52 protein-coding genes and 2 pseudogenes (2 of these 54 cut by a window edge) are annotated in these 57,671 nt (G+C 54.5%); 32 read left to right on the top strand and 22 right to left on the bottom strand.

Annotated elements, in window-relative coordinates:
- The 6 genes from AL479_RS07185 to rtcR form a co-directional block, all read right to left on the bottom strand.
- Positions 1–524 carry the 5' portion of a DeoR/GlpR family DNA-binding transcription regulator gene (locus AL479_RS07185; protein ID WP_061075604.1) on the bottom strand. It extends 235 nt beyond the left edge of the window, so 524 of the gene's 759 nt are visible here — the first part of the coding sequence; it begins with the start codon at positions 522–524; its stop codon lies off the left edge, out of view.
- The gene (locus AL479_RS07180) at positions 511–1,374 is read right to left on the bottom strand and encodes a Cof-type HAD-IIB family hydrolase (protein WP_061075603.1); all 864 of its coding nucleotides are present in this window, start codon (positions 1,372–1,374) and stop codon (positions 511–513) included. Before AL479_RS07180 ends, AL479_RS07185 begins: the two co-directional genes overlap by 14 nt.
- A 15-nt stretch (positions 1,375–1,389) precedes the next feature.
- Positions 1,390–2,232 (bottom strand): histidine biosynthesis protein, encoded by an 843-nt coding sequence (locus tag AL479_RS07175; RefSeq protein ID WP_044253395.1) that lies wholly within the window; start codon positions 2,230–2,232, stop codon positions 1,390–1,392.
- Positions 2,233–2,259: 27 nt separating this feature from the next.
- Positions 2,260–3,846 (bottom strand): hypothetical protein, encoded by a 1,587-nt coding sequence (locus AL479_RS07170; RefSeq protein WP_061075602.1) that lies wholly within the window; start codon positions 3,844–3,846, stop codon positions 2,260–2,262.
- Between the two features lie 247 nt (positions 3,847–4,093).
- On the bottom strand, positions 4,094–5,032 hold the full coding sequence (gene panS / locus AL479_RS07165) for a ketopantoate/pantoate/pantothenate transporter PanS (RefSeq protein ID WP_061075601.1): 939 nt from the start codon (positions 5,030–5,032) through the stop codon (positions 4,094–4,096).
- 111 nt (positions 5,033–5,143) lie between these two features.
- Positions 5,144–6,724, bottom strand: coding sequence for an RNA repair transcriptional activator RtcR (gene rtcR / locus AL479_RS07160; RefSeq protein ID WP_061075600.1), 1,581 nt, complete (start codon positions 6,722–6,724; stop codon positions 5,144–5,146).
- A gap of 452 nt (positions 6,725–7,176) precedes the next feature.
- Here rtcR and AL479_RS07150 point away from each other — a divergent pair, with 452 nt between their 5' ends.
- The 3 genes from AL479_RS07150 to AL479_RS07140 are packed head-to-tail and all read left to right on the top strand — an operon-like array spanning position 7,177 to position 10,328.
- Entirely contained in the window at positions 7,177–8,304 is a 1,128-nt protein-coding gene (locus tag AL479_RS07150; RefSeq protein ID WP_061075599.1) for a slipin family protein, read from the top strand.
- 5 nt (positions 8,305–8,309) lie between these two features.
- Positions 8,310–9,536, top strand: coding sequence for an RtcB family protein (locus AL479_RS07145; RefSeq protein WP_061075598.1), 1,227 nt, complete (start codon positions 8,310–8,312; stop codon positions 9,534–9,536).
- 6 nt (positions 9,537–9,542) lie between these two features.
- Entirely contained in the window at positions 9,543–10,328 is a 786-nt protein-coding gene (locus tag AL479_RS07140; RefSeq protein WP_061075597.1) for a DNA polymerase beta superfamily protein, read from the top strand.
- A gap of 97 nt (positions 10,329–10,425) precedes the next feature.
- Here AL479_RS07140 and lysC read toward each other — a convergent pair whose 3' ends face one another.
- A complete protein-coding gene (gene lysC / locus AL479_RS07135; protein ID WP_061075596.1) occupies positions 10,426–11,775 on the bottom strand; it encodes a lysine-sensitive aspartokinase 3 in 1,350 nt (449 codons plus the stop codon).
- A 416-nt stretch (positions 11,776–12,191) separates the two neighbouring features.
- Between lysC and pgi the strand changes: the two genes are divergently transcribed.
- The 5 genes from pgi (at position 12,192) to AL479_RS07105 (ending at position 18,052) form a co-directional block, all read left to right on the top strand.
- On the top strand, positions 12,192–13,838 hold the full coding sequence (gene pgi / locus AL479_RS07125) for a glucose-6-phosphate isomerase (RefSeq protein WP_061075595.1): 1,647 nt from the start codon (positions 12,192–12,194) through the stop codon (positions 13,836–13,838).
- A gap of 439 nt (positions 13,839–14,277) precedes the next feature.
- Complete coding sequence (yjbE, locus tag AL479_RS07120; RefSeq protein WP_042321038.1) at positions 14,278–14,520, top strand: exopolysaccharide production protein YjbE; 243 nt, start codon at positions 14,278–14,280, stop codon at positions 14,518–14,520.
- Positions 14,521–14,583: 63 nt separating this feature from the next.
- Positions 14,584–15,222 (top strand): YjbF family lipoprotein, encoded by a 639-nt coding sequence (locus AL479_RS07115; protein WP_061075594.1) that lies wholly within the window; start codon positions 14,584–14,586, stop codon positions 15,220–15,222.
- A complete protein-coding gene (locus AL479_RS07110) occupies positions 15,219–15,956 on the top strand; it encodes a capsule biosynthesis GfcC D2 domain-containing protein (protein WP_061075593.1) in 738 nt (245 codons plus the stop codon). The genes AL479_RS07115 and AL479_RS07110 overlap by 4 nt, the downstream gene beginning before the upstream one ends.
- Positions 15,956–18,052, top strand: coding sequence for a YjbH domain-containing protein (locus AL479_RS07105; RefSeq protein WP_061075592.1), 2,097 nt, complete (start codon positions 15,956–15,958; stop codon positions 18,050–18,052). Before AL479_RS07110 ends, AL479_RS07105 begins: the two co-directional genes overlap by 1 nt.
- 12 nt (positions 18,053–18,064) lie before the next feature.
- Here AL479_RS07105 and AL479_RS07100 read toward each other — a convergent pair.
- Positions 18,065–18,199 (bottom strand): annotated as a pseudogene (locus tag AL479_RS07100) (N-acetyltransferase); the annotation flags it as partial.
- Between the two features lie 13 nt (positions 18,200–18,212).
- Complete coding sequence (locus AL479_RS07095) at positions 18,213–18,722, bottom strand: GNAT family N-acetyltransferase (RefSeq protein WP_061075591.1); 510 nt, start codon at positions 18,720–18,722, stop codon at positions 18,213–18,215.
- 140 nt (positions 18,723–18,862) lie between these two features.
- Between AL479_RS07095 and psiE the strand changes: the two genes are divergently transcribed.
- Positions 18,863–19,273 (top strand): phosphate-starvation-inducible protein PsiE, encoded by a 411-nt coding sequence (gene psiE / locus AL479_RS07090; protein ID WP_042321046.1) that lies wholly within the window; start codon positions 18,863–18,865, stop codon positions 19,271–19,273.
- A 216-nt stretch (positions 19,274–19,489) separates the two neighbouring features.
- Here the strand turns inward: psiE and malG are convergent, their stop codons facing one another.
- From malG to malE, 4 genes and pseudogenes are all read right to left on the bottom strand, one after another.
- A complete protein-coding gene (malG, locus tag AL479_RS07085; protein ID WP_061075590.1) occupies positions 19,490–20,380 on the bottom strand; it encodes a maltose ABC transporter permease MalG in 891 nt (296 codons plus the stop codon).
- Between the two features lie 14 nt (positions 20,381–20,394).
- Positions 20,395–21,939, bottom strand: coding sequence for a maltose ABC transporter permease MalF (gene malF / locus AL479_RS07080; protein WP_061075589.1), 1,545 nt, complete (start codon positions 21,937–21,939; stop codon positions 20,395–20,397).
- Positions 21,894–22,055 (bottom strand): annotated as a pseudogene (locus tag AL479_RS24190) (hypothetical protein); the annotation flags it as partial. The gene malF and the pseudogene AL479_RS24190, both read right to left, overlap by 46 nt.
- 10 nt (positions 22,056–22,065) lie before the next feature.
- Positions 22,066–23,256: a maltose/maltodextrin ABC transporter substrate-binding protein MalE gene (gene malE / locus AL479_RS07075; RefSeq protein ID WP_061075588.1), complete on the bottom strand. Its 1,191-nt coding sequence runs from the start codon at positions 23,254–23,256 to the stop codon at positions 22,066–22,068.
- A gap of 369 nt (positions 23,257–23,625) precedes the next feature.
- Between malE and malK the strand changes: the two genes are divergently transcribed.
- From malK to ubiA, 5 genes are all read left to right on the top strand, one after another.
- Positions 23,626–24,735: a maltose/maltodextrin ABC transporter ATP-binding protein MalK gene (gene malK / locus AL479_RS07070; RefSeq protein WP_042321056.1), complete on the top strand. Its 1,110-nt coding sequence runs from the start codon at positions 23,626–23,628 to the stop codon at positions 24,733–24,735.
- A gap of 74 nt (positions 24,736–24,809) precedes the next feature.
- Positions 24,810–26,135: a maltoporin gene (locus AL479_RS07065; RefSeq protein ID WP_061075587.1), complete on the top strand. Its 1,326-nt coding sequence runs from the start codon at positions 24,810–24,812 to the stop codon at positions 26,133–26,135.
- A gap of 192 nt (positions 26,136–26,327) precedes the next feature.
- Entirely contained in the window at positions 26,328–27,272 is a 945-nt protein-coding gene (malM, locus tag AL479_RS07060) for a maltose operon protein MalM (RefSeq protein WP_061075586.1), read from the top strand.
- Between the two features lie 180 nt (positions 27,273–27,452).
- Positions 27,453–27,950: a chorismate lyase gene (gene ubiC / locus AL479_RS07055; protein WP_061075585.1), complete on the top strand. Its 498-nt coding sequence runs from the start codon at positions 27,453–27,455 to the stop codon at positions 27,948–27,950.
- Positions 27,951–27,962: 12 nt separating this feature from the next.
- Positions 27,963–28,835 carry a 4-hydroxybenzoate octaprenyltransferase gene (gene ubiA / locus AL479_RS07050; protein WP_061075584.1) on the top strand — a complete coding sequence of 291 codons (873 nt, stop codon included), beginning with the start codon at positions 27,963–27,965 and terminating at the stop codon, positions 28,833–28,835.
- Positions 28,836–28,961: 126 nt separating this feature from the next.
- Here ubiA and plsB read toward each other — a convergent pair whose 3' ends face one another.
- Positions 28,962–31,382 (bottom strand): glycerol-3-phosphate 1-O-acyltransferase PlsB, encoded by a 2,421-nt coding sequence (gene plsB / locus AL479_RS07045; RefSeq protein WP_061075583.1) that lies wholly within the window; start codon positions 31,380–31,382, stop codon positions 28,962–28,964.
- 170 nt (positions 31,383–31,552) lie between these two features.
- On the opposite strand from plsB, the gene AL479_RS07040 reads away from it, so the two are divergent.
- From AL479_RS07040 to AL479_RS07025, 4 genes are all read left to right on the top strand, one after another.
- On the top strand, positions 31,553–31,921 hold the full coding sequence (locus tag AL479_RS07040; RefSeq protein ID WP_042999034.1) for a diacylglycerol kinase: 369 nt from the start codon (positions 31,553–31,555) through the stop codon (positions 31,919–31,921).
- A gap of 122 nt (positions 31,922–32,043) precedes the next feature.
- Positions 32,044–32,652 carry a transcriptional repressor LexA gene (lexA, locus tag AL479_RS07035; RefSeq protein WP_042321072.1) on the top strand — a complete coding sequence of 203 codons (609 nt, stop codon included), beginning with the start codon at positions 32,044–32,046 and terminating at the stop codon, positions 32,650–32,652.
- A gap of 85 nt (positions 32,653–32,737) precedes the next feature.
- Positions 32,738–34,063, top strand: coding sequence for an MATE family efflux transporter DinF (dinF, locus tag AL479_RS07030; RefSeq protein WP_061075582.1), 1,326 nt, complete (start codon positions 32,738–32,740; stop codon positions 34,061–34,063).
- Between the two features lie 130 nt (positions 34,064–34,193).
- Positions 34,194–34,403 (top strand): CsbD family protein, encoded by a 210-nt coding sequence (locus tag AL479_RS07025; protein WP_061077940.1) that lies wholly within the window; start codon positions 34,194–34,196, stop codon positions 34,401–34,403.
- Positions 34,404–34,480: 77 nt separating this feature from the next.
- Here the strand turns inward: AL479_RS07025 and zur are convergent, their stop codons facing one another.
- Entirely contained in the window at positions 34,481–34,996 is a 516-nt protein-coding gene (gene zur / locus AL479_RS07020; protein WP_042321076.1) for a zinc uptake transcriptional repressor Zur, read from the bottom strand.
- Positions 34,997–35,288: 292 nt separating this feature from the next.
- Here zur and traF point away from each other — a divergent pair, with 292 nt between their 5' ends.
- Complete coding sequence (traF, locus tag AL479_RS07015) at positions 35,289–36,524, top strand: conjugal transfer protein TraF (protein ID WP_225622846.1); 1,236 nt, start codon at positions 35,289–35,291, stop codon at positions 36,522–36,524.
- A gap of 30 nt (positions 36,525–36,554) precedes the next feature.
- On the opposite strand, the gene AL479_RS07010 is transcribed toward traF, so the two are convergent.
- Both AL479_RS07010 and AL479_RS07005 read right to left on the bottom strand, forming a co-directional pair.
- Complete coding sequence (locus tag AL479_RS07010; protein WP_061075580.1) at positions 36,555–36,887, bottom strand: type II toxin-antitoxin system HicB family antitoxin; 333 nt, start codon at positions 36,885–36,887, stop codon at positions 36,555–36,557.
- Positions 36,884–37,147 (bottom strand): type II toxin-antitoxin system HicA family toxin, encoded by a 264-nt coding sequence (locus AL479_RS07005; protein WP_061075579.1) that lies wholly within the window; start codon positions 37,145–37,147, stop codon positions 36,884–36,886. The genes AL479_RS07010 and AL479_RS07005 overlap by 4 nt, the downstream gene beginning before the upstream one ends.
- Before the next feature lie 145 nt (positions 37,148–37,292).
- Here AL479_RS07005 and dusA point away from each other — a divergent pair, with 145 nt between their 5' ends.
- Together dusA and pspG are read left to right on the top strand one after the other, a co-directional pair.
- A complete protein-coding gene (dusA, locus tag AL479_RS07000; protein ID WP_061075578.1) occupies positions 37,293–38,288 on the top strand; it encodes a tRNA dihydrouridine(20/20a) synthase DusA in 996 nt (331 codons plus the stop codon).
- Positions 38,289–38,421: 133 nt separating this feature from the next.
- Entirely contained in the window at positions 38,422–38,664 is a 243-nt protein-coding gene (gene pspG / locus AL479_RS06995) for an envelope stress response protein PspG (RefSeq protein WP_061075577.1), read from the top strand.
- Between the two features lie 179 nt (positions 38,665–38,843).
- Here the strand turns inward: pspG and AL479_RS06990 are convergent, their stop codons facing one another.
- A complete protein-coding gene (locus tag AL479_RS06990) occupies positions 38,844–39,827 on the bottom strand; it encodes a quinone oxidoreductase (protein WP_061075576.1) in 984 nt (327 codons plus the stop codon).
- Between the two features lie 64 nt (positions 39,828–39,891).
- Between AL479_RS06990 and dnaB the strand changes: the two genes are divergently transcribed.
- The 5 genes from dnaB (at position 39,892) to AL479_RS06965 (ending at position 45,246) form a co-directional block, all read left to right on the top strand.
- The gene (gene dnaB, locus AL479_RS06985) at positions 39,892–41,307 is read left to right on the top strand and encodes a replicative DNA helicase (protein WP_042321088.1); all 1,416 of its coding nucleotides are present in this window, start codon (positions 39,892–39,894) and stop codon (positions 41,305–41,307) included.
- Between the two features lie 95 nt (positions 41,308–41,402).
- Entirely contained in the window at positions 41,403–42,482 is a 1,080-nt protein-coding gene (alr, locus tag AL479_RS06980) for an alanine racemase (RefSeq protein ID WP_061075575.1), read from the top strand.
- Between the two features lie 181 nt (positions 42,483–42,663).
- Positions 42,664–43,857 carry an aromatic amino acid transaminase gene (gene tyrB / locus AL479_RS06975; protein ID WP_061075574.1) on the top strand — a complete coding sequence of 398 codons (1,194 nt, stop codon included), beginning with the start codon at positions 42,664–42,666 and terminating at the stop codon, positions 43,855–43,857.
- Positions 43,858–44,055: 198 nt separating this feature from the next.
- Positions 44,056–44,769, top strand: a complete 714-nt coding sequence (gene aphA / locus AL479_RS06970) for an acid phosphatase AphA (protein ID WP_061075573.1) — start codon at positions 44,056–44,058, stop codon at positions 44,767–44,769.
- A gap of 126 nt (positions 44,770–44,895) precedes the next feature.
- Positions 44,896–45,246 (top strand): MmcQ/YjbR family DNA-binding protein, encoded by a 351-nt coding sequence (locus AL479_RS06965; protein ID WP_061075572.1) that lies wholly within the window; start codon positions 44,896–44,898, stop codon positions 45,244–45,246.
- 41 nt (positions 45,247–45,287) lie between these two features.
- Here AL479_RS06965 and uvrA read toward each other — a convergent pair whose 3' ends face one another.
- The gene (uvrA, locus tag AL479_RS06960; RefSeq protein WP_061075571.1) at positions 45,288–48,110 is read right to left on the bottom strand and encodes an excinuclease ABC subunit UvrA; all 2,823 of its coding nucleotides are present in this window, start codon (positions 48,108–48,110) and stop codon (positions 45,288–45,290) included.
- 252 nt (positions 48,111–48,362) lie between these two features.
- Between uvrA and ssb1 the strand changes: the two genes are divergently transcribed.
- Together ssb1 and AL479_RS06950 are read left to right on the top strand one after the other, a co-directional pair.
- Complete coding sequence (gene ssb1 / locus AL479_RS06955; RefSeq protein ID WP_046493925.1) at positions 48,363–48,890, top strand: single-stranded DNA-binding protein SSB1; 528 nt, start codon at positions 48,363–48,365, stop codon at positions 48,888–48,890.
- A 250-nt stretch (positions 48,891–49,140) separates the two neighbouring features.
- Entirely contained in the window at positions 49,141–49,572 is a 432-nt protein-coding gene (locus AL479_RS06950) for a universal stress protein (RefSeq protein ID WP_061075570.1), read from the top strand.
- Between the two features lie 65 nt (positions 49,573–49,637).
- On the opposite strand, the gene AL479_RS06945 is transcribed toward AL479_RS06950, so the two are convergent.
- Together AL479_RS06945 and AL479_RS06940 are read right to left on the bottom strand one after the other, a co-directional pair.
- Positions 49,638–52,346 carry a cation-transporting P-type ATPase gene (locus AL479_RS06945; protein WP_061075569.1) on the bottom strand — a complete coding sequence of 903 codons (2,709 nt, stop codon included), beginning with the start codon at positions 52,344–52,346 and terminating at the stop codon, positions 49,638–49,640.
- Between the two features lie 560 nt (positions 52,347–52,906).
- Entirely contained in the window at positions 52,907–53,188 is a 282-nt protein-coding gene (locus AL479_RS06940) for a YjcB family protein (RefSeq protein ID WP_042999048.1), read from the bottom strand.
- 596 nt (positions 53,189–53,784) lie between these two features.
- Here AL479_RS06940 and AL479_RS06930 point away from each other — a divergent pair.
- A complete protein-coding gene (locus AL479_RS06930; RefSeq protein WP_061075568.1) occupies positions 53,785–55,371 on the top strand; it encodes an EAL domain-containing protein in 1,587 nt (528 codons plus the stop codon).
- A 2-nt stretch (positions 55,372–55,373) separates the two neighbouring features.
- Here the strand turns inward: AL479_RS06930 and soxS are convergent, their stop codons facing one another.
- Positions 55,374–55,697 (bottom strand): superoxide response transcriptional regulator SoxS, encoded by a 324-nt coding sequence (soxS, locus tag AL479_RS06925; RefSeq protein ID WP_042321117.1) that lies wholly within the window; start codon positions 55,695–55,697, stop codon positions 55,374–55,376.
- Between the two features lie 85 nt (positions 55,698–55,782).
- Between soxS and soxR the strand changes: the two genes are divergently transcribed.
- The 3 genes from soxR to ghxP form a co-directional block, all read left to right on the top strand.
- On the top strand, positions 55,783–56,247 hold the full coding sequence (gene soxR / locus AL479_RS06920; protein WP_042321119.1) for a redox-sensitive transcriptional activator SoxR: 465 nt from the start codon (positions 55,783–55,785) through the stop codon (positions 56,245–56,247).
- 254 nt (positions 56,248–56,501) lie between these two features.
- The gene (locus tag AL479_RS06910; protein WP_061075567.1) at positions 56,502–57,170 is read left to right on the top strand and encodes a glutathione S-transferase family protein; all 669 of its coding nucleotides are present in this window, start codon (positions 56,502–56,504) and stop codon (positions 57,168–57,170) included.
- 347 nt (positions 57,171–57,517) lie between these two features.
- A protein-coding gene (ghxP, locus tag AL479_RS06900) for a guanine/hypoxanthine transporter GhxP (RefSeq protein WP_042321123.1) crosses the window boundary here: on the top strand, positions 57,518–57,671 show its 5' end (the start). 1,196 nt of this gene lie beyond the right edge of the window; the window shows 154 of its 1,350 coding nt (coding positions 1–154); it begins with the start codon at positions 57,518–57,520; the stop codon falls past the right edge of the window.

Here is a 57,671-nt window from a genome sequence, read left to right as displayed (position 1 = left end):
ATACCGCCCGCACCGATAAAGCAGATATCTGCGTGAATCGCATTAATCTGCTGGCACACTGAGACGCCCAGATTGGCGCGGAAATGGTAATCGTATTCACCGCCTAAGACATACACTCGCGCCTGGAGATTATGCTCTTTAATTTTATCGGCAATTAAGGCGGAATTGGTAATAACGGAAAACGCGAGAGGGGGTAAGTGTTCGGCAAGAATAAGATTCGTGGTACAGGAATCAATAAATAGCGTATCGCGCTCGCTGACCATTCCCGCGGCCACTTTGCCAATCGCCATTTTTTCTTCGCGATGCGCATCAATTCTCGCGCCAAATGCATCTTCCTGAACAACCTGTTTTTTGACCGCGCCACCGTGAATTTTGGTGATTTGACCTTCAGACTCCAGTAAAGAGAGATCGCGGCGAATGGTTTCCGAGGTCACGTTTAGCGTTTCTGATAATTTAATAACGGTCACTTCACCGAATTTGTTTAATTCATCAAGAATATGCTTTCTTCTTTTAATCGGGTTCATTATTTTCCGCCAGGGTCGAACTTTGCCGCATGGTAACTGGATGCGCAGAGCAACGCAACCACTCCAGCGCACAGACGATACCGTCATCATCATTGGTGGTTGTCACATACCGGGCCTGACGTTTCACGCTATCTGGCGCGTTGCCCATCGCAATGCCGAACCCGGCAACGGCAAACATGCTGATGTCGTTCTGCTGATCGCCAATGGCGGCAATCCCGGCAGGAGGCAGGTTTAATTGTCGGGCGATTTCAGCGATCGCATAGCCTTTATTTATCTCGCTGCGTTGAATATCGATATAATTCCCACCGGTGATTGTCGCCTTATAGTCATTGGGTAACTGACGACTTATTTCCCGACAGAGATCTTCGATCCTGGCATGCTCTGCGACCAGCGTAATTTTAAATATATCGCGACGATTAAAGATATTCCCTGGTGCGGCGCTAATAAGCGGTAACTCAAATAAACTGGCCTCATAGGATGTCCACGGGGCGATAAGGCGATCGTAGCGATGATAAATCGCGTGTGCAGTAAAAAAATGATGAGGATAACGGGACAGCGAAATATGCCGGTCAATATCTCTGAGATTCATCCGGGTGAAGGGTGCAGAATGCAGAATGCGTTGCGACGCCAGCTCAAGGATCTGTCCGCCGTTGAAACCTGCACACCAGTCAAACAGCGTCTCAACCTGCTGCTGTTGTAACAGGCGGGCTATTGAGGAGACCGGTCTGGCGGAACAGGCGGCCAGCAGACCGCCGCGCTGACGAAAGTCAACCAGCGCCTGACGTGTGCGTGGCGTGATAGTCTTCTGCGACGTCAGCAATGTTCCATCCAGATCGGTAACCAGTAGCATTATTGTTCTCTGTCGTTATGCATGAGCGATAAACGGTGTCACGGCCTCTTTGGCGGCGTTGCAAACCATATTGTCGATTGCCGTGCCGACGACCAGAATATTGACCCCGGTGTCCTTAAACGCTTTGGCATTGGCGAGGTTAATGCCTCCTTCCGCCAGCGTCGGGACGTCCACCGCGCCAACCAGCGCCCGAAGACGGTCTTTAATCATCTGCGGGATATCGCCAGCCGCCACGCCTTCATAGCTCATGCCCGTCATCAGGCCAATCATATCGACGCCAATCTCTTGCATGCGCTTCGCTACGCTGGCGACCTCTTCCGGGGTGCGTGCCGGAATACCGAAGGTATGCAGATCATCCGGATGACCAATGTAGGCATCCACGGTCAGCCCATACTGATGGGCGAGGTTGACGATGTCCTGCAGGTCGTCCCAGTCAGATTTATGGGTGTGTAAACCGTCGGCTCCGGCGCGGGCAATCTCCAGAATCTCCGTTTCACTGAGTGGGACGGGCAGCGTTTCAGTAAACCCGCCCGCAATGCCCACGGTGATGAAGATATCGTCCGGCACCACATTACGCACGCCGTGCACCGCTTCTGCCATCTGACCGTTGGTGATTTCGTGGCGGATTTGCTCCGCCGCGTGCATGTTGCTCACCCCTTTGTGTCCGCGCGCCAGCGCCAGTGCAGGATGGTTCGGCTCGAGCAGTTTCACGCCAGCCTCGCAGACCGCTTTTGCCAGGCGCGCATCGTCACCGGTGATCCCCGTGCTGAGGATAGTTTGCCCGCCGTGCAGCGCGATGGCATCTTTCACTTTCTGTAACGCTTTGGCGCGTTTTTTATTCATATCGCCTTTAAACATGGTGTACCTCTGGTGTTGGTGCATTTATTAACGGGCAGACGCCACAGATTCACTCTGTACGACAGCCTTAAAACGGTTCGCAATGATGGTGGTGATACAGGTCATTGCCATGACAGTGACCATCACAATCGCCATCTGCAGCGCATTGCTGGATAAGAACGGTGAGGCGAACGCCGGGACGTAGGCCACCCCTTTGACGTTAAAGAAGCCGAGCATCATGCCGCCCATTCCGGCCCAGAAGATGGCGGAACCAAAGACGATTTTGTTGGCGAACATGAAGGGGTAGGCGGATTCCACAAACGTTCCGAAGCCCAGGTTGATAAGCAGGCCCGGTGTGGCGACGGCCGCTTCGCTTTTTTCGCGTGGCGCGATGACGTTAGCCAGGTTGATGCCGGCAGCAACCATCACCAGACCCACCATATCTACGGCACCGAGGAAGCTGACGCCGGATTTCTCCATCTCCAGCAGCACCAGCGGAAGAATGACCGCGTGATAGACACCACCGAGAATGGCTGGCCAGATCACCAGACCGGCCAGCAGCCCGGCAAGAATCGGACTGAATGCCAGCGTGCTTTCGATAGCCAGCTTGATATAGTTACCCGCAGAGAGCGCCAGCGGGCTCAGCAGATAGTGCATGATCAAACCGGCCGCCAGACCCGAAATCCCGCCGGCGACGATGTTGACGGTGGTCATCGGGAAGCGCCAGTTCAGGCACAGTTCAAACAACCAGCGCACAAAAATCCCGGCCATCAGACCGCCGATAATCCCCCCGATCAGGCCGCCTTCAACGGAAAGCACCCCGGCGACGACCCCGGCCACAATAGAGACTTCATCGAGTTCGGAAATCTGTTTTGCCGCCAGCACGGCAACCAGCACCGGCAGGCCCTTCAGCAGGATTTCAAAGATATCATTGAGTTTTTCCAGCCCGGGGATGTGACTCAGGGCGAGTACGATCGCCATCGCGATAAAGCCTGGCAGCGCCGGGATCATGATGCTGCGGATGTTAAAGCGCTTAAGCAGACTCTTTCCGGAACCGCCTTGTGCAGGCGACGCGCTGCCCAACTGGGGTTTGTATTTGATACCCCAGCATTTACACAGCGAGGCGATGAAGGAGACCGCGCGAGTGCGGCTGGTGGTCCCCGTGGTGCCTGAGGTCGCGACCACATTAGCGCCCTTTGCGGCGACCAGTGCCATCGAGGTGCCGCCGGTACCGACAATCGGCGTTTTCATCTCTACGGCGGCATCAAAGACGGCCTGGTTGGCTTTTACCGGATCGGCACTCATCACCACGATCCCGTCGATCTCACCGCTGCGGATCATCCCGGCTATCTGGCGATCGCTCTCGACGACGGAGGCATTCACCTCGGAGAGTTTGCCCTGGAAGATGCGTTGTGGTTTTGTGTTGTTTTCTGTGGTTAAGGCATAGACGGCTGCGGGGGTGTCAGGTTTGGCGACATCCATCGAAGCCTCTGCTGCAATGAACTGCACGGCAGCGACGGTGACACCCGCGGCTTCACACTGCTGATAAATCTCCTGGAGTAACTTCTCTGGCTCGGCGCCACCCAGGTTGTAGAGGTTGCCTCCACTGCTTCCAATAATCGCAATTTTTTTCATAGCGGCCTCAAAGAAAAGATAGGGTAAGGGGTTATCTGTGTTGTAGTGGAGTCATATTCCCAAGCAAAACAAAATAAAGCAACATCAAAAGATCGAGGTGAGCTATCATTAAATTCGTTAATTGATATTAATTAACTGAAAATAAAGACATTAATCATATTTTTGTTTTATGTTGATATTTGTTGTTTTGTGATGGGGTTCAAACAAGGAAGGCAAGGAATGGGGGAAATCCCCCATTCGCAGGTGATCAATTTTCTTTGACAGCACTCTGCTGTTCATCAATCGGTTTACCGGACCAGTAGCCGGCCAGCAGAGAGCCGGAAAGGTTGTGCCAGACCGAGAACAGTGCGCCGGGCAGTGCGGCGAGCGGGCCGAAGTAGATTTTACCCAGCGCGGCGGCGAGGCCCGAGTTTTGCATCCCAACCTCGATTGCCAGCGTGCGGCAGGTTGACTCGTCAAAACCAAACAGACGTCCGCCCCAGTAGCCGCCAAGCAGGCCGATGGTGTTATGCAGGATCACCGCGATAATCACCACAAAGCCGACGGACGCGATATGGGCGGCGGAACCCGCCACCACTGCGCTAATAATCGCCAGAATGCAAACCATCGAAAACGCGGGCAGGTAAGGTTCAACTACCTTCACGACGCGCGGGAACAGGTGGTGGATCACCAGGCCCATGGCAATCGGAATCACCACAATCTGTAAAATACTGAGCAGCATGCCCATCACATCCACCTGAATATGCGCATCGACATACAGACGCGTCAGCAGCGGTGTGGCAACCACGCCCACCAGAGTGGAAACGGATGAGATCGTTACCGAGAGTGCGACATCTCCTTTCGCCAGATAGATCATGACGTTAGATGCCGTGCCGCTGGCGACGCTACCGACCAGTACCATCCCGGCGGAGAGCTCAGGCGGCATGTTAAACGCCAGCGCCAGTCCCCATGCCGCCAGCGGCATCACCAGATAGTGCAGGAAGATCCCCGCCGCAACCGGCGCAGGACGCGAAAGTACGCGTTTAAAATCGTCCACTTTAAGGTGTACGCCCATGCCGAACATAATCAGCATCAACAATGTGGTCACCCACGGACCGACAGGCGTAAAGGTGGATGGCGTGTAATACGCGATAACCGAGAGCAGCAGCGCCCATAACGGGAACAGCCGAGTGAGAGTGGCGAGCATGTTGTTTTCCTTGCACGTATGTTGTGTTTGCTTGTTATTAACGGGTTGGGATCGAGCCCAACCATCATTATTTTTTATCGTGCGAAGGAATATTATTCAAACAAATTATGCTTATGTTCTGACTTTGTGATTTTCCCAGCTCAGGCCAAACCGTGCCAGGTACTTACGTAAACGGTCGGCATCGTTGGGATTGGCTTTCTTTTGTCGGGAGACGGCGAAGAGTTCACGTCCGGCTTCGGACAACGATGCGCTGCGGCGACAGACCTCAAGCACGGTTTCCAGTTGGCGGCGGTCAAAAAGGTCAAGTTCCATCTCCAGTTCCGGTTGCGACCTTGCCTCCCCCCAGCTCTCCTGCAAAAGCGCAATCTCTTCGTCGACAAGGGTCAGCGTAATTCGTCCCTGCTCGGCCAGCGTCGCCATTCGCGCGACGGAGGAACTCAGTTCGCGGAAATTGCCGCGCCACTGCGCCTGGGGTGAACAGGCAAACGCCAGATAGCGTTCTCGCGCCTCTTTATCAAAACGAATCTGATTCTGTCGGCTGCGGGAGAAACGTTGCAGCTCATACTCCACGTTAGGGGCGATGTCTTCACGCCGCTGCGCAAGGCCGGGCAGGGCAAAGCGCCACATGTTTATCCGTGCGTAGAGATCTTCGCGAAAACGCCCTTCGGCAACCCACTGCGGCATATCGCGATGGGTTCCGGCTATCAACTGAAAATCGCTGTGCACCTCTTTATCTGAGCCAAACGGGAAGAAGGTTTTTTCCTCGATCGCTTTCAGCAGCATGGCCTGCTCATCCAGCCCCAGTTCAGCGATCTCATCCAGAAACAGCACTCCACCGTCGGCTTCGCGTAACAGTCCCGTTCGCGACGACAGTGCGCCCGTAAACGCGCCTTTCACATGACCAAACAGTGTCGACATGGCGTTATCGCCGCGCAATGTCGCGCAGTTCACTGCCACCAGTTTTCCGCCCACCAGATGCCGCGACTGGCGAAGCTGAAAAATCCGTTTTGCGAGGAAGGATTTCCCCGCGCCGGTGGGGCCGGTGAGCAGGATAGGATCGCCAGAACGCAAGGCAACGCGCTCAATACGGTCAATCAGTGTGTTGAACGTGGCATTGCGTGTCTCGATACCGGCTTTGAGGAAGGAGACCGATTGCTGCTGCTCACGTTGAAAGCGACTGGTAAGCGTGGTATAGCGGCTTAAATCAAGATCGATCACCGAACAGGTGCCAGCGGCAACATCCTCCTGCGGCGCGCCCTTCGGCGCGGGTCCGGTTTGCAGCAGGCTGGCGGGCAGATAGCGGGCTTCCGTCAGCAGGAACCAGCAAATTTGCGCCACGTGGGTGCCGGTAGTGATGTGCACCAGATACTCTTCATTCTCGGTATCGAAGGTGTAGTGAGTGGCAAAGTCGAGGAACGCGGCGTAGACCTCTTCGAAATCCCACGGATCAGCAATGGTGATGGCATGCGGGCGGACCTGGGTATGTGGAGAAAGCAGGCTAATATCTTCCGCTAATTGCTGACACATCCCGGCATCGCGTGGCTGGTGGATAAGCTCCAGCCGATCGACCGGGAAATCCGGCTGTTGGCACAGTCCGACCGTGGGCCGCCATTTCTTTAACCGGTTTGCTCGCTTGCCGCGTTTATCCAGCACCGTACCCAGTACGCCAATCACCACCCGCCGTTTTTTCATGGCTTATCCCAAAAGATAAAGTTAGATATTAAAAGATAAAAAATATGTGCAGCCTCTGCAATCATCATTATTGGCAATAAAAATTAATTCCTTATTAATCAGATAACTAAAAATTAATTTTGTCCTTTTCTCTTTCTGGCACGCTTCTGGCAATAACTCTCTCGTCTACACGTTGAAAGCGCAGGGGGTTAAACCCCGCCGGCACGTCAGGAACGGCAGCGGCTGTTTTCCGGAGGTGTTCCGTCAACCGATGACACCTGAACAATGGGTTCGATTCCCGATTCATTTTCCCAATGAAACTGGTTGTTAATCATAGAAATAAAAACGGGCACTGCGCAGTTAACAGGCCCCAAAACAGGTTGCCGGTCACGATGCCGCGCCGCAGGCAAAAGGGAATTCCCCTGTCGCTTCGCCTCCGCACCCGCACCTGACTTGATAAGGAAAAGAGAAAAATGACGAAGAAAATCACTATCCGTAAAGGACAATTAGGTCTGTTAGCAAAAAACGGCGACTACTATCAGGTTCTGGAGGCGGGTGAACACCGTCTGCCGTGGTTCAATACGCCAGAGGTGCTGGTGGTGAATCTGGACGGCAGCGAAGTGCCGGAAGCGCTGGCGAATTATTTACGCCGCTTTCAGCCAGACTGGGTAACGCGTTATGCCCTGGCCGTTGATCTTAATGACAGCGAAGCGGGCGCGTTATACATGAATGAGGTGTTGCAGGAGATCCTGCCGCCGTCAACGCGCCGTTTGTACTGGCGAGCCGACGACGCGTTGAAACTGGTGCGTATGGATACGCGTCAGGTTCAGGTGCCTGCAGAGGTCATGAATGCGGTTCTGCAACCGCGACGTAGCGGCGCGGTAAAAGGTCGTGACGTGATGCTTACCGTACAGGTTCCGGCCTGGCACGCGGGGGTATTGAAAATTGACGGCGAGACGCAGGCACTGCTTCCTCCGGGTCTGACGGCGTACTGGAAAGTGAATCATCTGGTGGACGCTGAAGTGGTAGATACCCGTTTGCAGGTGCTGGAAGTGGGCGGTCAGGAAATTTTGACCAAAGATAAGGTCAACCTGCGCCTGAACCTGGCGGCGAACTGGCGTTACAGCGATGTGTTGCAGGCGTTTGCGCAGCTCACTAAACCGCTCGATCATCTGTACCGCGAACTGCAGTTTGCGCTGCGTGAGGCCGTCGGGACGCGCACGCTCGATGAACTGCTGGAAGATAAACAGGTGATTGATGACGTGGTCAGCGCGCAGGTGAAAGACCGCATGGCGCCATATGGTATCGACGTGGCGTCGCTGGGCGTGAAGGACATTGTGTTGCCGGGAGATATGAAAACGATTCTGTCCCGCCTGGTTGAAGCGGAAAAATCGGCGCAGGCCAATGTGATCCGCCGTCGTGAAGAAACGGCTGCGACGCGCTCGTTGTTGAATACGGCGAAAGTGATGGAAAACAACCCGGTGGCTCTGCGTTTAAAAGAGCTGGAAACCCTCGAAAGAGTGGCAGAGCGTATCGATAAAATCTCGGTATTCGGTGGCCTGGACCAGGTTCTGCACGGCTTAGTGAACATTAAAGGATAAAAAACATGGCACATAACGACTATGCGCTGTTGACGTCGCAGAACGCGGCGCCGGTGAAAATGTGGACGCACGGCGTCCCGGTGGAACCCGAGGCGCGCCAGCAACTGCTGAACACGGCGAAGATGCCGTTTATTTTTAAACATCTGGCGGTCATGCCGGATGTGCATCTGGGGAAAGGGTCAACGATTGGCAGCGTAATCCCGACCAAAGGGGCGATTATTCCGGCGGCAGTGGGGGTGGACATCGGCTGTGGGATGATTGCAGTACGGACCTCGTTGCTGGCTGGCGATCTACCGGACAACCTCAGCGGGTTGCGGAGCGCGATTGAGCAGGCCGTTCCACACGGGCGAACCAATACGCGTTCCCGTCGCGATAAAGGGGCGTGGGACACGCCGCCAGAAGAGGTGAGTACTCACTGGGGGACACTGGCACCGCGCTTTAAGCGCCTGACTGACAAGTATCCTTCGCTGCTGAAAACCAATAACCATCAGCATCTTGGAACGTTGGGAACCGGTAATCACTTCATTGAGGTTTGTCTGGATGAGCAGCAGCGCGTCTGGGTGATGTTACACAGCGGTTCGCGTGGCGTGGGGAATGCCATCGGCAATGTCTTCATCACGCTGGCGCAGCAGGATATGCAACAACATATTGCGAATCTGCCTGACCGAAACCTGGCGTATTTCCAGGAAGGGAGTCGGCACTATAACGACTACATCGACGCGGTGGAATGGGCGCAGGATTTTGCCCGACAAAACCGGGAGGTGATGATGTCCCGTGTGCTGGCCGCGCTGTCGCGTAGCGTGAGTAAACCGTTTATCACGCAGCAGGAGGCGGTGAATTGCCACCATAACTACGTGCAGAAAGAACGTCACTTTGGTGAAGAGGTGCTGGTAACGCGTAAAGGCGCGGTTTCCGCACAGAAAGGTCAGATGGGGATTATCCCCGGGTCGATGGGGGCGAAAAGCTTCATTGTGCGTGGGTTGGGAAATGAAGAGAGCTTCTGTTCCTGTAGTCATGGCGCGGGAAGAACCATGAGTCGAACGGCGGCCAAAAAACGCTTTACCGTAGCGGATCAGATCCGCGCGACGGCCCACGTTGAATGCCGTAAAGACAGTGAGGTGATCGACGAAATTCCGATGGCCTACAAAGACATCGATGCCGTGATGGCGGCGCAGTCTTCGCTGGTGGAGATCGTGCATACGTTGCGGCAGGTGGTGTGTGTAAAAGGATAAAAGAAGATGACCAAAAATGCAGTGAGTGCCGCAATGCGCGAACGGGTCATGCGGCAGCTCAAAGAGATAGAAACCCGCTACGGCGTCAGGGTGTTGTATGCCTGTGAATCGGGGAGTCGCGGCTGGGGATTTGCCTCGCCGGATAGCGATTACGATGTGCGGTTTTTGTATGTTCATCCGCCGGAGTGGTATCTGCGGGTCGAGGCGCCGCGGGATGTAATCGAACTGCCGATAGACGATGAGCTGGACGTGTGCGGCTGGGAGTGGCGTAAAGCGCTGGGGCTGCTGAAGGGCGCCAACCCGACGCTGATCGAGTGGCTGGATTCCCCGGTGGTTTATCAGCAGGATGATGTGACGGTCAGCGCGCTTAAGACGATGATACCGCAGTGGTTTTCTCCGCTTCGTGCGCGCTGGCATTACTACTCGATGGCGCGAAAAAACTTTCGCGGCTACTTGCAGGGGGAAGCGGTGCGCCTGAAAAAGTACTTCTACGTCCTGCGTCCGCTGTTGGCGGTGCGTTGGGTTGAAGCAGGAAAAGGCGTTCCGCCCATGCGCTTTGCCGAACTGCTGGCGGGAAGCGATCTGGATGCGCCGTTACGTCAGGAAATAGATGAACTGCTGGTGCGTAAACAGCGGGCCGGAGAAGCGGAGTATGGTCCGCGTCGTCCGCTGCTGCATGCGTTTATCCACGCCGAACTGGCGCGAGGTGAAATCCCGCCGATGCTGCCGGATAGCCGCGAAGGCGACGTGAAGGCACTGGATCGACTGCTTTACGAGACGGTGATGTCATGATCGTGTTGCCCGATGACGCGCACGCTTATCGGGCTTACAACGTCCGGCCTCCAGGCCGGATAAGGTGTTTCATCGCCATCCGGCATTCAGGTCTGTCTCACTCAAACAAATTCTGGTGCAGTTTCTGCACCACCTGTTCTGCCTCGGTGCCTGGCACCAGGAAACAGAGGTTATGGCTGGAGGCGCCATAGCAAATCATGCGGATATTGAACGGTTCCAGTACGCCGAACACCTCTTTGCCGACGCCGCAGGCTTTCGACAGATCGTTACCAATCAACGCGACCAGCGCGAGACCCTCTTCGACTTCCACCCGACACAAGGCCGACAGTTCCATGAGTAGCGACTGCGTCAGCAGCGTATCGCCGGTGGAGGTGGAACCGGTGGTGTCCAGCGTCAGCGCCACACTCACTTCGGAAGTGGTAATCAAATCTACAGAGATATTATGGCGCGCCAGAATGCCGAATACTTCGGCCAGGAAACCGCGCGAGTGCAGCATATTCAGGCTGTGCAGGGTCAGCAGCGTCTGCTTACGACGTAGCGCCAGCGCACGGAACAGCGGTGGATTCTGGGTTTTGTTACAGACCAGCGTACCGCCCGCTTTCGGATCTTTACTGGAGCCAACGAACACCGGGATATCGCTACGCACGGCGGGCAGCAGGGTGGCCGGGTGCAGGACTTTCGCGCCAAAGGTGGCCATTTCTGCTGCTTCTTCAAAGGCGATTTCATCAATGCGTTGCGCCGCAGGCACCACGCGGGGATCGGTGGTATAGATGCCCGGAACGTCCGTCCAGATATCGACACGTGCAGCATGCAGCGCTTCGGCTAACAGCGCTGCCGTGTAGTCGCTGCCACCGCGTCCGAGTGTGGTGGTGCGTCCTTTGCCTTCGCTGCCGATGAATCCCTGAGTGATCACCAGCCCTTCGTTAAGACGTGGGGTCAACTGCAGCGTTGCCAGTTCTGCCAGCGCGGCGACGTCAGGTTCGGCCCGGCCAAAGCGATCGTTGGTACGCATTACTTTACGTACATCAAACCACTGCGCCTGAACGTGACGCTCACGCAGGATCTCAACAAACAGCAGAGTGGACATCAGTTCGCCGTGGCTGACCAGTTCATCCGTCAGCGCGGTAGAGGTGGCTAATGAGGCGGCTTCCGCCAGCGTGGTGATATTTTCCAGCAGGCGTTCAATCTCTTCACGAATGACGTTTGGATAACGCAGACGCTCCAGAATATCGAACTGAATTTTACGGATGGCATCGAGCTTCTCAAAGCGGGCCTGTGGTTCGAGTCCTTCTGCCAGCGCAACCAGCAGATTGGTGATGCCAGCAGAAGCCGAGAGCACCACTAAGCGCACGTTTGCATCGGAAAGCACCACGTCGGCGCTGCGGTTCATGGCATCAAAATCAGCGACGCTGGTACCGCCAAATTTGGAAACAACGATTTCTGTCATAACAACCTCGTGTCAGGGAGTGAGAAAGCGACCTGGGCACAAAGGCAGAACAGAAACCGGTGCAGGCGCAAATACCGTATTACATTTCGTCCTTCAGTCTGCCTCTTCGTTGGCTGCACCTGGTCACCACAGTCACTTACTTCTGTAAGCTCCTGTGGATTCTCAGGTTTGCCGCCTTGATGCATACTGAATGACGTTATGTATATAAATAAAAGGCATAGGGGGACACTGTCAACGCCGGGATTATGCGGATTTTTCATGCTGGCAAGTGGCTGAGTAACCGTACTTATAACAACACGGCTTTTTCACTGTATTTGACCGAAGCCAGGGCAACGGCACTAAAACAATCACACTTTTCTGTGACTGGCGTTACAATCGATCTCAGTCACAATTCTCAAATCAGAAGAGTATTGCTAATGAAAAACATCAATCCAACGCAGACCTCTGCCTGGCAGGCACTACAAAAACACTTTGACGAAATGAAGGACGTTACCCTCGCGGATCTGTTCGCGAAGGATAGCGATCGCTTCAGCAAATTCTCCGCAACGTTTGACGATCTGATGCTGGTGGATTACTCCAAAAACCGCATCACCGAAGAGACACTGGCAAAACTGCAGGATCTGGCGAAAGAGACCGATCTGGCGGGTGCCATCAAGTCCATGTTCTCTGGCGAGAAAATCAATCGTACTGAAGATCGTGCCGTGTTGCATGTGGCGCTGCGTAACCGTAGCAATACCCCGATTATCGTCGATGGCAAAGATGTCATGCCGGAAGTCAACGCGGTGCTGGAGAAGATGAAATCCTTCTCTGAAGCCATTATTTCGGGTCAGTGGAAAGGGTATACCGGTAAAGCGATCACCGACGTGGTCAACATCGGTATCGGCGGCTCCGACCTCGGCCCGTTCATGGTGACCGAAGCGCTGCGCCCATACAAAAATCATCTGAATATGCACTTTGTTTCTAACGTCGACGGTACCCATATCGCCGAAGTGCTGAAGAAAGTGAATCCGGAAACCACCCTGTTCCTTGTGGCGTCCAAGACCTTCACCACGCAGGAAACCATGACTAACGCCCACAGCGCGCGTGACTGGTTCCTGAAAACCGCCGGTGATGAAAAACACGTTGCGAAACACTTCGCCGCACTGTCTACCAATGCGAAAGCGGTCGGTGAGTTCGGTATCGACACGGCCAACATGTTCGAGTTCTGGGACTGGGTGGGCGGTCGTTACTCTCTGTGGTCAGCGATTGGTCTGTCGATCATCCTGTCTGTCGGTTACGACAACTTTGTGCAACTGCTGTCCGGCGCGCATGCGATGGATAAGCACTTCTCGACCACGCCTCTGGAGAACAACCTGCCGGTGCTGCTGGCGCTGATTGGTATCTGGTACAACAATTTCTTCGGCGCCGAAACCGAAGCCATCCTGCCGTACGACCAGTATATGCACCGTTTTGCCGCCTACTTCCAGCAGGGCAACATGGAGTCCAACGGGAAATACGTTGACCGTAACGGCAACCCGGTGGATTACCAGACGGGCCCGATCATCTGGGGTGAACCGGGAACCAACGGTCAGCATGCGTTCTATCAGCTGATTCATCAGGGAACCAAAATGGTGCCTTGTGATTTCATCGCCCCGGCGATTACCCATAACCCGCTGTCCGATCACCATCCGAAGCTGCTGTCTAACTTCTTCGCCCAGACGGAAGCGCTGGCGTTCGGGAAATCTCGCGAAGTGGTTGAGCAGGAATACCGTGACCAGGGTAAAGATCCCGCCACGCTGGAACACGTGGTGCCGTTCAAAGTGTTTGAAGGCAACCGCCCGACCAACTCCATCCTGCTGCGTGAAATTACCCCGTTCAGCCTGGGCGCGCTGATCGCGCTGTATGAGCACAAAATCTTTACTCAGGGCATTATTCTGAACATCTTTACCTTTGACCAGTGGGGCGTTGAGCTGGGTAAACAGCTGGCAAACCGTATTCTGCCGGAGCTGAAAGATGATAAAGCGATTGAAAGCCACGACAGCTCGACTAACGGATTGATTAACTGTTATAAAAACTGGCGTTAATCTGCCGGAGTGCCGGATGGCGGCGAATGCCTTATCCGGCCTACGGTGGGGCTGATAAACGTAGCACCATCCGGCAAATTAATAATGAAATCAGCCGATATTATTATCGGCTTTTTTTATAAGATAATTCCGGTTGTCCGTGTTGTTCTCCACAATTCTATATTGAGCATAATCCTAAAATAATAAATAACCGGAAAATAACTCCGTGTTATTTTAGGATAATACGGATCATTCAGATATGCATATTTAATGATAACTTCTTGTTTTTAATGTTTATTGTTATTTTTATTAAAATGAATAATTCAACAAAAGTCCAATTATCCTAAAACTGTTCCGCTATTTCTCCCTGCCGTAATTCGCATGCTTTAGTTGTGTATACTCGATCCCGCCTGAAACTCTTTTGGGCAAATCTCCATTCATTCAATGAAGGGAAATTGTTATGAAAAAAGTTCTGTATGGCATTTTTGCCATATCTGCGCTTGCGGCGAGTTCTGTCTATGCAGCCCCCGTTCAGGTGGGTGAAGCGGCAGGGTCGGCAGCAACGTCGGTGTCGGCGGGTAGCTCCTCGGCATCCAGCGTGAGCACCGTAAGTTCGGCGGTGGGTGTCGCTCTCGCGGCAACCGGCGGCGGTGATGGTTCCAATACCGGGACCACCACCACAACCACCACCAGTACCCAGTAATACCGGTACGTTTAACCATAACCACACTTCGGTGTGGTTATTTTGCCCCTCTGGAGAAGAGTCGTGAAGCGACCTGTAATCATACTGTTTTGCCTGCTGTTACAGGCATGCTCAGCCACCACAAAGCAGCTGGGCAACTCACTGTGGGACAGTCTGTTTGGCACGCCCGGCGTACAGCTGACGGACGATGATATCCAAAACATGCCCTACGCCAGCCAGTACATGCAGCTTAATGGCGGGCCGCAGCTGTTTGTGGTGCTCGCTTTCGCAGAGAACGGGCAGCAGAAATGGGTGACGCAGGATCAGGCCACGCTCGTGACCCAGCATGGTCGTCTGGTGAAAACGCTCCTTGGCGGCGACAACCTTATCGATGTGAATAACCTCGCAGATGACCCGCTGAGCAAACCGAATCAGATCGTCGACGGCGCCACCTGGACCCGCACGATGGGCTGGACGGAATACAAGCAGGTGCGCTATACCACCGCGCGCTCCGTCTTTACATGGGATGGCAATGACACGGTAAACGTCGGCAGTGAAGAGACCCCGGTTCGCGTGCTGGACGAAACCGTCACGACCGATCAAGCGCGCTGGCATAACCGTTACTGGATCGATAACGAAGGGCAAATTCGCCAGTCGGAACAGTACCTTGGCGCGAACTTCTTCCCAGTGAAAACCACGCTGATTAAGGCGGCAAAATCATGATGAAACGGACTATTGCAGCGCTGATCTTCAGTCTGAGCGCGTCATCTGTTTTTGCTGCGGGGACCGTTAAGGTCTTTAGCGCCGGTAGCACAGAGCCGAAAACGCTTACCGGCGCTGAGCATCTTATCGATCTGGTGGGGCAGCCCAGACTGGCGAACAGCTGGTGGCCTGGCGCGGTGATCGCTGAAGAGAAAGCGACCGTGAAAGCGCAGAGCCAACAGCAGGCGCTGCTGGCACGCCTGGCGGCGTTAAGCGCCAACGCGAGCGGGGATGATGCCGCCGCCATTAATGCGCTGCGCCAGCAAGTTCAGGCGCTGAAGGTGACGGGGCGGCAGCCGGTGAATCTCGATCCGGATAGTGTACGGGTCAGCGAGCGCGGCAATCCGCCATTGCAGGGCAACTACACGCTGTGGGTCGGCGGGCAGCCGACGGACGTCACGCTCTTTGGCCTGATAAGCCATCCCGGAAAACAGCCGTTTATGCCCGGACGCGACGTTGTCAGCTATCTCGACGGGCAAGACCGGCTCAGCGGCGCGGATCGCAGCTATGCGTGGATTGTTTATCCCGATGGCCGAACGCAGAAGGTGCCGGTGGCGTACTGGAATAAGCGTCACGTTGAGCCGATGCCTGGCAGCATCATTGTTGTCGGGCTGGATGATGCTTTCTGGAGCAGCGAACCGGAAGCGCTGAACGCCGATATTCTTCACACCCTGACGCAGCGGATACCTGAATAATGAAAAAAACATATCTGCTCAGCTTACTGGCGCTGGGCATCAGCGCAGCCTGCCATGCCGAAACGTATCCGGCGCCGATTGGGCCCTCTCAGTCGGACTTTGGCGGCGTGGGATTATTACAGACGCCAACCGCGCGCATGGCGCGTGAAGGGGAGTTGAGCCTTAACTATCGTGATAACGATCAGTATCGTTACTACTCCGCCTCCGTGCAGCTTTTCCCCTGGCTGGAAACGACGCTGCGCTACACCGACGTGCGGACCAAAAAGTACAGCAGCGTCGAATCGTTTTCCGGCGATCAAACCTACAAAGATAAAGCGTTCGATCTGAAGTTACGCCTGTGGGAAGAGAGTTACTGGACGCCGCAGGTGTCGGTCGGCGCGCGGGATATCGGCGGGACTGGTTTGTTCGATGCGGAATATATCGTGGCGAATAAAGCCTGGGGACCGTTTGATTTCTCGCTCGGCCTCGGCTGGGGATACCTGGGAACCAGCGGCAACGTCAGTAACCCGCTCTGTTCGTACAGCGATAAATATTGCTACCGCGATAACAGCTATAAACAGGCTGGCTCCATCGACGGCAGCCAGATGTTCCACGGCCCGGCATCGCTGTTTGGCGGCGTAGAGTACCAGACGCCGTGGCAGCCCCTGCGGCTGAAGCTGGAATATGAGGGCAACAACTACCAGCAGGATTTTGCGGGCAAACTGGAACAGAAAAGCAAGTTTAACGTCGGCGCCATTTATCGCGTCACCGACTGGGCCGACGTTAACCTCAGCTACGAACGTGGTAACACCTTTATGTTTGGGGTGACGCTGCGGACCAATTTCAACGACTTACGCCCATCGTATAACGATAACGCGCGGCCGAAATACCAGCCGCAACCGCAGGACGCGATCCTGCAACACTCGGTGGTGGCGAACCAGTTGACGCTGCTGAAATACAACGCCGGACTGGCAGATCCGCAGATTCAGGTGAAAGGCGATACGCTGTATGTGACCGGCGAGCAGGTGAAATACCGCGACTCGCGTGAAGGGATCGAACGGGCGAACCGGATCGTGATGAACGATCTGCCGGAGGGGATCCGCACGATCCGGGTGACGGAAAACCGTCTTAACCTGCCGCAGGTGACCACCGAAACGGACGTCAGCAGCCTGAAGCGCCATCTGGAAGGCGAACCGTTGGGACAGGAAACGCCGCTGGCGCAACAACGCCTTGAGCCGATAGTGCCGGAAAGCACTGAACAGGGCTGGTATATCGACAAATCGCGCTTCGACTTCCATCTCGATCCGGTGCTGAATCAGTCCGTGGGTGGACCGGAAAACTTCTACATGTACCAGTTGGGCGTGATGGCGACGGCGGATCTGTGGGTCACCGACCACCTGCTGACCACCGGAAGCCTGTTTGGCAATCTCGCCAATAACTACGATAAATTTAACTACACCAACCCGCCGAATGATTCGAAGCTGCCGCGTGTGCGTACCCGCGTGCGTGAATATGTGCAGAACGACGTTTACGTGAACAACCTGCAGGCTAACTACTTCCAGTACTTTGGTAACGGTTTCTATGGTCAGGCTTACGGTGGTTATCTTGAAACCATGTACGGCGGGGCGGGGGCAGAAGTGTTGTACCGTCCGGTCGACAGCAACTGGGCGTTTGGTCTGGATGCTAACTACGTGAAACAGCGTGACTGGCGCAGCGCGCAGGACATGATGAAATTCACCGACTACAGCGTGAAGACCGGACACCTGACGGCCTACTGGACGCCGTCATTCGCCCAGGACGTGCTGGTGAAAGCGAGTGTCGGTCAGTATCTGGCGGGGGATAAAGGCGGCACGCTGGATATCTCTAAACGCTTCGACAGCGGTGTGGTGGTTGGTGGTTACGCCACTCTCACTAACGTCTCGCCAGATGAGTACGGCGAAGGGGATTTCACCAAAGGCGTCTACGTGTCGATTCCGCTGGATCTCTTCTCTTCCGGCCCGACCCGCAGTCGTGCGGCCGTCGGCTGGACGCCGCTGACGCGCGATGGGGGGCAGCAGCTCGGACGCAAATTCCAGCTCTATGACATGACCAACGATAAAAGTGTGAATTTCCGCTGAGGTAGCGTGGCATTATCCAGCCGGAAGACGGCGTAATAACCTGGCTGGATTACCGGCATATACGCCTTTTTCGGTGATTGATTTGGTCACCACGCTACCCGCACCGGTAACGACGCCATCGCAGATACTGACCGCCATTATCGTTGCCATTTTGGGTCTCTCAGAGCCGTTTTTCCATGACGTGAAGCGTAACGGTCTGCGACGTGGTGGAAAAAAAAGTGTCTTTCACAAAGGTCATTCCCTGCTGTTCATAGAACTGGCGTGCCCGGGGGTTATCCGCCAGAACATCCAGCCAGATCCGCGTTTCTCCTTGTGCTTTGGCCTGGCGGACCACTTCGGCAAAAAGCTGTTCGCCGTACTGTTTGCCGGTTTCACCGGGCAGGAGGTAGATCTTGTGCAGCAATGTCCCTGGCGGGCCTTGCGGCTCAATGGCCTGATGCAACGAATACTTCGCAAAGCCAATCGGGGCGTCAGTAAAAGCGATTAACCAGAAGGTGTCCGCTTCTGCGAGACTTCTGGAGATGGCGGGCAGAGAATATTCCTGCTCAAGATATGCCGCCAGTTCGTCATCATTTTTCCACAGAGGGGCAAAATGATGACGATAGCTGGCATATCCCATTGTGCTCAACAGGCTGGCATCGTCACGTGTTGCCCTTTGAAACCGAAGCATTTCGTCTTCCTTTCAGGATGTTAGGGTTGAGAGGATTGTTGCACCCTTTTGCTTCTGCACAAAACATAAACAAAAAATATAGATCCCCGTCACATTTTTGCGTTATACAGGAACCTCACCACTGAGAAAGAGGTGCTGTTATGACGTCACTATCTCGTCCGCGCGTGGAGTTTATCTCCACGATCCTACAGACCGTGTTGAACCTTGGGCTGTTGAGTCTGGGCCTGATCCTGGTCGTATTCCTCGGTAAAGAGACGCTGCATCTGGCTGATGTGCTTTTCGCGCCTGAGCAAGCCAGCAAGTATGAGCTGGTGGAAGGGCTGGTTGTCTACTTTCTCTATTTCGAATTTATCGCGCTGATTGTGAAGTACTTTCAGTCAGGCTTTCACTTTCCGCTGCGCTATTTTATCTATATCGGGATCACCGCGATTGTCCGATTGATCATTGTTGATCACAAATCCCCTCTTGATGTGCTGATCTATTCGGCGGCGATCCTGCTGCTGGTGATCACGCTCTGGATGTGTAATTCGAAACGCCTGAAGCGCGAGTAGGTCGGATAAGGCAATGTGTGTCGTGGTTGCCTGATGGCGCTGCGCTTATCTGGCCTACAATGGGCTGGGGCGCGAATAAAAAGTGAGTAGGCCGGATAAGGCACCGCCGCCATCCGGCAGACAAAAAAAGGGCGCTCCGTGGAGCGCCGAATTACAGTCACAAGTTGGATAAAACAAGTTGAGGGTGCAGTGGCATTACAGGGACTTCGGTGAAACTTAACCTTTGACTCCGCCCGCCGTCAGGCCGTTGACCAGCCAGCGCTGCGCCAGCAGGAAGACCAGAGTGATCGGAATCGCAGACAGCACGGCGGCAGCGGCAAAATCGCCCCACAGGTAGTTTTGTGGGTTGAGGTACTGCTGCATCCCGACTGCCAGGGTGTAGCTGTTCACATCACGTAGCAACAGTGAGGCAACCGGTACTTCGGTGATGGCGGCAATGAATGACAGAATAAAGACCACCGCCAGAATGGGCACCGACAGCGGCAGCAGCACCAGGCGGAACGCCTGCCACGGGGTAGCCCCATCCAGTGCGGCCGCTTCTTCCAGCGAGCCGTCGATGGTTTCGAAATAGCCTTTGATGGTCCACACATGCAGTGCGATACCGCCGAGATAGGCGAAGATCACCCCGCCATGGGTGTTCAGACCAATAAACGGAATGTACTGACCGAGGCGATCGAACAACGCGTACAACGCGACCAGCGACAGTACCGCCGGGAACATCTGGAAAATCAGCATTCCTTTGAGCAGCGTGGCTTTGCCGGGGAAGCGCATACGGGCAAAGGCGTAGGCACAGGTGGTGGATAGCGCCACGATGCCCATTGCGGTGATCCCGGCGATTTTCACCGAGTTCCACAGCCATAACAGAACCGGGAAGGGGGGCGGCGTGACGCGGCCATCAGCGTGTTCAACGCTAAAGCCCAGCGCCAGCCGCCAGTGCTCCCAGGAGATTTTTTCCGGGATCAGGCTCCCGGTGGCAAAGTTACCTTCACGCAGCGAGATGGCGATAACCATCAGCAGCGGGAACATGATCGCTGCGATAAAAATCAGCAGGCCGAAGTGCGTAATGAAGAGACGCAGCTTTTGTGATTTGGGTTGGACCATAGCCATTTGTCGAGCCCTCCTTAGTCAAATTTCATGCGTGTGGCTTTCAGGTTCACGATGGCCAGCGCACCGACCAGCAGGAAGATCAGCGTGGCGATTGCCGCCGCCAGACCAAAGTCCTGACCGCCGCCGCCTTCAAAGGCGATGCGATAGGTGTAGCTCACTAACAGGTCGGTATACCCGGCTGGCGTGGTCGTTCCGAGACGATCGGGACCGCCGTTGGTTAACAGTTGAATCAGCACGAAGTTGTTAAAGTTAAAGGCGAAGCTGGCGATCATCAGCGGCGTCAGCGGCTTAATCAGCAGCGGGAGCGTAATCTTAAAGAAGTTCTGGAACGGGCCTGCGCCATCCATTGCCGACGCTTCATACAGGTCATCCGGAATCGCTTTCAGCAGACCCATGCACAGGATCATCATGTACGGATAACCCAGCCAGGTGTTGACGATAATAATCATCGAGCGTGCGGTGGTCGGATCGCTGAACCACGCCGGTTTGATGCCAAACAGCGCGCTCAGCATCATGTTGATTTCACCAAAGCTCTGGTTGAACAGCCCTTTGAAAATCAGAATCGAGATAAACGACGGCACGGCGTACGGCAGGATCAGCAGGACGCGATAAATGGCTTTGCCTTTCAGCGATTCCCATTGAACGAGACAGGCCAGCACCATCCCGACCGCCACGGTCAGGATTACGGTGAGTACCGAGAACACCACGGTCCAGACGAAGATAGCGAAGAATGGCTTCTGGATCCCTTCGTCCGTAAAGACGCGGGTAAAGTTATCCCAGCCGATGGTGACGGTGTAGCCTGGACTCAGCTTCTCGTCACCCCAGTTGCCGTCCGCATTGATAGACTGGTAATAGCCGATGTCGTTATTAGGACGGTATTTCACGCCGCTCTGGTTGTTGGTCAACATACCGTCATCGGCGAGCGTGTACAGCGGCTGCGTGCCGGAGAACTGGCGCAGCGAGCTCATGATCACTTTGCTGTCATCGGGCAGCACGGCGGTAATCTGGTTCAACGCCTGACGATTCTGGGTGATGATGCGCAGCGTCGCGCGTTCACCTTCCGGCAGGGCGTTCGTTTCTTTCAGCGCCAGCTTTTGTTCGCCGCCAAATTTAAAGGCGTCGGAGAGGTAATTTTTTCCGGTTTCACCGTCGGTGAGGGTCAATTGCCACGCTTCACCGGCCGGATACAGCCCAAAGTTGTAGGATTTACCCGCCTGATAAGAGCGGTCCATCAGCACCTCTTGGGCGCGTTCGAAAGTGAGCTGGTTGGTGCTGCTGTAGTTGGTAAAGGCAATGGCGATGGTGCAAATCAGCGGAAACAGGACGAACAGTCCCATACCGGCCATGCCAGGATAAACGTAGCGCCAGGCGTAGGCCTTACGGTTGGCGAAAATGTACAGGCCAGCAGAGCTTAAAATCAGCGTCATGATGGCGAACAGATACTCCCCTTGTGCGTACATTAAAACTACAAGGTAACCCACCAGTAGGCCCAGCAGACCAATCACTGACCACTTCAGCGTGTCGCTTTGCCACCAATGTTTCTTTTTAATGACATCCATGGGGATCTTCCTCTACAACGGTGAAATCTTGTCGTAAATGTGCCGGATGGCGGCATAAAGGCCTTATCCGGCCTACAGACGTTTGTAGGCCTGATAAGCGCAGCGCCATCAGGCACATCGACAGCATTACTTGGTGATACGGCCCTGTGCGTCTTTCAGTGCTGCGTCAACCGTCTGGCGACCGCTGGCGGCGTTGATGACCGCCGTACGCACGGCGTACCAGAACGCAGACATCTGCGGGATGTTCGGCATGATTTCGCCTTTCTGGGCGTTATCCATGGTGGCCGCGATGCGCGGGTCTTTCGCTAACTGCTCCTGATAGGATTTCAGCGCCACGGCGCCCAGCGGTTTATCCTTGTTCACTTCTTCCAGACCCTGATCGGTCAGCAGGTAGTTTTCAAGGAACTCTTTCGCCAGTTCTTTGTTCGGGCTGGCGGCGTTAATACCGGCACTCAGCACGCCAACGAACGGTTTAGACGGTTTGCCTTTGAAGGTTGGCAGCAGGGTGACGCCGTAGTTCACTTTGCTCTTGTCGATATTCGACCAGGCCCACGGACCGTTGATAGTCATCGCCGTATCGCCTTTGTTAAAGGCCGCTTCTGCGATGGAGTAATCGGTGTCCGCGTTCATGTGTTTGTTCTTGATGAGGTCAACCAGGAAGCCCAGACCCGCCTTCGCGCCTGCGCTGTCGACGCCCACATCTTTCACATCATACTTGCCGTTTTCAAACTTGAATGCGTAACCGCCGTCGGCAGCAATCAGCGGCCAGGTGAAGTACGGTTCTTGCAGGTTGAACATCAGGGCGCTCTTACCTTTCGCCTTCAGCGCTTTATCCAGTGCCGGGATCTCTTCCCAGGTCTTCGGCGGGTTCGGTACCAGGTCTTTGTTGTAAATCAGCGACAGTGCTTCTACCGCGATGGGGTAGGCGATCAGCTTGCCGTTGTAACGTACGGCATCCCAGGTGAACGGATAGAGTTTGTCCTGGAACGTTTTTTCCGGGGTGATTTCAGCCAGCAGGCCAGACTGTGCGTAACCGCCAAAACGATCGTGCGCCCAGAAAATGATGTCCGGACCGTCACCGGTTGCCGCGACCTGCGGGAATTTCTCTTCCAGCTTGTCCGGGTGCTCGATGGTCACTTTGATACCGGTGTCTTTCTCGAATTTTTTACCCACTTCGGCCAGGCCGTTATAGCCTTTGTCGCCGTTAATCCAGATAACCAGTTTACCTTCTTCAATTTTGGCCAGAGCCGGTGCGGAAATCATCATTGCTGCGAGGGCGGACAATGCGAAAACGCGTGCGCCAGTCTTGATCTTCATATCTGCCATCCTTTTGGTGATGTGCTCGTGGTATGACTTCAGTGGTTCAACGTCACTCAGTCTCCTTATTTGACATCCTCTTTCCATCCTCCTTACCCCTACGCCCCACCCGCTCTTTATGTGATCCGTGTTGCATAAATGTGAGTAATGCGTACTGGCGCACATAAAAACAGTCTCATTTTTGCGGGGAGCATCACGAAATTACGCGATGTCCCCCGGCCAGGGTCTCAGACTTCCTTCCCTCATCCTCCCGACTCCTCCCCCATAAAAAAGCCGGGGGGTGGAGGATTCACGCTCGCAGTGAATCCCGCATAGTCGGGCCATCATGAATGTTGCTGTCAATGACAGGTTGTAACGAAGGGAGAAGGCATGGCGAGCGTACAGCTGCGAAATGTAACGAAAGCCTGGGGTGACGTGGTGGTATCGAAAGATATCAATCTCGACATTCACGAAGGGGAATTCGTGGTGTTTGTTGGACCGTCAGGCTGCGGCAAATCGACCCTGCTCCGTATGATTGCCGGACTTGAAACGATTACCAGCGGAGACCTCTATATTGGGGAAACCCGCATGAACGATATCCCACCTGCAGAGCGTGGCGTTGGTATGGTCTTCCAGTCCTACGCGCTCTACCCCCATTTATCCGTTGCCGAAAATATGTCGTTTGGCCTGAAACTGGCGGGCGCTAAAAAAGAGGTGATGAATCAGCGCGTTAACCAGGTTGCAGAAGTACTGCAACTGGCGCATCTGCTGGAGCGTAAACCGAAAGCCCTTTCAGGGGGACAGCGCCAGCGTGTGGCGATTGGTCGTACGCTGGTGGCGGAACCGCGCGTGTTCCTGCTCGATGAACCCCTCTCTAACCTCGATGCCGCGCTGCGCGTGCAGATGCGTATCGAAATCTCCCGTCTGCATAAGCGCCTTGGGCGCACGATGATCTACGTCACCCACGATCAGGTCGAAGCGATGACGCTGGCCGACAAAATTGTGGTGCTGGATGCCGGTCGCGTCGCGCAGATTGGCAAACCGCTGGAACTGTATCACTACCCGGCAGACCGCTTCGTCGCGGGCTTTATTGGTTCACCGAAGATGAACTTCCTGCCTGTGAAAGTCACCGCAACCGCCATCGACCAGGTGCAGGTGGAACTGCCGAACCGTCAGCACGTCTGGCTGCCGGTCGACAGCCGTGATGTGCAGGTCGGCGTAAATATGTCGCTAGGTATTCGTCCGGAACATCTGCTGCCCAGTGATATCGCCGATGTCACGCTGGAAGGCGAGGTTCAGGTCGTCGAACAGCTTGGTCACGAAACACAGATTCATATCCAGATCCCCGCCATTCGTCAAAACCTGGTGTACCGCCAGAACGACGTGGTGTTGGTAGAAGAGGGCGCCACATTCGCTATTGGCCTGCCGCCAGAGCGTTGTCATCTGTTCCGTGAAGATGGCACCGCATGTCGTCGGTTGCATAAAGAGCCAGGCGTTTAAGGTGTCCCATTAAAAAAAAGCGCAAAACCCTACGGTGAAGCGTTCAAAGAAAAGCAATGATCTCAGGAGATAGAATGATGATTACTCTGCGCAAACTCCCCCTGGCGGTTGCCGTCGCAGCAGGCATTATGTCTGTTCAGGCAATGGCAGTGGATTTCCATGGTTATGCTCGTTCCGGTATCGGCTGGACGGGTAGTGGCGGCGAACAACAATGTTTCCAGGCAACCGGTGCTCAAAGTAAATACCGTCTTGGTAACGAATGTGAAACTTACGCGGAAATTAAACTGGGCCAGGAAGTCTGGAAAGAGGGCGATAAGAGCTTCTATTTTGACACCAACGTTGCCTACTCCGTGGCACAGCAGAATGACTGGGAAGCTACCGACCCGGCATTCCGTGAAGCTAACGTACAGGGTAAAAACCTGATCGACTGGCTGCCGGGCTCCACCATCTGGGCAGGTAAGCGCTTCTATCAGCGTCATGACGTTCACATGATCGACTTCTACTACTGGGATATCTCAGGTCCAGGCGCCGGTATCGAAAATATCGATCTGGGCTTCGGTAAACTGTCTCTGGCTGCCACCCGTTCTCAGGAGGCTGGCGGCTCTTACATCTTCAGCAGCAATGATATTTATAACCGTTACAAAGACACCGCGAACGATGTTTTCGACGTGCGTTTAGCCGGTCTGGAAACGAACCCGGACGGCGTGCTGGAGCTGGGTGTTGACTACGGTCGTGCGAACAAAACGGACGGTTACAGCTATGCCGACGGCGCCACTAAAGATGGCTGGATGTTCACCGCTGAACATACGCAGAGCATGCTGAAAGGCTACAACAAGTTTGTCGTTCAGTACGCCACCGATGCAATGACGACTCAGGGTAAAGGGATCCCGCAGGGCTCCTTCACGGGTAACAGCTACAACCCTGATACGGGAATTGGCGTCGTTAACAACGAAATCAACAACAACGGTAGTCTGGTGCGCATCCTCGACCACGGTGCAATCTCTCTGGGCGACCGTTGGGACCTGATGTACGTCGGTATGTATCAGGATATCGACCGTGACGATAACAACGGGTCAACCTGGTACACCGTAGGCGTACGTCCGATGTTCAAATGGACACCGATCATGAGTACCCTGATGGAAGTCGGCTACGACAACGTGAAGTCTCAGCGTACCGACGACACCAACAACCAGTACAAAATCACCCTGGCGCAACAGTGGCAGGCTGGCGACAGCATCTGGTCTCGTCCGGCTATCCGTGTCTTCGCGACCTACGCGAAGTGGGATGAGAAATGGGGTTACGACAACGGCATCGCCTACAGCGATACCAGCGCGCATACCTTCAGCCGTGGCGACAACGATGAGTGGTCCTTCGGTGCTCAGATGGAAATCTGGTGGTAATCCAGCACTAACCTGACGTAACGAGGGGCGAAAGCCCCTCCCAAACTGCTGCAATGCCCGATGGCGCAAGCTTATCGGGCCTACGGCACCAGTTTGTAGGCCGGATAAGGCGTCCGCCGCCATCCGGCATAATCTGGTTTAGCGCGCTATTGCCTGGCCACCGCTGAACCCATGCTTTCTGAGGTGATAACAATGAAAATGAAGAAAAGTCTCGTCGCCCTTTGTTTATCCGCAGGGTTAGTTGCCAGTGCGCCGGGTATCAGCCTGGCTGACGTTAACTATGTGCCGCAAAATACCAGTGCGGCACCCGCCATTCCGACCGCAGCGCTCCAGCAGTTAACCTGGACGCCGGTTGACCAGTCCAACACGCAAACGACACCGCTTTCGACCGGCGGTCAGCGTCTTGATGTCGCGGGCATCTCCGGTCCGGTTGCCGCCTACAGCGTGCCGGCGAACATCGGGGAGCTAAACATAACGCTCACCAGCGAAGTGAACAAACAAACCAGCGTCTTTGCGCCCAACGTCCTGATCCTCGATCAGAACATGACGCCTTCTGCGTTCTTCCCCAGCAGCTATTTCACCTACCAAGAGCCGGGCGTGATGAGCGCGGATCGTCTGGAAGGGGTGATGCGCCTGACGCCAGCGCTGGGCCAGCAGAAACTCTATGTTCTGGTCTTTACGACCGAGAAAGATCTCCAGCAGACCACCAAACTGCTGGATCCAGCGAAAGCCTATGCCAAAGGCGTGGGTAACTCTGTTCCAGATATTCCGGATCCGATCGCCCGCCATACCACCGATGGCCTGCTGAAGCTGAAAGTGAAAACCAACAGCAGCTCCAGCGTGCTGGTAGGGCCGCTGTTTGGTTCTTCCGGCCCTGGTCCGGTGACGGTGGGCAATACTGCTGCGCCTGCGCCGACCTATGCTGCACCGGTTGCCGCGCCGGTGGCTGCACCTGCGCCCGCGAAGAAAAGCGAGCCGATGTTGAACGACACCGAAAGCTACTTTAACAAAGCGATTAAAGACGCCGTTGCCAAAGGCGACGTTGATAAAGCGCTGAAACTGCTTGATGAAGCTGAACGTCTGGGATCAACATCTGCCCGTTCCACCTTTATCAGCAGTGTAAAAGGCAAGGGGTAATCTTCTCCCCACATTGCTGATTTGCAACAACTGGTGCGTCATCTGGCGCACCTTTTTTTTAGCATTTCCTGCGACTTGTTACACTTCTGTTGCGCAACAGATCACTTAATTATGTTTCCATCTTCCGTAAGCGCTTTTCTGCGATACAATGCCTTTCAGTTATGAAACGGAGAGTCAGGCATGTCACACCCCGCGTTAACGCAACTGCGTGCGCTGCGCTATTTTGAAGAGATTCCCGCCCTGGATCCAGAACAGCTCGACTGGCTGCTACTGGAAGATTCCATGACAAAACGTTTTGAGCAACAGGGAAAACGGGTCACGGTGACCCTGATCAGGGAGGGATTTGTCGGTCAAAATGAGGTGATGGAAGAGCTGACACGACTGCCAAAAGAATCCCGCTACTGGCTGCGTGAAATCCTGTTATGTGCCGATGATGAACCCTGGCTGGCTGGACGCACCGTGGTGCCTGAATCCACGCTGTCCGGCCCCGAACTGGCCTTACAAAACTTAGGCAAAACCCCGCTGGGGCGTTATCTGTTTACATCATCGACGTTGACCCGAGATTTTATTGAGATTGGTTGTGATGCCGGGCTGTGGGGACGTCGTTCCCGCCTGCGACTGAGCGGTAAGCCGCTGATGCTGACCGAACTGTTTTTACCTGCATCGCCGTTGTACTAAGAGGAAAATAAAATGGAGTGGAGTCTGACGCAAAATAAGCTGCTGGCGTTTCACCGCTTGATGCGTACGGATAAGCCCATCGGCGCCTTATTGCTACTCTGGCCGACGCTGTGGGCACTGTGGGTGGCGACCCCTGGCGTCCCTCAAGGGTGGATTCTGGCGGTGTTTGTCGCCGGGGTCTGGTTGATGCGTGCCGCCGGATGCGTGGTCAATGACTATGCCGATCGAAAATTTGACGGGCACGTAAAACGTACGGCGAACCGCCCATTGCCCAGCGGCGCGGTGACGGAGAAAGAGGCCCGGACGCTGTTTGTCATACTGGTGGTGCTCTCTTTCCTGCTGGTGCTGACGCTCAATACCATGACCATTCTGCTGTCGATTGCGGCACTGGCACTGGCGTGGGTCTATCCGTTTATGAAGCGCTACACTCACCTGCCGCAGGTGGTGCTGGGGGCGGCGTTTGGCTGGTCGATCCCGATGGCCTTTGCGGCGGTGAGTGAGTCGGTACCGTTGAGCTGCTGGCTGATGTTCCTGGCCAATATCCTGTGGGCAGTGGCCTACGACACGCAGTACGCGATGGTTGATCGCGATGACGATCTGAAAATCGGTATTAAATCGACGGCCATTCTGTTTGGCGAACATGACAAGCTGATCATCGGTATCTTGCAGGTGGCGGTGCTGGCGCTGATGGCGCTGATTGGCTGGCTGAACGGCCTGGGGCTGGGCTATTACTGGTCTGTGCTGGTCGCTGGCGCGCTGTTTGTTTATCAACAGAAACTGATTGCCAACCGCGAGCGCGAAGCCTGCTTTAAAGCGTTTATGAACAATAACTACGTCGGGCTGGTGCTGTTCATTGGTCTGGCGATGAGTTACTGGCACTTATAAAGCATCTTGCCCGATGGCGCTGCGCTTACCAAACCGTAAGCTGATGTAGGCCGGATCAGGCGGAACGCCGCCATCCGGCAATCTGACATAAAAAAAGCCGGTCATGTTGACCGGCTTTTCTATGTATTACTCGCCCTGCGTGGCGCTCTCGATGGTGAGGCGTACATCCGACGTGATGAGTTCCGCCAGCATCTGATACACCTTCATCGTTTCGCCCGGCTCCGCATCGCCGGTATCGCTGATGTAACCCTCGTCACGCAGGGTCAGCACCAGTGAGCTGAACACCGCCTTGTCGAAGAATTCCGGCGCGTTAATACCGTGCAGCACGGACAGACGCTGCGCCACGGTGCGGCTCTCTTTCTCCAGCGTCCCGCGGTTGATCGACGGGTTGGCGCTCAGCAGCCAGAAGGTAATGGCATAACGCTGCAGCGTTTCGCGCGCGCCCGCCGCCAGCAGTTGCAGTGTGCGGGAGTGGGCCGGATTGATATGCAGCTCATCATCCTGAACGGTTATCAGCCCCTGACGCTGCATTTCAGCCGTCAGCGCGTCAATCACGTCTGTCAGCTCATCGCGCTCCCAGCGCAGGAACAGCTCGGCTTTCAGCATCGGGTAGAGCACATCAACGTGTTGCAGCAGCGCTTCGCGGGAAATATGACGATGCTGGGTGACGATCGCTGCCATCAGCGACGGCAACACCAGCATATGCGCGATGTTATTGCGATAGTAGGTCATCAGCACCGCCTGCTCGCGCGGCAGAATGATGATATCGCCAATGGTATCCTTCTCGACTTCGAATTTGTTCATCTGCAACGCGTGATCGATAAGATCGCTGGCGCTGACAGACGGCACGGTCGAATCAGAGGAATACGGCACATTGCGCATCAGATCCAGATAACAGTTGAGCTGCTCGGTCAACTGTTCGCGGGTCAGCGAACGCTGGCGAGAGGCTAGCAGCGCGGTGCAGCACAGGTTCATGGCGTTCGCCGCCCCCGCGTTGTTAATACGCACCATCAGCTCAGCCGCAATCCCGTTCACCGTCGGCGTCAGCCAGGCCGGACGCACTGCTTCGATGGGATCGATAGACTCGCGCCACTCCGGCACGTGGTGATTCAGGTACGTCATCAATGGCATTGGCTCGCCAAAGTTTACGTAGCCCTGACCGAGATTACGCAGCTTGCTCAGACCACGCAGCATCTGCGGCAGACTCTCTTTCTCTTTGGTCGCGCCGCGCAGCTCTTTAGCATAGGTACCCACTTCCATCACGTGCTCGTAACCGATGTAAATCGGTACCAGGGTGATCGGGCGGGTGCCGCCGCGCAGCATCGCCTGAATAGTCATCGACAGCGTGCCGGTTTTCGGGTCCAGTAAACGGCCGGTACGGGAACGACCGCCTTCGACAAAGTATTCAACCGAGTAGCCGCGGCTGAACAGCTCGCCCAGATACTCACGGAAAACGGTGGAATAGAGCTTATTGCCCTTAAAGGTACGACGAATAAAGAACGCGCCCAGGCGGCGGAAGATCGGGCCTGCCGGCCAGAAGTTCAGGTTGATACCCGCAGCGATGTGCGGCGGCACCAGCCCTTGGTGATAGAGCACGTAGGAGAGCAACAGATAGTCCATGTGGCTGCGGTGGCAGGGAACATAAACAATTTCGTGCCCGTCGTGCGCAAGTTGGCGAACGCGTTCTGCGTTGTGAACGTTAATCCCCTGATACAGCCGGTTCCAGGTGAAGCCCAGAATACGGTCGGTCAGGCGAATCATCTCGTAAGAGAAGTTGGCGGCGATCTCTTCCATCAGCGCAATGGCGTTTTGCTGCGCCTTTTCATGGGAGATTTTCTTGCTGCGCGCTTCGTCTTCTACCGCGCGGGCAATCGCTTTGGAGGCCAGCAGCTTGTTGAAGAGATCCTGACGCGCAGGTAAACGCGGCCCCACAGCGGCCAGGCGCTGACGGGCGAAGTGCATACGCGCCACGCGAGCCAGTTTCTGCGCAATGGTTTTATCCGTGCCGTGCTCATCGGCCATTCGGCGCAGAGAGACGGAAGGCGAGAAGCGAACAAAGCTGTCGCGGCCCAGCCAGGAGACGGCAAAGAATTTCTGAATGCCGTTAAGCATGCGCAGCGGCGGGTTAACCTCGCCCTTTTCACGACCCGGAGAGCGTCCAAACATCACCGACACCGGCACCATTTGCACATCCAGATCCGGATTGCTGCGATGCAGGTCGAGGTAGTTATGGAACAGCTTGATGGACTCCTCTTTCGGCGTGTAATAGGTGAAGACACGCGGTCCGCCGTGAATGAACACATAGCGCGGCAACTGTGTGCCATCGATCTCCAGCGGTTCTAACGGGTCGGGGAGATCGTGCGCCAGACATTGTGCGCGCAGCGTCAGCAAGTCCGCTTTGGAGTTGTACGGTAAAACGTACATAATTGGACGAGAGGTATCGAGTCCCAATTCCGGGGCAGGATCCGCCGGAATAGACTTGCTTTTTACCAGTACGCTTAATGGTAAATTCAGGATTTTGTAGTAAATTCGTGGCCAGCCGGACATAAACGATGTAAAGCCTCTGGTTAATAATGCAATTGCGTTGCAAGGATATCAGAAAGTCATGTGAATTTCTGGTCTATCCCGTCATACTTCGCGCCGCGTTGCCCTGACTCGAATTACATGAGTTAACAAGACAATGTCATTGACGCCAATAATGCAAAAAGGTTCTTTTAATGGCTAATAATACCACTGGATTCACCCGAATTATCAAAGCTGCAGGCTATTCCTGGAAAGGTTTTCGCGCCGCGTGGATTAACGAGGCCGCGTTCCGTCAGGAAAGCGTGGCGGCGTTGCTGGCCGTGGCTATCGCCTGCTGGCTGGACGTGGATGCCATTACGCGCGTTCTGCTGATCGGCTCCGTTATGCTGGTCATGATTGTTGAAATCCTGAACAGCGCCATCGAGGCGGTAGTGGACCGTATCGGCTCTGATTATCACGAACTTTCCGGACGCGCAAAAGATATGGGGTCGGCGGCGGTGCTGCTTTCTATCATTGTGGCGTTGATCACCTGGGGACTCCTGTTGTGGCCACATTTTCGCTAACGTTTTTCGACCCTGATTCCATAACAGGCTAAATCTGCTGTCGAATGTGCAGTTTGTGGTTCCAAAATCACCTTTAGCTGTATATACTCACAGCATAACTGTATATACACCCAGGGGGCGGAATGAAAGCGTTAACGGCCAGGCAACAAGAGGTGTTTGATCTCATTCGGGATCACATCAGCCAGACAGGTATGCCACCGACGCGTGCGGAGATCGCACAGCGTTTGGGGTTCCGTTCCCCAAACGCGGCTGAAGAACACCTGAAAGCGCTGGCACGTAAAGGGGCGATTGAAATCGTCTCCGGCGCTTCTCGCGGCATTCGACTGCTGCAAGAAGAAGAGGAAGGGTTACCGCTCATCGGTCGCGTTGCGGCGGGCGAACCGCTGCTGGCGCAGCAGCACATCGAAGGCCATTATCAGGTGGATCCGTCTTTGTTTAAGCCGAACGCCGATTTCCTGTTGCGCGTCAGCGGAATGTCGATGAAAGACATCGGCATTATGGATGGCGATCTGCTGGCGGTACATAAAACCCAGGACGTGCGTAACGGCCAGGTGGTTGTAGCGCGTATCGACGATGAAGTGACGGTCAAGCGCCTGAAAAAACAGGGCAATAAAGTTGAGTTACTGCCCGAAAACAGCGAATTTAAACCTATCCTGGTTGACCTTCGCGAACAGAATTTCACCATCGAAGGATTGGCCGTTGGCGTCATCCGTAACGGTGAATGGCTGTAGTATTCCTGTAGGCCGGATAAGGTGTTTACGCCGCTATCCGGCGCTCTCACCACTCTCGTTATGACCTCTTCTCAGGCTCGTCCCCATGCCGTTTTTTGCTTCTGCTGACAAAGCGCTCTGGCGTCTCGCCTTACCGATGATTTTCTCCAATATCACCGTTCCGCTGCTGGGACTGGTGGATACGGCGGTCATTGGTCACCTGGACAGTCCCGTGTATCTCGGCGGCGTGGCGGTGGGCGCAACTGCAACCAGCTTTCTGTTCATGCTACTGCTCTTCTTACGTATGAGTACCACCGGGCTGACGGCGCAGGCGTTCGGCGCGAAGAATCCTCAGGCGCTGGCGCGGGCTCTGGTGCAACCGCTGATCCTGGCGTTAGGCGCAGGGGCATTGATTGCGATTTTTCGCACGCCGATTATCGACCTGGCGCTACACATTGTCGGCGGCAGCGAAGCGGTGCTGGAACAGGCAAGGCGATTCCTGGCCATTCGCTGGCTGAGCGCGCCGGCGTCGCTGGCGAATCTGGTTCTGCTCGGCTGGTTACTGGGCGTGCAATACGCGCGTGCGCCGGTGATCCTGCTGATTGTCGGCAATATCCTGAACATTGTGCTCGACCTCTGGCTGGTCATGGGGCTGCATATGAACGTGCAGGGGGCCGCGCTGGCGACGGTGATTGCGGAATATGCGACGTTGCTGATCGGTTTGTTGATGGTGCGTAAGGTCTTGCACCTGCGTGGTGTCTCTCTCGCCATGCTCAGGCTGGCCTGGCGTGGAAACTTTCGTCGCCTTCTGGCGCTCAATCGCGACATCATGCTGCGTTCGCTGCTGCTGCAACTCTGTTTTGGCGCCATCACCGTGCTGGGGGCCAGACTGGGTAGCGATATCATCGCCGTGAACGCCGTGTTGATGACGTTGCTGACGTTTACGGCCTATGCGCTGGATGGTTTTGCCTACGCCGTGGAGGCGCATTCCGGTCAGGCCTATGGCGCCCGCGACGGCAGTCAGTTGCTGGAGGTCTGGCGCGCGGCGTGCCGTCAGTCAGGTATTGTCGCACTGCTGTTCTCACTGGTTTATCTGCTCGCGGGCGAACAGATTGTCGCGCTGCTGACATCACTCCCGCAAATCCAGCAACTGGCCGATCGCTATCTGCTCTGGCAAGTGATTTTGCCGTTGGTCGGCGTCTGGTGCTATCTGTTGGATGGTATGTTTATCGGCGCAACGCGGGCGGCTGAAATGCGTAACAGTATGGCGGTCGCGGCTGCCGGGTTTGCGCTGGCGCTGTTGGCGCTCCCCGTGTTGGGTAACCACGGTTTGTGGTTGGCGCTGGCGGTTTTCCTGGCGCTGCGCGGACTGTCATTAGCCTGGATCTGGCGGCGGCACTGGCGGAACGGAACCTGGTTTGCGGCTTCGTGATGGTTAAAGATTCTGAATAGTGAATTTAACCCAGAATCTATGACTACACTTAATCTCACGTCCAGCAGAAAACGAACGCAGTTGGGCGGTTTACTCTCACTATTCACAGCCTGATAAAGAGGACCTTATGATGAATAAAGACGAAGCCGGCGGTAACTGGAAACAATTTAAAGGTAAAGTGAAAGAGCAGTGGGGCAAACTGACCGATGACGATATGACAGTCATTGAAGGTAAGCGTGATCAACTGGTCGGTAAGATTCAGGAACGTTATGGTTACGCGAAAGACCAGGCGGAGAAAGAGGTCGATAGCTGGGAAAAACGCAACGACTATCGCTGGTAAGCCACCCTCATACCCGTGAGTACAAGGATGTACACCCCTCTGTTTGCTTCGGGCGGCATAGCGTGCCGCCCACTTCCTTAACGGGGTTTCTTTTTAACCTGAATCGAATGATCGTGCTGGCACTCGCCAGGGTGACGGCAGGCTTCTACTTCCACGCAGGCTGAACATAATCCGTGTGCTTCAATCACATTGTGGCGCAGGGCAAATCCCATCTTCGCCGCCAGCGTATGCATAATGTCTTCCACGCCCTCCGCGCACTCTTCTTTCACCGCGCCACAGCGGTCGCAGATAAACATCGCGGAAGTATGCGTTGGCTGATCGAACAGGTAGCACAACACGTAGCTGTTGGTGGATTCAACCTTATGCACAAACCCTTGTTCAAGCAGAAAATCGAGTGCGCGATAGACCGTTGGCGGCTTGGCCTGCGGTTCGGATTCACGCAGCAGGTCGAGCAGATCGTACGCGCTAATTGCGCCTTCCTGTAGGCTCATCAGACGCAACACTTCGAGGCGCTGTGGGGTCAGGCGCACATTGCGTTGCGCGCACAGTTTTTCAGCTTGCGCCAGCAACTCTTGCGTTGTGGTCTTTTCCATTGGGCACCTCGGATCGCGTTGAGTAAGAAAACCCTCACTTTATCATGTTCTGGGAGAAACGCCGAGTTCCAGGCCGGAACGTTAAATCGCCTGCTAATCTTTCCCTGATTTACAAACTCTTCTATATATATTGAGGCAAATCACAAAAATAAATGCCCCAACATTAAAATGACAGGGGCAAAACAGGCGACTTTTTCCTTGTTAATCACAGCAATGCTCCAACTCTGTCCGGTTGATACTGGCAGAGACAATTTTCACCTGCGAATAAAATGGGCTTACTGTGAATAAAAATTTGAATCTTTTGGTGGTGGCGATAACGGGCTCGCTGTTGGCGTCTCAAACAGCGAGTGCGGCAAATTCCTGGACAGAAGCGCGGAATGACGCGATGGGCGGAACAGGCGTGGCGTCGGCAAATTATGGCAGCGGTGTCCTCATTAACCCGGCATTGTTGGCGAAGTCACAGCCGGATGATGACATTACGGTGATCTTCCCGGCTATCGGTGGACAGATTTCCGACAAGGATAATCTGCGCGATAAGATTGATGATGTCACCGACGACGTTAACCAATACCGCCGTTCTCTGGACAATATCAACCCTCTCGATCTCTTTGTTCCCGGCAGCGCAGGTTACCGGCAGGTGTCAACTGCCGCAGGCGATCTGGCCGACCAGCTTGAATCCCTGAAAGGGAAAACGGCCAGTGCGAAAGCCGGAGGGGGGCTTGCAGTCAGCATTCCGAATGATGTGTTAGCCGTGGCCTTTGTGGCGAAAGCCAACGCCCGCGCCCGCGTGAGTTCCTCTATCGATCAAGGTGACATTGACACGCTACGCGGCGTTGAAGCGGTGCCATCCAGCATCCTGGCGGTGGATCCCGATAACCTGAAGTCAAAAGGATTTGGCCGTGCCGCTATCGTCTCTGATTACGGTGTGGCGGTGGCGCGACAGTTTGAGCTGGGCGGCGTACCGGTCTCGGTTGGCGTGACGCCAAAGCTGCAAAAGACCTGGCTCTATAACTACACGGTCTCGATTTACGATTTCAACAGCGACGACATTAACAGCAGCCGTTATCGTAACGATGACACCGGCTTTAACATGGATGCCGGTCTGGCTGCGGACTTCGGTGAACACTGGACGGTTGGCCTGAGCGGGCAAAACCTGTTCTCTCGTGATATTGACACAAAAGAGGTGGCGGGCGTTCGTGATACTTACCAGATTCGCCCGCTGGTCACCGCTGGCGTGGCGTGGCAAAACGATCTGCTGACGCTGAGCGCAGACGGTGATCTGACCGAAACCAAAGGCTTCAAAAGCGAGGAAAACTCACAGTATGTCGGCGTTGGCGCGGAAGTCCGACCGCTCGACTGGCTGGCCGTCCGCGCCGGTTATCGTGCTGACGTGAAGGACAATGACAGTAATGTATTCACTGGCGGCGTCGGGTTTGCCCCGTTCAATCGCGTACATCTTGATTTGATGGGGCTGTATGGCGAGGACGAAACCTGGGGCGCAGGCGCGCAGGTCAGCGTGACGTTCTGATGAGGATGGCGGGGCATTATGCCCCGTTTTTCAGCCATGAGCCGCTTTGGTAAGTGTATCGTTAATCCATTGATTTACACTTTTCCCGGAGACTTCGGCTGCGATGTTAATCGCCGAATGCACCTCCGGAGAAATGCGCAGACTGATCTTTCCACTTGCCGGGCGCAGAGGTTCCCTGCCTTGTTCAGCACAGTAAGAAAGGTAGTCGTCGACCGCTTCTTCGAATGCATTGCGAAGATCGGCAACGTTGTCGGCATGGAAACCAATCACATCACGTATACCGGCGACATGCCCGACGAAGCACAAATCTTCGTCACTGTAATCAATTTTGGCGGCATAGCCCTTATAAGTCATGGTGTTCATGGGGTCACTCCTACTGCGATAAGAAAGGCCATAGCATCCTTGACCTGATAAACTTTGGCTTCCTTTTCAGGATGTGGGCGATGAAAAGAGGCCACAACCTGGTTGATTTCAAATCTGACACGGGATCCATTTCCTTCTGAGACCTTTGCACCTAAGGCAACAAACAGCGCCTCAATCTTTCGCCATTCCAGCGTCGCAGATGTAGGCAGGGAGAAAATCTGCTGTAATGTTTTTTGGTGTCTGGCGCTTAGTGATGTCATATCAATGCCGTTTCCTTGTGAGTGTGATGCCCGCCAGGACAATTTAATGATATCATTTTTTGATATCACAGCAAGGCGAATCGTATCCCTTTCCTGCCTGTGCTATAGTAGCGCCCCCAATTCACCAGATGCTCAAAAAACCACCATGTTACCAGAATCACAATCTGCCTTTCCGGCCCACCGTTTTTCCATCGCGCCTATGCTCGACTGGACGGACAGACACTGCCGCTACTTCCTGCGCTTGCTGTCTCGCCAGACGCTGCTCTATACCGAGATGGTGACAACGGGGGCGATTATTCATGGCAAGGGAGATTATCTGGCGTATAGCGAAGAAGAGCATCCAGTGGCCCTGCAACTGGGCGGTAGCGATCCGGCAGCGCTGGCGCACTGTGCGAAGCTGGCTGAAGCGCGCGGCTATGACGAGATCAACCTCAACGTCGGTTGTCCGTCCGATCGCGTACAAAATGGCATGTTTGGCGCCTGTCTGATGGGGAATGCGCAACGGGTGGCAGATTGCGTGAAGGCGATGCGTGACGTGGTGTCGATTCCGGTGACGGTGAAAACCCGCATTGGTATTGATGATCAGGACAGTTACGAATTTCTTTGCGATTTCATCAATACGGTGTCTGGTCGCGGTGAGTGCGAGATGTTCATCATCCACGCCCGTAAGGCCTGGCTCTCCGGGTTAAGTCCGAAGGAAAACCGTGAGATCCCGCCGCTGGATTATCCGCGCGTTTATCAGTTAAAACGCGACTTCCCACAACTGACGATGTCCATCAATGGCGGGATTACGTCGCTGGAAGAGGCGAAGGTGCATCTCGAACATATGGATGGCGTGATGGTGGGGCGCGAGGCTTATCAGAATCCGGGTATCCTGGCTTCTGTCGATCGCGAAATATTTGGCTCCTCAACCGCGGATGCCGATCCGGTTGCGGTGGTGCGGGCCATGTATCCCTATATCGAACGCGAACTGAGCCAGGGCTCGTATCTTGGCCATATTACACGCCATATGCTGGGGCTGTTTCAGGGGATCCCGGGGGCGCGCCAGTGGCGTCGCTACCTGAGTGAAAACGCCCATAAAGCCGGTGCCGATGTCAATGTGCTGGAGCATGCGCTGAAGCTGGTGGCTGATAAGCGTTAGATTTTCACTAAAAGTTAGTCAATTTCACCACGCCCTGCAAAAGTTTGCGGGGCGTTTTGTAGATAAATCAATAAATTACGTTTGGCATGATTTTTGTAATGGTCTTAGCAGGAATTTATTATGGGAGAGCATCATGCTGGAACTACTTTTTGTGCTTGGCTTCTTTATCATGCTGATGGTCACCGGCGTCTCGCTGTTGGGCATTCTGGTCGCGCTGGTTGTCGCCGCATTCGTGATGTTCCTTGGCGGCATGTTTGCGCTGATGATCAAACTGTTGCCGTGGCTGCTGCTGGCTGTTGCAGTTGTGTGGGTGATTAAGGCGATTAAGTCGCCAAAAATCCCACAATATCAGCGCAATAACCGTTGGCGTTACTAAAGATGTGAGGGATGCGTCACAACCTGTGACTTTGGCGTCAGAACCAAATAGGAATTGACTACCAAATCTGTCAGTATTGCGCGACTAACAGATTCATCGAGCTGTACCCTACATACAGCCGAACTAAAAAAGAAAGGGCTTCCCAATGGGAAGCCCAATTTCTTTCAGGAGCCTGGCAATTAAGGAATCAGCAAACTGGAACCCTGCGTCGCCCGACTCTCCAGCACTTCATGCGCGCGCCGTGCCTCTGTCAGCGGATATTTCTGACTGTCAGCCACATCCACTTTGATCACGCCGCTGGCAATCAGCGAAAACAGTTCGTTGCTGGCTTCGGTCAACTCTTCGGCGTTGGTGATGTAGCCCTGAAGAGATGGACGCGTGGCGTACAGCGAACCTTTCTGATTCAGAATCCCCAGGTTCACGCCGGTTACCGGGCCTGATGCGTTGCCAAAACTGACCATCAGCCCCCGACGTTGCAGACAGTCCAGTGAGGCTTCCCAGGTATCCTTACCGACCGAGTCATACACCACGCGGACTTTTTTGCCGCCGGTTACCTCTTTAACCCGCTCGACAATGTTCTCTTCGCGATAGTTAATCACCTGCCATGCACCGGCATCCAGCGCTCGTTGCGCCTTTTGCGCGCTGCCGACGGTGCCAATCAGTTTCGCGCCCAGCGCTTTCGCCCACTGACAGGCAATCAGCCCTACGCCGCCAGCGGCTGCATGGAACAGGAACGGTTCGTCAGGCTTGATTTCGTAAGTTTTGCGCAGCAGATAAAAAACGGTCAGTCCCTTCAGGAAAGAGGCGGCAGCCTGCTCATAAGAGATGGCGTCAGGCAGGATAGCGGCTTTATCGGCGGGTACGTTATGGACCGAACTGTAGGCGCCGAGTGCGGACTGCGCATACACCACCCGATCGCCTGCTTTAATATGGCTGACGCCGCTGCCGACTTTGCTGACGACGCCAGCAGCTTCGGTCCCTAAACCGCTGGGCAGTGCGGGAGGCGGATAGAGCCCACTGCGGATATAGGTATCAATAAAGTTAATGCCGATCGCTTTGTTTTCGACCTGGATTTCGTTCGCCGCCGGATCGGCGGGGGTAAAGTCCACGGCCTGAAGCACGTCAGGGCCACCATGCTTGTGAAATTCAATTCGTGTTGCCATGATTTCTCCAGTATCATCGGAAGATTAGCTTCAACTCACTTTTATCTCGGTAACTCCATTCACTATGGCAGGAAATAAACCCTTCAACAAACAACAGACTGATGTCCGTGACCGCGACCCACAGGTTGCCGGACTGAAAGTACCGCCGCACTCGATTGAAGCGGAACAGTCGGTGTTGGGCGGTTTAATGCTGGATAACGAGCGCTGGGACGATGTCGCCGAGCGCGTGGTAGCGGAAGATTTTTATACCCGTCCACATCGTCACATCTTCACGGAAATGGGGCGGTTGCAGGAAACCGGCAGTCCGATAGACCTGATTACGCTCGCGGAATCGCTGGAGCGACAAGGGCAACTGGACAGCGTCGGTGGTTTTGCGTATCTGGCTGAACTCTCCAAAAATACGCCAAGTGCGGCGAACATCAGCGCATATGCGGACATCGTGCGCGAACGCGCGGTGGTGCGCGACATGATTGCCGTCGCCCATGAAATTGCCGATGCGGGTTTTGATCCGCAGGGGCGTACCAGTGAAGATCTGCTCGATCTCGCCGAGTCCCGCGTCTTTAAAATCGCGGAAAGCCGCGCCAATAAAGATGAAGGCCCGAAAAACATTGCCGATGTGCTCGACGCCACCGTTGCGCGTATCGAACAACTGTTCCAGCAACCGCACGACGGGGTGACGGGTGTTAACACCGGCTATGACGATCTCAACAAAAAAACCGCGGGCCTACAGCCGTCGGATCTGATCATCGTCGCAGCGCGTCCGTCGATGGGTAAAACCACATTTGCGATGAACCTCGTCGAAAATGCGGCAATGTTGCAGGATAAACCGGTTCTTATCTTCAGTCTTGAGATGCCCTCTGAACAGATTATGATGCGTTCTCTGGCCTCGCTGTCCCGCGTGGATCAGACCCGTATTCGTACCGGGCAACTGGACGATGAGGACTGGGCGCGGATTTCCGGCACGATGGGCATTCTGCTGGAAAAACGTAACATCTATATTGATGACTCCTCCGGTCTGACGCCAACGGAAGTGCGTTCCCGTGCGCGCCGTATCGCTCGCGAACATGGCGGTATCGGACTGATCATGATCGACTACCTGCAACTGATGCGCGTGCCGTCGCTGTCCGACAACCGTACGCTGGAGATTGCTGAAATTTCCCGCTCGCTGAAAGCGCTGGCAAAAGAACTGCATGTGCCGGTCGTGGCGCTGTCGCAGCTTAACCGCTCGCTGGAACAACGTGCAGATAAGCGCCCGGTCAACTCCGACCTGCGTGAATCCGGCTCCATCGAACAGGATGCCGACTTGATCATGTTTATCTACCGTGACGAGGTTTATCACGAGAACAGTGACCTGAAAGGGATTGCGGAAATCATCATTGGTAAGCAGCGTAACGGCCCCATCGGGACGGTGCGACTGACCTTTAACGGACAATGGTCGCGCTTCGATAATTATGCGGGACCGCAGTACGACGACGAGTAAATTCTCGTCATCCTTTGTGCCACAGCGGCGTTGGTCGCCTTGCTGTGATGCAAATGAGTGAGAAGATTATTTCTTTATTAAGGCAAGGAATGACAATGCAAGCGGCAACTGTAGTTATTAACCGCCGCGCTCTGCGACACAACCTGCAACGTCTGCGTGAACTGGCACCTGCCAGTAAGCTGGTTGCGGTCGTGAAAGCGAACGCTTACGGACACGGTCTGTTAGAGACCGCGCGAACGCTCCCCGATGCTGACGCTTTTGGTGTGGCGCGTCTCGAAGAAGCTTTGCGTCTGCGAGCAGGGGGGATCACGCAGCCCATCCTGCTGCTGGAAGGCTTTTTTGAGGCATCCGATCTGCCCACCATTTCCGCACAACACCTGCATACGGCTGTCCATAACCAGGAACAACTGGCCGCGCTGGAAGCCGCCGAACTGGATGAACCGGTGACCGTGTGGATGAAACTCGACACCGGCATGCATCGTCTGGGTGTGCTTCCTGAAGAAGCGGACGCCTTCTGGCAGCGGTTGACGCAATGTAAAAATGTGCGCCAGCCGGTCAATATCGTCAGCCATTTCGCCCGTGCGGACGAACCGGAATGTGGTGCGACCGAACGGCAGCTTGATGTGTTCAATACCTTTTGTGAAGGCAAAGCGGGTCAACGCTCGATTGCCGCCTCCGGCGGGATTTTACTCTGGCCGCAGTCGCATTTTGACTGGGTTCGCCCGGGCATTATTCTCTACGGCGTATCACCGCTGGAAAACCAGTCCACTGGGGCCGATTTCGGCTGCCAGCCGGTCATGTCGCTGACCTCCAGCCTGATTGCCGTGCGCGAGCATAAAACGGGCGAGCCGGTAGGCTATGGCGGAACGTGGATCAGCGAACGTGATACGCGTCTTGGCGTCGTGGCGATGGGCTATGGCGATGGTTATCCGCGCGCTGCGCCATCCGGTACGCCGGTGTTGGTGAACGGTCGCGAAGTGCCGATTGTGGGCCGCGTAGCGATGGACATGATTTGCGTTGATCTCGGGCCGCAGGCGACAGACCTGGCCGGTGACCCGGTGATTTTATGGGGGGAGGGACTCCCGGTTGAACGCATTGCGGCAATGACTAAAGTCAGTGCTTACGAACTGATTACCCGCCTGACTTCACGGGTGGCAATGAAGTACGTCGATTAAGCGGGCGTGTGGAGTGCCGGATGGCGGCGTAAACGCCTTATCCGGCCTACGGTCAGCGCGAATTTCAATAATGTAGGCCGGATAAGCGCTGTCCGGCAATATTCCCACCAGGCGCTCGATCTTCCTCTCCATCCGGTTTATTGTGTCTTAACCCCTGCCTGTAAACCTGGAGAACCATCGCGTGTTTCAAAAAGTTGACGCCTACGCTGGCGACCCGATTCTGTCGCTCATGGAGCGGTTCAAAGAAGATCCGCGTAGTGACAAAGTGAATCTGAGTATCGGTCTGTATTACAACGAAGACGGGATCATCCCGCAGTTGAAAGCTGTGGCGGAAGCCGAAGCGCGTCTTAACGCACAGCCGCACGGCGCCTCGCTGTATCTGCCGATGGAAGGGTTGAATACCTATCGTCATACCATCGCGCCATTGCTGTTTGGGGCTGATCATCCGGTTCTCCAGCAGCAGCGTGTGGCGACGATTCAGACATTGGGCGGCTCTGGCGCGCTGAAAGTGGGGGCCGATTTCCTTAAGCGTTACTTCCCGGATTCCGGCGTGTGGGTCAGCGACCCGACGTGGGAAAACCATATCGCGATTTTTGAAGGGGCTGGATTTACCGTCAGCACCTATCCCTGGTACGACAATGCCACCAACGGCGTGCGCTTCAACGATCTGCTGGCGACCCTGAAAACGCTGCCTGCGCGCAGTATCGTCCTGCTGCATCCTTGCTGCCACAACCCAACCGGTGCGGACTTAACGCACGCGCAGTGGGATGCGGTTATCGAGATCCTGAAAGCGGGTGAGCTTATTCCGTTCCTCGACATTGCTTATCAGGGCTTTGGTGCCGGTATGGACGATGATGCCTATGCCATTCGCGCGATTGCCAGCGCCGGACTGCCTGCCCTGGTCAGCAACTCGTTCTCGAAAATTTTCTCTCTGTACGGCGAACGCGTCGGTGGGCTTTCTGTCGTCTGTGAAGATGCTTCCACCGCAGGCCGCGTACTGGGGCAACTGAAGGCGACCGTACGCCGTAACTACTCCAGTCCGCCGAACTTTGGGGCGCAGGTGGTCGCGACGGTGCTCGGCGATGACGCGCTGAAAGCCAGTTGGCTGGCGGAAGTGGAGGCGATGCGAACCCGTATTCTGGCCATGCGCCAGGAGCTGGTGAATGTGCTAACCGCTACGATTCCGGGCCGTAATTTCGACTATCTGCTGCAACAGCGCGGCATGTTCAGCTACACCGGACTGAGCTCGGCTCAGGTCGATCGTCTGCGCGAGGAGTTTGGCGTCTATCTGATCGCCAGCGGGCGTATGTGCGTGGCCGGTCTGAACGTGGCGAATGTGCAGCGCGTAGCGAAGGCCTTTGCTGCGGTCATGTAATCGGTAAGCCGGATAAGGCGATATACCGCCTTATCCGGTCTGTTCATGAGTGCTCCCATGCTTATGTGATCCTGCTCCTTTTCCGGGACAAAACCGCAGAAAATCCTTCCTTTCACCTGCCGCCAGGGTTATGGTCAGAGAGTTTTTTGAACAATCGGTCTAATAAAATGATAACTAAATGACTTAACAGGGAAAAATATGCGAAGGCTCACACTGGCGCTGAGCGCCATCTGCTTGTTATTCACCTTAAACCATTCCGCCAGCGCGCTGGCCTCTTCTCCTTCTCCGCTGAATCCAGGCACTAACGCTGCGAAACTCGCGGAACAAGCCCCCATTCACTGGGTTTCCGTGGCGCAGATCGAAAACACACTGACCGGTCGTCCGCCTATGGCCGTCGGTTTTGACATTGATGACACCGTGCTGTTTTCCAGTCCTGGTTTCTGGCGTGGCAAGAAAACCTGGTCACCGGACAGCGAGGCGTATCTGAAGAACCCGGCATTCTGGGAGAAAATGAACAACGGCTGGGATGAGTTCAGTATTCCAAAAGAGGTCGCGCGTCAGTTGATTGACATGCACGTCCGTCGTGGCGACAGCCTCTTTTTTATCACCGGCCGTTCGCCGACCAAAACCGAAACCGTATCGAAAACGCTGGCCGATAACTTCCACATTCCGGCGGCAAATATGAATCCGGTGATTTTTGCCGGAGATAAGCCTGGTCAGAACACCAAAACGCAGTGGTTGCAGGATAAAAATATCCGCATGTTCTATGGCGACTCGGATAACGACATTACCGCCGCGCGTGATGCGGGTATTCGTGGGATCCGTATTCTGCGCGCTTCAAACTCGACCTACAAACCGTTGCCGCAGGCTGGTGGGTATGGTGAAGAGGTGATCGTAAACTCGGAGTATTAACCGGTAGGTGAGCATCTGCTGTTTTTTTAAACAAAATTGATCTGCCAGCTTTTACCTTTTGCTGTCTTGCTGCACACTGAATAGATGACATTTCAGTGGAGCATCACGCTTGCAAGGGGAATTACGATGACCAATTCGGAGTTACTGCAATACTGCATGGCGAAAATCGGCGCGGAGCAGAGTGTGCACAGTGACTGGAAAGCCACACAAATCAAAGTTGAAGATGTGCTCTTTGCCATGGTGAAAGAGGTGGAAGATCGCCCAGCGGTATCTCTGAAAACCAGCCCCGAACTGGCGGAATTGTTACGCCAGCAGCACAGCGATGTGCGTCCGAGCCGACATCTCAATAAGGCACACTGGAGCACCGTCTACCTCGACGGTTCGTTGCCGGATTCACAAATCTATTATCTGGTGGATGCGTCGTACCAACAGGCGGTCAATACACTACCGGAAGAGAAACGCAAACAGTTGCAATGAACAACGCCGTTCACATCTTCACATGAACGGCGTTTTGCGTTTTACAGCATCGGTTTGAGGAAGCGAGCAGTATGTGATGCTTCACATTCCGCCACGGTCTCAGGCGTACCGGAGACGAGGATTTCCCCACCGCCGCTACCGCCTTCTGGGCCCAGATCGACGATCCAGTCCGCTGTTTTGATGACGTCCAGGTTGTGCTCAATCACCACGATAGTGTTGCCCTGATCGCGCAATTGATGGAGTACGTCCAGTAACTGCTGGATATCGGCAAAGTGCAGGCCGGTGGTCGGTTCATCCAGAATATAGAGTGTCTGACCGGTGCCGCGTTTCGACAGCTCACGCGCCAGCTTCACACGCTGGGCTTCACCGCCGGAAAGCGTCGTCGCCGACTGGCCGAGACGAATGTAGGTCAGACCGACGTCCATCAGGGTTTGCAGCTTACGCGCCAGCGCCGGGACAGCATCAAAGAATTCACGCGCTTCTTCGATAGTCATATCCAGCACTTCATGGATGGTTTTGCCCTTGTACTTAATTTCCAGCGTTTCGCGGTTATAGCGCTTGCCTTTACACTGGTCGCACGGCACGTAAATATCCGGCAGGAAGTGCATTTCGACTTTAATTACGCCATCGCCCTGACAGGCTTCGCAACGCCCGCCGCGAACGTTAAAGCTAAAACGCCCCGGCGTATAACCGCGCGAGCGCGATTCCGGCACTCCGGCAAACAGTTCACGCACCGGCGTAAACACCCCGGTGTAGGTCGCCGGGTTAGAACGCGGCGTCCGCCCAATCGGGCTCTGGTCGATGTCGATAACCTTGTCGAAATGCTCCAGGCCTTGCACGTCGCGATACGGCGCCGGTTCGGCGATCGTCGCGCCGTTCAACTGGCGTTGAGCAATCGGGAACAACGTATCGTTGATCAACGTCGATTTACCGGAACCCGACACGCCGGTGACGCAGGTAAACAGTCCTACCGGCAGCGTCAACGTCACATCTTTCAGGTTGTTGCCGCGCGCGCCGGTCAGTTTCAGCACTTTTTCCGGATTTGCAGGCACGCGCTGTTTCGGCACTTCAATCTTGCGTTTGCCGCTCATGTACTGGCCGGTCAGGGACTCCGGCACCGCCATAATCGCTTCCAGCGGACCTTCGGCAACCACTTCGCCGCCGTGGACGCCGGCACCCGGACCGATATCAATCACGTGGTCGGCGGCACGAATCGCATCTTCATCGTGCTCCACCACAATCACGGTATTACCGAGATTCCGCAGGTGGATCAGCGTCCCCAGCAGACGTTCATTATCGCGCTGGTGAAGGCCGATGGACGGCTCATCCAGCACGTACATCACGCCGACCAGACCGGCGCCAATCTGGCTTGCCAGACGAATACGCTGGGCTTCGCCCCCAGAGAGCGTTTCTGCGGAGCGGGACAGCGTCAGATAGTTGAGGCCAACGTTGACCAGGAACTTGAGGCGATCGCCAATCTCTTTAAGGATTTTCTCTGCAATCTTCGCCCGCTGACCGGCGAGTTTGAGATTGTTGAAGAAGTCCATCGCATGGCCGATGCTCATGTCGGAGATGGTCGGCAGCGGCGTATTCTCAACGAAGACGTGGCGCGCTTCACGCTTAAGACGGGTTCCTTCACAGCTGGCGCACGGGCGGTTGCTGATGAACTTGGCTAACTCTTCACGTACCGCGCTGGATTCCGTCTCTTTATAGCGACGTTCCATGTTGTGCAGTACGCCTTCAAACGGATGGCGACGCACGGAGGTGTCGCCACGATCGTTCATGTATTTGAATTCAATATTCTCTTTACCAGAACCGTACAGCACCACTTTGTGCACGTTTGCGTTCAGGCTGGCCCACGGGGCTTCAACATCGAACTTATAGTGCTCCGCCAGCGATTTCAGCATCTGAAAGTAATAGAAGTTTCGACGGTCCCAGCCGCGGATGGCTCCGCCCGCCAGCGACAGCTCAGGGTTCTGGATCACGCGATCGGGGTCGAAATATTGCTGTACGCCGAGCCCGTCGCAGGTCGGGCAGGCGCCCGCCGGGTTGTTAAAGGAGAACAGACGCGGTTCCAGTTCGCGCATGCTGTAACCGCAGATCGGGCAGGCGAAGTTGGCGGAAAAGAGCAGTTCTTCTGCTTTTTCGTCGTCCATATCGGCAACCACCGCCGTCCCGCCGGAAAGCTCCAGCGCGGTCTCAAATGATTCCGCCAGACGAGTGCTCAGATCGTCACGCACTTTGAAACGATCGATCACCACCTCAATGGTGTGTTTCTTCTGCAGTTCCAGCTTCGGCGGATCGGAGAGATCACAGACTTCGCCATCAATACGGGCGCGGATATAACCCTGGCTTGCCAGGTTTTCCAGCGTTTTGGTGTGCTCGCCCTTACGCTCTTTAATCACCGGCGCCAGCAGCATCAGGCGTTTGCCTTCCGGCTGCGACAGGACGTTATCCACCATCTGGCTTACGGTCTGCGCCGCCAGCGGAACATCGTGATCCGGGCAGCGCGGTTCGCCAACGCGGGCAAACAGCAGACGCAGGTAGTCGTGGATTTCGGTAATGGTGCCGACCGTGGAGCGCGGGTTATGGGACGTCGATTTCTGTTCAATTGAGATGGCGGGAGACAGCCCCTCAATATGATCGACATCCGGCTTTTCCATTAGCGACAGAAACTGACGCGCATAGGCAGAAAGGGATTCAACGTAACGACGCTGCCCTTCGGCATACAAGGTGTCGAAAGCGAGCGAGGATTTGCCTGACCCCGAAAGCCCGGTCACGACAATCAGTTTGTCGCGGGGGATGACGAGGTTGATGTTTTTGAGATTATGGGTGCGGGCGCCCCGAACTTCGATCTTATCCATTCACCTTTCCCGGATTAAACGCTTTTTTGCCCGGCGCAGCAGGGTGCCACCGGCGATCACAAACGGTTAATTATGACACAATAAAACCTGAATGGATATACAGTATTGGAATGCAAAACGCAGAGTCTTATGTAACAATGTCCGGCTGAGGTTGTTTCGCGGAATCCGCGTCGCAACGTAGTAAAATCTCTATTGGTAATGCTACAATCGCGCGTTTACACTTATTAAGAAACGTTTTCAGGAGACTCGATCATGGCCAGCAGAGGCGTAAATAAGGTTATTCTCGTGGGTAATCTGGGCCAGGACCCGGAAGTACGCTACATGCCGAATGGTGGCGCAGTCGCCAACATCACGCTGGCTACTTCCGAATCCTGGCGTGACAAGCAGACCGGCGAGATGAAAGAGCAGACAGAATGGCACCGCGTTGTGCTGTTCGGCAAACTGGCGGAAGTGGCCAGCGAATATCTGCGTAAAGGTTCTCAGGTCTACATTGAAGGTCAGTTGCGTACCCGCAAATGGACCGATCAGTCCGGCGTTGAGAAATACACCACGGAAGTGGTGGTGAACGTTGGCGGCACCATGCAGATGCTGGGCGGCCGTCAGGGTGGCGGCGCACCGGCAGGCGGTCAGCAGCAGCAGGGCAGCTGGGGTCAGCCTCAGCAGCCACAGGGCGGTAACCAGTTCAGCGGCGGTGCGCAGTCTCGCCCGCAGCAGCAGTCAGCACCGGCAGCGCCGTCTAATGAACCGCCGATGGATTTCGACGACGATATCCCGTTCTGATCCTCGTTAATTGCCCACTGATTTATTCAGTTAAAGAGCTCCGTAAATACGGGGCTTTTTTGTCAGTTTTTCTCACGCTAAGTAAATAAATCTGCAGAGTTATCAGGAAGATAAATTAACTGCGTGTGATCAAGTCATGACGACGATTATCGGTTATCCTGCGTTCGCAACTTTCACCCATTAAGACTGAACCTTGCCGGGCTTTTCAGGGAAACACGATCAGCCTGTCAGCGAACATAAGGAAATTAGTATGAACAAAGCCATTTTAATGCCGGTTGATATTCTGGCGATGGACCTTTCTGACAAAGCGATTGCCTGGGCCGATCACATGCTCAATAAAGAAGAAGGTGTGCTACATCTGCTGCATGTTTTCCCTAAGCTACACACGTCGCCAATTCGTGGTTTTGCTTCGGATATCAAAAAATACGAAGAGTACATGACCAACGATGCGCAGGAGAAAATGCTCGCGCTGGCGAGAAAATTCAAAACGCCGCTGGAGAGGATCCGCTTTGAAGTCCGACACGGCAATATTCGCGATGAGGTGAATGACGCGGCAGCGGCGCATCATGCTGAAATGATTATTATCGGCTCACGCAAACCGGGGATTGCCACCCATCTGCTGGGCTCGGCAGCCGCTAATATTTTGCGTTACGCAAAGGTGCCGGTAATGGTTGTTCGTTAATCCGTCATCGTAGACGAAAAAGGCCTCCCGTTTTGGGAGGCCTTTTTATTGCCGGATACCGCCGGTTATTTCCGGCGGAATTTGCGGGTGAGGGGCTTCTCAATCTCAACAATGAAGAACAGCGCGATGCCGATGGCAAAGGTAATTCCCCAGTAGCGCAGCGGCAGGGCTTCAGTACCAAACAACATCTGCAGGAACGGCACGTAGATAATCGCCAATTGCAGCAGCAACAGAATACCGCTGACCAGCCAGATGCCTTTGTTCATCAGCAGACCGCGACCCAGCGAGAAGCCGTCGGAAACGCGGCAGTTAAGCATGTACACCCACTGCGCCGTCACCAGCGTTTGCAACAGGACCGTGCGGATGAATTCCGGGCTGTGACCGCGCGGCTGCAGCCAGGCTTCCAGCATAAAGGCACAGGCGGCAATGAGCGTACCGACAAAACCTACACGCCAGATAGCAAAGCCATCCATCACGTTCTCATTACTCTGACGCGGTGGGCGGCGCATGATGTTGCGCTCACCGGCTTCAAACGCCAGACCGAATGACAGCGTGGCGGAGGTCGCCATGTTCATCCACAGGATCAGCACTGGCGTCAGCGGGATCAGATTGCCCGCCAGCAGCGCGACGATGATCAGCAGTCCCTGTGCCAGGTTAGTGGGCATGATAAACAGAATGGTTTTCTTCAGGTTGTCGTAGACGCGACGCCCTTCTTGTACCGCGCTGGCGATGGTCGCGAAGTTATCATCCGTCAGCACCATGTCGGCGGCTTCTTTCGTCACTTCGGTGCCTTTAATGCCCATCGCGATCCCTACGTCGGCCTGCTTCAGCGCTGGTGCATCATTAACGCCATCCCCGGTCATGCCGACGATCTCGCCTTTATCTTGCAGGGCCTTCACCAGACGCAGCTTATGCTCCGGGCTGGTACGAGCAAAGATATCGTAGGTGACGGCAGCTTCGGCGAGTTCTGCTTCATCCATCTGCTCGAGTTCATAGCCCGTCACCGCATGTGTGCTGTTATGGATACCCAACATGCCACCAATGCTCATGGCGGTTTGCGGGTGATCGCCGGTGATCATTTTGACGCGGATCCCGGCCTGCTGACAGGCGCCGATCGCCGCAATAGCTTCCGGGCGCGGCGGATCCATCATCCCGGCGATACCGAGGAAAATGAGCCCCTCGTTCAGGCAGTCATGGGTTAGCGCATTGGCATCGGCATGCGCGGGTTTCCAGGCGGCGGCCACCATCCTCAGGCCTTCTTTGGCATAACGGGCGATTTCGGCCTCCCAGTGCGGCTGGGTAAAGGCTTCCGTGCCGTTCGCGGTTTGCTGTAACCGGCAGAGTTTAAACAGCACATCCGGCGCCCCGGTCACCAGCACGCGCTCGTCGTTGCCGATGCGATAATGCGTCGCCATATATTTGTACTGTGAATCGAAGGGGATTTTACTGCGCAGTTCGCTCTCAACGGCTGGCAGCATAGCTTTCGCGGCCAGCACTTTCAGCGCCCCTTCGGTTGGTCCGCCGGTAATTCCCCAGTGGCCCTGTTCATCGCGAATCAACTGGCTGTCGTTGCACAGATCAATCGTGCGCAGATAGCTTTCGAGCAGGCTGCCAGGCGCAATCTCGGCCAGCGCGTCGTTTTCCTCGACGTGGATCTCGCCCGTGGGCTCATAGCTGTTGCCCTGTACGCGATAATTTTTATCCGCCGTGATGATGGCTTTAACCGTCATCTCGTTCATGGTCAGCGTGCCGGTTTTATCGGAACAGATCACCGACATGGCGCCCAGCGTTTCAACGGTAGGCAGTTTGCGGATGATCGCGCGTTTGCGGGCCATGGTCTGTACGCCCAGCGACAGGATAATCGAGATAATCGCCGGTAAACCTTCCGGAACCGCCGCAACAGCCAGGCTGATTAACGAAAGCAGTAATTCGCCCATCGGCATATCGCGCAGCAGCAGGCTGAAGATAAACAGCCCGACCATCATGGCAAGAATGAGGGAGAAAATCGCTTTGCCGAGCTTATCCATCTGCACCAGCAGCGGCGTGCGGTGCTTCTCGATTTCGGTCATCATCTGGTTGATATGACCCAGTTCCGTCGCTTCTCCGGTGGCGATCACCACGCCAAGTCCAGCCCCGGCGCTAATGGTGGTGCCAGAGAACAGCAGGTTTTTGCGATCGCCCAGCGGCAGTTCGCCAGTCAGGGCCTCTGTCGTTTTGTCCACAACGGTGGATTCACCGGTCAGGATGGCCTCTTCAACCCGCAGATTATGGGCCTCCATGACGCGAAGATCGGCGGGAATACGGTCACCCGCGCGCAGTACCACGATATCGCCGACGACCAGATCGGTAGTCGCGACCGTCTCATGTTGCCCGTTACGGACTACGACGGCGGATGCGGAGAGCATATTGCGGATGCTTTTCAGCGATTTTTCCGCGTTGTTTTCCTGAATATGGCCAATCAGGGCGTTGATCACCGCGACGCCGAGGATGACGGCTGTATCCACCCAGTGCCCCATGACGGCGGTGAGGGCCGCTGCGGCGATCAGGACATAGATCAGAACATCGTGAAAATGGGCCAGAAAGCGTAGCCAGGCGGGTTTGCCCGCTTTTTCCGGTAGTGCGTTCAGGCCATCCCTGGCGAGACGTGCGCTGGCTTCATTGTGAGTCAGCCCGGAAGGTTGGCTCTGCTGATTTTTCAGAACCTCTTCAACGGTCAGCTGGTACGGCTTTTTTCCAGCGCATGGCGCAGAATGGAGACGATTGCTGTTCGGCATTCTGGTCAAAGTAAATTTCCTCAAAGAATAAAATTTTAATATTTTGAAACACACGCATACTATTTGAATAATGCCTTCAGATGTTTGATATTAATCAATGGTGTTTCGGTAAGTATTATTTTATCTTTGAGTGAAGGTGATATTTTCCCTTGTTTTTTATGAGGGTAAATGGAAGTGTAAATTTAGGAAAGGAGGTGTTTATGTTTGGAATATATAATGCTAAGAAGTTGATTTTATTGATTATGTTTGCAATTGTTGTTGCGGCAATTAGCGGTATTTCAACCTATTTCTTTGTAAAATATCTGGGGTGAGAATAATAAAAATAGTCTTCCTTACATAACTTTTAAATCCTGAATAATAATGACATTAGGGATATCAGAGACAACGGAAGAATATATTATAAAGCGCGGTCTGCTGAATAAATGGACCGCGCCAGATAAGCGAATCATCGATGCAGGTTTGCTGAAATCGAAGAGAGGGGGCGAGTGTGTCTGCAACAGACAGAGACGGGATTTTCTGGAAACAATAAAAAAGCCTCCGTCAGGGAGGCTCGGGGGAAATCAGGTCAATACCATCGGCCATTCCGGCGGCGTCTGGCTCATCACTTCGACCATCACGGATTCAATGTTGTTCCAGATGGCGGAGAGATCCATCAGGGTGATGCCGAGTAATCCCGTCGCAAACCAGCAGGCGGCGACAACCCCGAGTCCACTGCTGATCACAGCCAGACCAATGTAATCTGAGCGACGAAAACGAATATTCAATGTGCTGGCTAAAAACATGAGCACAGCGCTCAGCAGTTGCCAGCGGAGAAGAACCACGCCAGTGGTCAGGGTAGCCATGAAAGTTTTCCTCTGAGAATAGCAGGTGCCCTGGACAGCGCGGCGTTTTCACGGGAGGCGTGGCGCACTTTGGCTATCGACAGGCATTCACATCAACACTGAATGAAACGTTGTTTTTGTTTCATAATATTTGTGAACTATATCACGGTTAAGCGGTCGTTCGCCAGCCTGTCGGCCTCTTTTTTGCCTGTTTTATAACCATAATAAAAGCGTGGTTATGGATTCAACAATCAACACCCTTTCATCGTGGCGCAACTGAAGAGCGCGACGTAATAAAGAGGTATTGGTTTTACCTTTTCTGTATTGTCAAAAAATAAGCAGATGGAGAAATTTAACTTAATTTCATTTTGCGAATGAGCCAACAAAACTTTCATAAAACACGGCTCCTTTCGGAGAATGGATTACCCTTAATAAAATTAATCGTCACTGCGGGTTTGCTTTACGGTCGAATATTATCACCATCCTGCAATATCAGACTTTTGCTAATAAAAGTCTGTTGCTAATATTGATAGATTCATGCAACGTAACCACCTGTGTAATTTAGCATCCTGTCTTGATGATAACAGGCATATGAAATGCAGGGATATAGGGCTGAAATGAATCATCGGGTGCGACGCAATGTGCTGAAGTTCCTCGGGATAATCATGGTGGTTTTGCTCCCCGTGATGCTGGCGCTATGGTTTGCCCACCTGCAAGCGACTTCCCAAACCAGTAAGCAACTGAGCATCTTTGCTCATCTGGCTTTAGATAAAACTGAACTGGTCGTTTTACAGGCAGACTTAGCCCGTGATGCCGCTGAACAGTATCAGGGACAAGCGTGTACGCCAGCGCATCAACAACGAATGTTGAATATTATCCGTGGGCGCCTGTATATCAACGAGTTAATTTATGCGCAAGGCGATCGTTTTTTATGCTCTACGGTAATGGCACCGTCAGCTCCCTATATTATGCCGACGGCAGACTATAAACGAAAACCCAATATCTCCATTTATTACTTTCGCGATACGCCTTTTTTCACCGGTTATAAAATGACGTATATGCAACGCGGAAACTATGTTGCCGTGATCAATCCATTGTCATATAGCGAAGTGATGTCTGAAGACCCCGAGCTGGCCTGGGGGGTCTATGACACGGTAACCAACACCTTTTTCTCCCTCAGCGAACAGGCCTGGGCGGCTCAACTGTTGCCACTGGTCCAGCGTAATCAATCTGTCTTCCAGCAGGACGACCATTTTTATACCGTCGTCCACTCGGCTAAACGCCCCATTGCTGTGATTGTGTCGACCTCGATGCAGCGGTTTTATCAGAATCTGTATCAGCAGTTGTTGATTACGCTTCCGCTGGCAATCATCAGCAGCATTTTGCTGTTAATGTTCTGGTCGCGGGCGCGTCGGCAATACTACTCGCCACGGCGCATGCTCCAGCGCGCGCTTAAACAGCGCCAGCTCTGCCTGCACTATCAGCCGATCATTGATATTAAAAATGAGAAATGCGTGGGGGCGGAAGCGCTGCTGCGCTGGCCGGGATGTAAAGAGCAGGTGATGAGTCCGGCGGAGTTTATCCCGCTGGCGGAAAAAGAAGGGATGATCGCGCAGATTACCGACTACGTGGTGGAAGAAGTGTTCCGTGATATGGGGACGTTTCTGGCTGCAAACCCGCAGTTGTATATCTCTATCAACCTTTCCGCGTCGGATTTCCACTCTTCACGACTGATTGCCATGATTGCGGATAAAGCGCGCGAACATGGCGTGCTTGCGCAACAAATTAAAGTCGAAGTGACCGAACGGGGATTTATCGATGTGCCGAAAACTACGCCGGTGATCCAGGCATTTCGTCAGGCAGGCTATGAAGTGGCGATTGATGATTTCGGCACCGGCTACTCTAACCTGCACAACCTCTATTCACTGAACGTTGATATTCTTAAGATCGACAAGTCCTTTATCGATACGCTGACCACCAACAGCACCAGCCATCTGATTGCGGAACATATCATTGAGATGGCGCAAAGCCTGCGTCTGAAAACCATCGCGGAAGGCGTGGAGACGGCGGATCAGGTGAGCTGGCTGCTTAAACGCGGGGTGCAGTACTGCCAGGGGTGGCACTTCGCGAAGGCGCTGCCGCCGCAGGACTTCATTCACTGGTTACAACAACCGCCCGCACTCCTGATGCAGCGCGGACAGTAATACTACAGGCGGTGGCGGTAGTCGCTGGGGGTACGATCAAATTCCCGGCGAAACACGCGGGAAAATGTCTGTTGCGACACATAGCCTAAATCCATCGCAATATCGAATATCGGTCGTTCGGTGTTGCGTAGTTCAACGGCGGCCAACAGCAGTCGGCGCTGACGGATATAGTCGCCCAACGTCTGGCGCATCACCGTGCGGAACATCCTCTGTAAATACCACTTTGAATAACCTGATTTTTTTGCGACCACATCAATGTTCAGCGGTTGGTCGATATGTTCATCAATCCATTCAATAAGGGTCTGAATAATTTGCTGATGGGACATATTGCTGCCTCCTTCTCAGTGTTCGATTCGTCTTTTGTCTGCGGGCGAGTATAATTCCTCAAGTTAACTTGAGGTAAAGTGATTTATGGAAAAGAAATTACCCCGTATAAAAGCGATGCTCACGCCGGGCGAAGTGGCAAAGCGCAGTGGCGTGGCGGTTTCCGCGCTGCATTTCTATGAAAGCAAGGGGCTTATCAGCAGTATCCGTAACAGCGGCAATCAGCGCAGATACCGGCGTGATGTGCTGCGTTATGTCGCGATCATCAAAATTGCTCAGCGGATCGGCATCCCGCTGGCGACCATCAGCGAAGCGCTGGGTGTGCTGCCGGAAGGGCATACCCTTAGCGCTAAAGAGTGGAAGCAACTCTCCTCGCAATGGCGTGAAGAGCTGGACCGCCGCATTCATACTCTGGTGGCGCTGCGTGATGAGCTGGACGGTTGCATTGGCTGTGGCTGCTTATCGCGCAAAGACTGTCCGTTGCGTAACCCCGGAGACCGGCTGGGCGAAGAGGGCACGGGGGCACGTTTGCTGGAGGATGAGCAAAACTAAAGCGCCGCAAGGGCGCTTTAGTTTGTTTTCCGGTCTTTGTCTTTCTCTCTATCCCGCTGGTTCACGGGAGGGTTTCCCCCGACGTCAACACCCCTCATTCGAGCACGTGGTGGAGGTTCCGGTCTGTGTTGATACTGTAAGTGTAAGCCGCATCATCCCGTTTGCCAGTGAATCTGGCGACTTTTTAGGCGAATTTTTTTCGCCATCTCCCATAATTTACTAGAGTGAGTAAGAGGAAATGACGGGAGAACATCATGTTGACGGTGCATCATTTAAACCAGTCCCGCTCACAGCGCGTTCTCTGGGCGCTGGAGGAGCTATCGCTGCCTTACCAGATTGTGCGTTACCAGCGTGAAAAGAGCATGCTCGCCCCGCCGGCACTGAAGAAAATCCATCCGCTGGGTAAATCCCCGGTCGTGGAAGATAACGGTGTGATCATCGCGGAATCGGGGGCGATTCTCGACTATTTGCAGGATACCTATGACAGCGAAGGAAAGTTCAAACCGGCTGATGCGGAATCCACGCGCCAGTATCGCTTCTGGCTGCATTACGCCGAGGGTTCGCTGATGCCGTTGCTGTTAATGAAGCTGGTTTTCGTCAGTCTGGGAAAACCGCCGATGCCTTTTGGTTTGCGCACGCTGGGCGGCGCGCTGGGGCAGGGCGTACAAAAAGCGTATCTCAATCCGCAACTGGAAACCCACGCGCGCTTTATCGACGCGCACCTCGCTGAGCGCCCGTGGTTTGCCGGCGACCATCTCAGCATGGCGGATATCCAGATGAGTTTTCCTCTGTTTGCGCTACTGGCGCGCGGCGGTATTGCCGATCGTCCTCATATCAGCGCGTGGAAAAAACGCGTGGAAATGCGTCCTGCCTGGCAACGTGCCATCCAGCAGGGAGGCCCTTTTGACATTCCCGGTGGTTGATGGCGGTTTTTTAACCGTCTTGCCTCCTGCATTTGCGACGCAATCCGGCAAAATTTGTTGCCGGATTGCGCATTGACGATAACGTTTGCGCATCAGTTGGCGATTTCTTCAGCGTTAGCGCAAGAAATGAGTAAAAAGCGGCAAAGTTCAGTTGATAATCCCCGTATGATCGCTGGATAATCGTTTGCTTTTTTTTACTACCCGTTTTTTTATGCGCGGAGCTAAACGTTTGCTTTTTGCGACACCCCTCTTTGTCGCGATCAGAGCACAGGGAGTTGACGTTGCGCTGGCAGTGGATTGTCCACCACGCATAAGAACGAATAATAAACTCTCAGGGGATGTTTTCTATGTCTACGCCTTCAGCGCGTACCGGCGGTTCGCTCGACGCCTGGTTTAAAATTTCACAACGTGGAAGCACTGTCCGTCAGGAAGTGGTGGCAGGTTTAACAACGTTTCTGGCGATGGTGTACTCCGTTATCGTCGTGCCTGGTATGCTGGGCA

Origin of the sequence: Citrobacter amalonaticus (genome assembly GCF_001559075.2) — a bacterium.
In the GTDB taxonomy this organism is placed as follows: Bacteria; Pseudomonadota; Gammaproteobacteria; order Enterobacterales; family Enterobacteriaceae; genus Citrobacter_A; species Citrobacter_A amalonaticus_F.
This window is presented reverse-complemented; position numbering and strand designations above follow the sequence as displayed.

Coding starts and splice junctions, on each gene's coding strand:
- AL479_RS07180 (WP_061075603.1), bottom strand. CDS start 1,374: ATGCTACTGGTTACCGATCTGGATGGAACATTGCTGACGTCGCAGAAG.
- AL479_RS07175 (WP_044253395.1), bottom strand. CDS start 2,232: ATGTTTAAAGGCGATATGAATAAAAAACGCGCCAAAGCGTTACAGAAA.
- AL479_RS07170 (WP_061075602.1), bottom strand. CDS start 3,846: ATGAAAAAAATTGCGATTATTGGAAGCAGTGGAGGCAACCTCTACAAC.
- panS (WP_061075601.1), bottom strand. CDS start 5,032: ATGCTCGCCACTCTCACTCGGCTGTTCCCGTTATGGGCGCTGCTGCTC.
- rtcR (WP_061075600.1), bottom strand. CDS start 6,724: ATGAAAAAACGGCGGGTGGTGATTGGCGTACTGGGTACGGTGCTGGAT.
- AL479_RS07150 (WP_061075599.1), top strand. CDS start 7,177: ATGACGAAGAAAATCACTATCCGTAAAGGACAATTAGGTCTGTTAGCA.
- AL479_RS07145 (WP_061075598.1), top strand. CDS start 8,310: ATGGCACATAACGACTATGCGCTGTTGACGTCGCAGAACGCGGCGCCG.
- AL479_RS07140 (WP_061075597.1), top strand. CDS start 9,543: ATGACCAAAAATGCAGTGAGTGCCGCAATGCGCGAACGGGTCATGCGG.
- lysC (WP_061075596.1), bottom strand. CDS start 11,775: ATGACAGAAATCGTTGTTTCCAAATTTGGCGGTACCAGCGTCGCTGAT.
- pgi (WP_061075595.1), top strand. CDS start 12,192: ATGAAAAACATCAATCCAACGCAGACCTCTGCCTGGCAGGCACTACAA.
- yjbE (WP_042321038.1), top strand. CDS start 14,278: ATGAAAAAAGTTCTGTATGGCATTTTTGCCATATCTGCGCTTGCGGCG.
- AL479_RS07110 (WP_061075593.1), top strand. CDS start 15,219: ATGATGAAACGGACTATTGCAGCGCTGATCTTCAGTCTGAGCGCGTCA.
- AL479_RS07105 (WP_061075592.1), top strand. CDS start 15,956: ATGAAAAAAACATATCTGCTCAGCTTACTGGCGCTGGGCATCAGCGCA.
- AL479_RS07095 (WP_061075591.1), bottom strand. CDS start 18,722: ATGCTTCGGTTTCAAAGGGCAACACGTGACGATGCCAGCCTGTTGAGC.
- psiE (WP_042321046.1), top strand. CDS start 18,863: ATGACGTCACTATCTCGTCCGCGCGTGGAGTTTATCTCCACGATCCTA.
- malG (WP_061075590.1), bottom strand. CDS start 20,380: ATGGCTATGGTCCAACCCAAATCACAAAAGCTGCGTCTCTTCATTACG.
- malF (WP_061075589.1), bottom strand. CDS start 21,939: ATGGATGTCATTAAAAAGAAACATTGGTGGCAAAGCGACACGCTGAAG.
- malE (WP_061075588.1), bottom strand. CDS start 23,256: ATGAAGATCAAGACTGGCGCACGCGTTTTCGCATTGTCCGCCCTCGCA.
- malK (WP_042321056.1), top strand. CDS start 23,626: ATGGCGAGCGTACAGCTGCGAAATGTAACGAAAGCCTGGGGTGACGTG.
- AL479_RS07065 (WP_061075587.1), top strand. CDS start 24,810: ATGATGATTACTCTGCGCAAACTCCCCCTGGCGGTTGCCGTCGCAGCA.
- malM (WP_061075586.1), top strand. CDS start 26,328: ATGAAAATGAAGAAAAGTCTCGTCGCCCTTTGTTTATCCGCAGGGTTA.
- ubiC (WP_061075585.1), top strand. CDS start 27,453: ATGTCACACCCCGCGTTAACGCAACTGCGTGCGCTGCGCTATTTTGAA.
- ubiA (WP_061075584.1), top strand. CDS start 27,963: ATGGAGTGGAGTCTGACGCAAAATAAGCTGCTGGCGTTTCACCGCTTG.
- plsB (WP_061075583.1), bottom strand. CDS start 31,382: ATGTCCGGCTGGCCACGAATTTACTACAAAATCCTGAATTTACCATTA.
- AL479_RS07040 (WP_042999034.1), top strand. CDS start 31,553: ATGGCTAATAATACCACTGGATTCACCCGAATTATCAAAGCTGCAGGC.
- lexA (WP_042321072.1), top strand. CDS start 32,044: ATGAAAGCGTTAACGGCCAGGCAACAAGAGGTGTTTGATCTCATTCGG.
- dinF (WP_061075582.1), top strand. CDS start 32,738: ATGCCGTTTTTTGCTTCTGCTGACAAAGCGCTCTGGCGTCTCGCCTTA.
- AL479_RS07025 (WP_061077940.1), top strand. CDS start 34,194: ATGAATAAAGACGAAGCCGGCGGTAACTGGAAACAATTTAAAGGTAAA.
- zur (WP_042321076.1), bottom strand. CDS start 34,996: ATGGAAAAGACCACAACGCAAGAGTTGCTGGCGCAAGCTGAAAAACTG.
- AL479_RS07010 (WP_061075580.1), bottom strand. CDS start 36,887: ATGAACACCATGACTTATAAGGGCTATGCCGCCAAAATTGATTACAGT.
- AL479_RS07005 (WP_061075579.1), bottom strand. CDS start 37,147: ATGACATCACTAAGCGCCAGACACCAAAAAACATTACAGCAGATTTTC.
- dusA (WP_061075578.1), top strand. CDS start 37,293: ATGTTACCAGAATCACAATCTGCCTTTCCGGCCCACCGTTTTTCCATC.
- pspG (WP_061075577.1), top strand. CDS start 38,422: ATGCTGGAACTACTTTTTGTGCTTGGCTTCTTTATCATGCTGATGGTC.
- AL479_RS06990 (WP_061075576.1), bottom strand. CDS start 39,827: ATGGCAACACGAATTGAATTTCACAAGCATGGTGGCCCTGACGTGCTT.
- dnaB (WP_042321088.1), top strand. CDS start 39,892: ATGGCAGGAAATAAACCCTTCAACAAACAACAGACTGATGTCCGTGAC.
- alr (WP_061075575.1), top strand. CDS start 41,403: ATGCAAGCGGCAACTGTAGTTATTAACCGCCGCGCTCTGCGACACAAC.
- aphA (WP_061075573.1), top strand. CDS start 44,056: ATGCGAAGGCTCACACTGGCGCTGAGCGCCATCTGCTTGTTATTCACC.
- AL479_RS06965 (WP_061075572.1), top strand. CDS start 44,896: ATGACCAATTCGGAGTTACTGCAATACTGCATGGCGAAAATCGGCGCG.
- uvrA (WP_061075571.1), bottom strand. CDS start 48,110: ATGGATAAGATCGAAGTTCGGGGCGCCCGCACCCATAATCTCAAAAAC.
- ssb1 (WP_046493925.1), top strand. CDS start 48,363: ATGGCCAGCAGAGGCGTAAATAAGGTTATTCTCGTGGGTAATCTGGGC.
- AL479_RS06950 (WP_061075570.1), top strand. CDS start 49,141: ATGAACAAAGCCATTTTAATGCCGGTTGATATTCTGGCGATGGACCTT.
- AL479_RS06945 (WP_061075569.1), bottom strand. CDS start 52,346: ATGCCGAACAGCAATCGTCTCCATTCTGCGCCATGCGCTGGAAAAAAG.
- AL479_RS06940 (WP_042999048.1), bottom strand. CDS start 53,188: ATGGCTACCCTGACCACTGGCGTGGTTCTTCTCCGCTGGCAACTGCTG.
- AL479_RS06930 (WP_061075568.1), top strand. CDS start 53,785: ATGAATCATCGGGTGCGACGCAATGTGCTGAAGTTCCTCGGGATAATC.
- soxS (WP_042321117.1), bottom strand. CDS start 55,697: ATGTCCCATCAGCAAATTATTCAGACCCTTATTGAATGGATTGATGAA.
- soxR (WP_042321119.1), top strand. CDS start 55,783: ATGGAAAAGAAATTACCCCGTATAAAAGCGATGCTCACGCCGGGCGAA.
- AL479_RS06910 (WP_061075567.1), top strand. CDS start 56,502: ATGTTGACGGTGCATCATTTAAACCAGTCCCGCTCACAGCGCGTTCTC.